Raw genomic sequence first — 52,265 nt, 5'->3', positions numbered from 1 at the left:
TAAATTGCCTGGCAATTGCCAGGCAATTAGTCGAAACACCTATTCACCGGCCTTTCCGGTAAAATACCTCATCCTGTATCCGTTCAGTGCTGTTTCGCCAAGTTGGCCGAGGAGCCTGTAGTTGGCTGCCGCCCCTGCCGCTGCACCGACAACCGGCAGGAGCTGGAGCATTTTGGCCACGTCAATATAATCCCGGTATTCCTGCTGGAATGCCTTCCAATCGATTGACAGCAAACCCCTTTTCTCTTTCTCCCAGTTTACGATCCGCTTAAATGTTTCGCGCTGATGGCTGCTGCCCGAAAATGTCAGCTGAAACAAATATAAAAGGTATATCCGTTCTTCATATCGCTTTGTGTCATACCCGTGGATTTCAGCAGTTTCAAATAAAAATTTCATTTTAAGCATTAATAAAAGCGGGAAATCGGCGACACCGAGGACAATTCCGCCAAATCCTGTACCCGCGCCTTCCGCTGCCGCAGTTTTCCGGTAAAATGCCAGGCGGCTGCGGATCAGCTCTTCCTTTCCTTCCAGACTGCCGGGAATTGAAGAAGAGGGCCTGCCGATGATATCCGACCCGGCCAGCACAGCCTCAACCATGCTTTTGACGGCACGGGTGACCGCTTCGTGCACTCTTTCAGGAATGTTATCATTCACGGTATTTTGTACTTGCTTTGACATGCGGCCCAGCATCGAAGGCCTTTTTTCCAGCCGGCGCTGCCATCTCTTCAGTTCATCGAAGGCTTTTTGTTCGTAAGCATCCATTTTTGATATTCCGCCTCCAATATGGTTACATGGAAATCCGCTTTTCCGTATATTGATACACAAACAGGTAGCTGAATAGAAGTCCGAGAATCAGGAGGACAGCAGCTGACACCCACGGCAGCGTCATAAAAGCAGCCGGTGCGATCAGCACACTTTCGAGTGTGAGCAGCTGGAACAAAAGGGTTAGGAAAGATTTTCTCCTGAACGTTTCCTGTATAGGATAAAGGTCAAGCCAGATTTTCGCTGCATGATGCCGCCATAGCGGTCTGATCTGGAAAGCGGTCAGTGCCAGAAATACAAGAAATGCAATCCCTTTCCCAACCGTGTATGGAACCGCAAAAACGGCGATGAACCCGATTACCGCCAACCGGAAGTAAATACCCAGGTATTCTCCGGTCCTGATGAACGACCGTATATACAAATAACGGTATGCTGTTTCTTTAGAATACGGCACGCTGGCTGCAACCCCGTTGAGCCATTTCCTCGGTTTCACCCTATTGGACATGCCTGGTACGTCTGTAAACAGATTGGCAAGACGATAAAACCGTGCCATCCGGTGATTTTCGGCTTCCACAAGCAAATCCCATTTCAGCGTATGCTTTTGCCGGGCCGAAAAATCTTCATATAACAGAAAACCAGCCATCAAAATAATCATAATCATAATATAAATCCACGGGGCCTGTGAGAAAAGCAGGTAAACGAACACAACGTTAATAGCCGTCCGAATCGTCTTTTCCCCAAGACGCATCATCGGGTCCCGAACATAATAAAGATACCATGCAAGCAATTGGTTCCATCCTTTAGCGATTAACAAAATGAGCCCATATAGCGCATATTGCCCTCCTGTTATTTCAGCTGTTCGGAAATAAAGGGGGGCAAGGGCGGCGAGAACAAAAATGAGCAGGTATACTTGCAGCGAGTAACTGAACAGGACGGATTTTTGAAAAAAACCGCGCAGCCGTGTCTCAAGCGGAAGCAGAAAGACAAGATCCGGTTCTTTCAAAAAAGTGAAAATCGGACTGTACGTCAGGAGAAGCCCGATTAGTATGGCTGCGAAGATAGCAGACGGAAAATCAGGTGAAATTCCCGCCAGCCATTTTTGATAATAAAAGGCGCCAGCACCAAGTCCGAAAATAAGTACAAACTTAATATGGTCGTTCAGGATATAGCGGCCGTAACGCTTCGTTTCAGAAAAGAATGATTCCAGGCGCTTTCTCCATAACTGGTCGATTTCATTCATTTTCATCTTCCTTTGTCAGCTGCAGGTAAATATCATCAAGAGATGCCTGCGGCATATTAAATTGGGTACGCAATTCTGAAAGTGTTCCATTGGCCCGCACCTTTCCTTCATGGAGAATGACGAACCGGTCACAGTATTTTTCCGCTGTTGAAAGGATGTGGGTGGACATCAGCACCCCTGCTCCTTCATTTTTCATTTTGACCATCAAATCAAGGAAAGATTGAATCCCGACCGGATCGAGACCGACAAACGGTTCATCAACAATATATAAAGCAGGCTGGACGAGGAAGGCGCACATGATCATCACCTTTTGCCGCATCCCTTTTGAAAAATGGACAGGAAACCACTTTAATTTCTTCTCCATTCTGAATTCTTTCAATAAGTTCGGAAGCCGTTCTTCAAACACTTTCTTATCCAATCCGTATGCCATTGCCGTCAATTCGAGATGTTCCTGCAATGTTAATTCATCATATAAAATCGGCGTTTCCGGTATGTATGTATAATGGGACCGGTATTCATCCGGATTTTCCTTAAACGTTTCGCCGTCAATTGTGACAGTTCCGCTTCTCGGTTCCATCAACCCGATGATATGTTTGATGGTAGTACTTTTTCCGGCGCCATTCAAGCCGATCAATCCAACTATATCATTCCTGTTCACATCAAAACGGACATCGTGGAGGACTGCCTTTTTGGAGTAGCCGCCCGTTATCCCGTTAATCGATAGTAAATCGCCCATAAACACCCTTCTTTCTGTAACCTGTCATCAGTTTCAGTTTATCAAATTCCCGGCAAGTTAACATCATCATACGGTTGGAAAGCACTGCACGCCGGGTCGCTCGAGACCGCTTCCGCTTTCATATTCAGTTTTTCGTGAGTACCTGCAGGCCAGCCTGATGAATTTATCTTAATAAAATGAATAACATCCAGCAGGCAGGGCAAATTAAGGTTCGAAGGGGAGCAAGAACCAAATCACTTACTTCTGTCACTGCTGCTTAAAGAGAAATGGAGATGATCGCATTGAACAATGTGATGACCCATTAACCATTCCGGTTTTCAAACTAGGAAATGAGGTGTCTCTGAAAGACAGTTCAGTCTGATTGACCCATATCATTTTGCAAAAGATGAAATGAGGTGTCTGTTAAAGGCAACGTAAGCTGAGGTCATTTTAAAGGTGCTGCTTTTGCAGAGACCTGAAAACGGACCTGTGTTCTTCTCTTCTTCCCCCACAAGGCAGGATGCATCCGCATCCTGCCTTTTCTTTTTCCATATAAAGTACTCACCCCATGTTAAGCCCGCTTTTGGATTTTTCCATCAACAACATATTTGACCAAAAAAAGTAAAGGACTAAAGTTGAACTCCGGGTGCCAACCCGCTAACATGAAAAGAAAAGGACTTTCTGAAAGGATGAAAAAAATGCCTGATTGTATTTTCTGTAAAATCATCGATGGAGAAATCCCATCCGCCAAAGTTTATGAAGATGAACATGTTTTTTCATTTCTTGACATCTCTCAGGTGACAAAAGGCCATACGCTCGTTATTCCAAAAGAACACCACAAAGATGTGTATGAGCTCCCGCCGGAAGTTGCCGCAAATGTGTTCGCAGCGGTCCCTAAAATTGCGGATGCGATTAAAAAACAATATGAGCCGATTGGCTTGAATGTCTTGAACAACAACGAAGAACCCGCCGGCCAATCCGTCTTCCACTTCCACATCCACCTGCTCCCGCGTTACGGAAAAGGCGACGGCTTCGGTGCGGTATGGGAAACAAATAACAGTGCGTATACGCCAGAAAAACTGCAGGAAATCGCCCGGACAATCGCAGACGGGATTGAATAAGCTACATATTAGAAAAGCGCAAGGCGCCCGCTTAGCGGCGTGCGCATAAGCGGGAGCACCCGCAGGAAGGCGGTCTTTCCTTCCGGAGGGGATCACCGCCTATGACGTTAGCCGCTGCATCGAAATACTTCCCTTGCTGACAATTTATATTTCCTGTATGGCAAACAAAACGGCCTTCCCGGCCGTTTTTTGTTATCCCGCCTGAATGGATTGCCTGGCAATTGCCAGGCAATCACCAGACAGCAGAATACTTCATTCCTTTTTGAACGTGCTTCCGATGCTGTACATGGTGAGAAGTTCTCCGGATGTTTCCCAGTCAGGATGAACGAAATTTTCTTCTGATTGCTGCAGCAATTCATTGACCCTGAATTTGAAATCGATGTCCCAGCGAAGTGAATGAATGAATTCTTCACGTGTGCCGTTGAATTTCATTTCATCTTTGAGCCGGTTAATCATATCTGCTTCCCATACGGAGGGGAGCGGTGAATTGCCCGGAATATCTTTATATCTGGTCATGGTGCCGTCCCATTTAAGCGCCTTCGGATAATAGTATGCATAAAGGGTATCGAATATCTGTCCGTTTTCAAGGACAACCTTTCCGCCTTTATGCTTTCTGAGCTCGTATGAAGCTTCTGTCCTGTTCACGAGTTCCAGCTGGTTTCGGTCAACAAGCGTCACCCACACTTCAATCTCGGCCCCTTTTACCGGAGCGATAACTGCCGGCATTGCTCCATACGGGGCCAGAAAACTTCCGTATACAATATCTGAATCGGTAATGGTGCTGCGTACGGCAATAAACGGATCATTCAGGCTCGGATCCAGTGAAAATTTATACTGCAGCTGGGCCAGGCACACATTGGATCCGTAAGCCACAACCGGTACACGGTCATCCAGATGGGGAAAATTATACCTGTCAAGAAAGGCAGCAAGCTCCGCCTGTTCAAAACCGGCAGTGACGAGCGTCCCGGCAATTTCGTTATTTGCAGAAAGATGGATCGTCGACTTTTCAAGCGGTTTTCCCTTTTCCAGCTCGAGGCGGTGAGCCTGGCCATGGTGAAAAACAAAAGAAGAAGAAGGCCGAGGTCCGGGATAGATGTCAGGATGATCATAAGGGCTGAGATGAACTGGTTTATTGTTGCGGTACAAACTTAAAACTCCTTTCATTTTTTACAGACATTTTTAAATATTAGGCTATGTTAAAGTTCCATGTTGATTTTTTATACTGGTTGATTGGAGTGGAAGGTGCGAGACTCCTGCGGGACTAGCGGGATAGCTGAGACCCCGCAGGAGCGCCAGCGACGAGGAGGCTCAGCGCCCGCCCCGCGGCAAAGAAGACACTGCGAGTGCGACCGAAGGGAAGCAGGAACAGATGTCGCACTTGTGCCCTTGGGTGAAAGCGAGTACCTGCAACGGAAATCAACACTAGCGTTTAACAGAGCCAAATATTAAAAAACATTATAGTCCATATCATTATTTCATGATACGATATAGAAAACCTTCTGCTTTATCATGATAAAGCAATTCTTTGAAGAAAGGAATGTCAATCGATGAAACGCGCTTACAATTTTAACGCAGGACCCGCTGCACTGCCGGCAGAAGTTTTGACACAGGCCCAGGAAGAACTGCTTGATTTCCAGGGAACAGGAATGTCCGTCATGGAACTGAGCCATCGCAGCAAAGCATATGAAGCGGTCCACGAAGAAACGAAAGCCTTGCTCAGAGAACATTACCGCCTGCCGGATGAGTATGACATCCTTTTTCTGCAGGGCGGGGCCAGCACGCAGTTCGCCATGCTCCCAATGAACTTCCTGAAAGCGGGAAAACTGGGTGCTTACGCACTGACTGGATCATGGTCCGAAAAAGCCCTCAAAGAAGCAAAACTTGCTGGTGAAACAGCTGTCATTGCGAGCGGCAAGGAAGGCGGATACCGGGCTATCCCCGACCCGCAGCTTTCTATTCCTCATGATGCCGCATATGTACATCTCACGACAAACAATACAATTTACGGAACGCAATGGCAGGATATTCCCGATACCGGAAAAACACCGCTGTTTGCGGATATGTCCAGTGATATACTCAGCAGGGAACTCCCTGTCGAGCGGTTTTCGCTCATTTATGCCGGCGCCCAAAAAAACATGGGTCCATCCGGAGTGACAGTCGTCATCCTAAAAAAAGAATTGCTTGAGGATATCCCTGACGGCCTGCCGACGATGCTCGACTACCGCACGCATGCTGAAAAGAAATCTCTATATAATACCCCGCCGACATTTTCTATTTATATGATGAATCTTATCCTTAAATGGATCAAGCGAAACGGCGGATTGGCCGGAGTCGAACAGACAAACCGGAAAAAATCGGCGATGATTTATGATGCCATTGATGGAAGCAGCGGTTTTTACACCGGGCATGCCGATAAAAACAGCCGTTCCTTAATGAATATCACCTTTACCCTTCCAGATGAAACACTGACTGAAGCATTTCTGCAAGAAGCGAAAGAACTTGGATTCAGCGGGCTAAACGGCCATCGATCAATCGGAGGCTGCCGCGCTTCCGCATATAATGCTGTCAGTATGGAAGCCTGTGAAGCGCTGAGTGATTTCATGGTCGGATTTCAGCGCCGGCATCAATGACTTTGTCAGAAAATTTCGCATTAACGGTTCCCTTTCAATTACTGAAGTGATATAATACCTTTACCCTCGCAGCAGGCAATAGTGCATTGTTGGAGGGATACCAGATTAGTATGAGAAGAGGAGAGATGAGGAAATGAAAATGAGAGAACTTGTGTCGATTGCGCTTTTGATTGGAATGGGTGCTGTACTGCATGCGGTCATGCCGCCGTTTTTCCTTGGCATGAAGCCGGATATGCTGCTTACGATGATGTTTTTGGCAATAATGCTGTTTCCAGGGGTTAAGAACGTTCTGCTTGCCGGGGCGGTCACCGGATTCCTGTCAGCTATGACAACAGGGTTTCCAGGCGGACAGCTGCCAAATATCATAGATAAGTTTTTTACGGCATTCATATTTTATCTGTTGTTCCTTGCAGTAAAGAAACTGATGGAAAATCGCCCTGCGGTGACATCCATCGTCCTGGCGCTTGCAGGAACGTTAATAAGCGGATCGATTTTCCTTTTATCTGCACTGCTGATTGTCGGACTCCCTGGCGGAGCGACATTCACGCCGCTCTTTTTAGCAGTCGTATTGCCGGCCGCCGCATTAAACAGCGGACTCATGTTTTTGGTTTATCCGGCAGCTGCATCTGTTAAGGGGCGATTTGCAGTGCGGTATAACAATTGAAACACCGAAAGGACCCGGAGGCTGAAGCCCGGGTCCTTTTTTTGCTGCTTTTAGTTTGTCATCTGGTAAAAGCGAGTACCTGTAGCGGAAATCAACACTAGCGTTTAACAGAGCCTTCATTTACAAAGAAAAAAATAAAAAGATGCATGCAGCCGCTGTACTGATGAGGCCAAGAATTAAAAAGCGCACAGCATTTCCTTTTGCGGCCGCCCTTTTTGTTTCCGGCGCATTTCTGTTGATTCCCACCTTAAAATAGTTAAAGGCTGCATAGACAGACAGTATACCTATAATCAGTAAACAGAAAAGGATTCCTGCCATTTTTCCGGTCCCCTTTCCTTTAATACTATGAAATGTACAAATAGTGTATGTATAAAATATTCAGCTCTAAACTCGATTACTTTTCCCCGGTTTCCAATTATTAAAACGTCTTTTTATCTTTCTTCTAAAGAAAAGGAATGACGTAAGAAGGCAGAATATTTATAATAATGGTATAGGGTATCATATTTGGTTGGGAGGGACAACAAATGGGACAATTAAAGTCATTGATGGCTGGCGTTGTTGTCGGGGGTGTAACAGCAGGGGCTGCAATTTTATTCACAGCACCACAGTCGGGCAAAGAACTCCGTAGGAATATCCAGAAGTGCAGCGGCAACGTGAAAGATACGTTTTCTGACATTAAAAGGAGCGGCATAGCCATCAAAGAGCAAGTGGAACAGACTTCAAAAGAAAGCGCTGTCATCATAAAAGACTTTTCGGATGACTTGAAAAAATCCATTGAACAGTGGAAAAAAGAAATCGAACCTCATCAGAAAAAAATACAGGATGAGCTGCAGAAAATCGAGCAGTCGATGGATGACCTCGAAAAAGCTGCTTCATCAAAATAAAAAACGAACTACTGCAAGCACCCGGTTATCGGGACGACTGTTTCGGTTGTCTTTTTTAACCGAGTTTCATGGTTATTATTCCTTTTACCAAAGGCTCCAATAGGGCCCGATAGGCCGTCCGTGAAAAGCCGGCAGTTTATAACAGGGACATTCGCTAATTGAAAATGAGTATGAAGAAGTTAGTCAATTTATTTTCAGCGACAGCCATAACAAAAAGCCGGGTTGCCCCGGCTTTTTTCTATTATTCTTCTGCTTTCAAATCTTCAATGGAGTCGATTTCCATATAAGACGGAACGACAAGTCCGACTTTCGCACCTTCAAGGTTCGGCCCAAGGTCTTCCACATCCGCTTCGTAATCTTCCATGTAAGCGGCATGTGTGCCCGGAAGCCAGGCAGCGACAATCGCATCAGCATCACCGTTGGCAACTGCTGCCCACATCGGCGCTGCTTCGACCTGAGTCATATCCACTTTAAAGCCCATGTCTTCAAGAACTGTTGCAATCAAGTTTGTGGAGGCAATTTCTGAATCCCAGGCTACATAAGCAAGGCTGATTTCTTTCCCGTCAACTTCCTCTGCGCCTTCAGTCCATTCTGCAACCTTCTCTTCATTTTCTTTGATCCAGTTGGCAGCCGCTTCTTCAGGATCGGCTCCTTCATTCACTTCAAGCATTACGCTTTCCATGTCACTTGTTTCCCAATTGAACTGGTCAAGGATTTTATACGCATTCGGCATATCTCCTTCCAGGCCTTTGCGGGCAATCGTATGGATCTTTTCTTCCCCGCCAAAAACGCCTTCCGGATCATCAAGATACTTAAGGTCGTACTTTGAGAATTTCCAGTGCGGTGTCCAGCCTGTTACGACAATCGCCTCTTCAGCTTCGATGGCGTCAGTCAGAGCCTGGGTCATTGCAGCTGAGGAACTTGCCTGCAACTCATAGCTGTCGAGTCCATACTTCTCTATTGCATCTTCAGCAGCCTGCATGACACCTGCACCGGCATCGATGCCAGTTATCGTATGATCAAGCTGTTCTGCAACTGACGCGCTTTCGCCGCCTTCTGAACCGCCATTCTTGTTGTTTTCCGCCTCTTCTTCTCCGCCGCCGCAGCCTGCAACGATCAGAGATAAGGATAAGCCTGCCGTTAGACCAAGCTTTTTCCAATTCAATTTTGGCATTGTAATCAATCTCCCTTTTATAAATTTAATATTTTATATAAGAAGGCCCGTGGAACACCCGCGGGACCCTTCAAACAATGTACGCCAAAAGCCGTCGTTAATGCTACTGATCAAATTTTTGCCTGTTCAGGTTTTGTGAAATCCGGTCCAGCACAATGGCCAGAATAACAATAGCGAGCCCTGATTCAAAACCCTGTCCAGGCTCATTGCGTGTAATGGATCTGTAGACTTCAACACCAAGCCCTTTCGCTCCGATCATAGAGGCGATGACGACCATGGATAGTGCAAGCATGATGGTCTGATTGATGCCGGCCATGATCGTTTTCTTGGCCATCGGAAGCTGCACTTTGTACAGTTTCTGATTGCCAGTGGAACCGAATGCATCTGCCGCTTCAATCAATTCAGGAGATACTTGCCTGATTCCCAGGTTTGTAAACCTTACTGTCGGCGGCATTGCGAAAATGACAGATGCGATGATCCCCGGCACCATCCCGATTCCAAAGAAAGAGACCGCAGGGATCAAGTATACAAATGCAGGCATCGTCTGCATAAAGTCCAGAACTGGCGTAATAATGCTTTCAACAACTTTGCTTCTCGCCATCCAGATGCCGATCGGAATTCCGATTACGACGGATATCAAACTGGCAGTCAAAACAAGTGACAGCGTCAGGATGGTAGCTTCCCAGTATCCGAGATTATCAATCAGGAATAATCCGAGCAGGACAAAAATCGGAAGGCCGATTTTGCGCCTTGCCAAAAAGAAGCTTGCTGCCGCAACCACGACAATGAAGAGCCAGGACGGCACAAGCAGCAAGGTCATGCTCAGCCAATCCACGAACCAATCGAGCGAGTCTTTTACCGGATCAAAAAACCAGGTCGCGTTATCCACAAGCCATTCAACCAGGTTGTCGATCCATATATCGAGTGGGATTTTCGGAAACAATTCATTCATATCCGTTCACCTCATTTCCAGCCAGAACCGCGAGAACGGATCCCCTTACGACAATGCCTTTTAGAATTTCCCCTTCAACAACCGCTATCGGTACTGGAGTATCATGGATGATATCAAATAGTTCATTTAGCGGCGTATCAAGTGAAACCTTTGGAACATCTGTCTCAAGGATCGCCCTGATATCTTTTTCGCCTTCTTTTACGGCAGCAGAAGCTTTATCAGCCGTAACAAAACCGAACAGTTCCTTTTTCCGGTTCACTGCATAGATGCTGGAAATCCCCTCATCCCTCATGCGCTGCAGTGCCACCCGCGGGCCGTGCTTATCAACATCGATTGTTTCCGGACGTTTCATGACGTGCTGGGCCGTAAACACTTTGGAACGGTCGACGTCCTCTACGAATCTTTCAACATAGTCATTAGCCGGATTCATCAAAATTTCCTCAGGGGAACCGACCTGTACAATCGCCCCGTCCTTCATCAGTGCAATCCGATCGCCGATTCTGAGCGCTTCATCCAGATCATGGGTAATGAAAATAATTGTTTTTTGCATCGTTTCCTGCAAGTCAAGAAGCTCATCTTGCATTTCTTTCCGAATGAGGGGATCAAGTGCTGAAAAGGCTTCATCCATCAAGAGAACATCCGGATCATTGGCAAGCGCCCGCGCCAGGCCGACACGCTGCTGCATACCGCCGGACAACTCATTCGGGTACTTATCCATATACCCTCCAAGACCTACCATTTCGAGTGACTGCGTCGCTTTTTCTCGGCGGTCCGCTTTCTCCACTCCCTGCACTTCCAGGCCGTATTCCGCATTCTCTAAAATCGTACGGTGCGGGAATAAAGCGAACTTCTGGAAAACCATGCTCATCTTTTTTCTGCGGACCTCACGAAGCTGTTGTTTATTCATGGAAGATAGGTCTTCATCATCTATGTAGATGCTTCCGGCTGTCGGTTCAATCAAACGGTTCAACAGGCGCACCAGTGTTGATTTACCGCTCCCTGACAGTCCCATAATGACAAAGATTTCACCTGCTTCCACTTCAAAAGAAGCCTGGTTTACGCCGACTGTCATACCAGTTTCTTTCAAAATTTGGTCTTTTGTCTTATTTTCGTTAAGCAGCTTAACCGCTGCTTTCGGATTCTTTCCGAATACCTTTGTAAGATTTTCAACTGCAATCTTAGGCATGATCTCACACCCTTTGTTTTACTTTGTAATTTTCCCATGATCCTGCTATCTTACTATATCTTATAAACTACGAATAAAACAAACCGAATATTCTTTGATAATTTTTCATAAAGTACATACAGATTTTATTGTACAAACTGAGCAAGGGCCATTCTTCAAATTCCTCCAAATTCGGACATATATCCTTAATATTTGTTTACTTCCTGTAATTATCGTGTAATTATTGAAAAATTCTTAATCTTTCTTGTCTTTATTGTTGGTTATTGTAAAAAATGGAAATGTGCTCGTTTTTTCAAGCGCATAACATCTCCCAGAAACCTGATTAGCTCTTTGTGCCTACTCAAGAACTCTGGTTCTTCCCCCGATTATGTTTGTTTCCGAAACGATATAATCCCCCGGCAAATTTTGCCGGGGGATTTTTTAATCAGCTTTCTTTTCAGTTGTCTTTACCGTTATCTTTTCCTTTATCTTTCTTCTCAGCTTTTGCTCTTTTTTCTTCGGCTTTTTTCAAAGCTTCAGCTTTCTTTTCTTCAGCTTTTTTCAGAGCTTCGGCTTTCTTTTCTTCCGCCTTCTTCAACGCCTCGGCTTTCTTTTCTTCAGCTTTTTTCAATGCCTCGGCTTTCTTTTCTTCGGCTTTTTTCAATGCCTCGGCTTTCTTTTCTTCGGCTTTTCTTTGTTTTTCTTCATCTTCTTCAACTTCTTGTACCTCTTTGGCTGCTGTCATTTCAGATGCAGAAGCTTGTATTTCTTCTTCTGCGTCTTCAGCTGCATAAGCTTCTTCATTAAGCTCCTCACCGTCGGCAGGAACTGTTTCTTCTGTGTCATCGGAAACAACCTCTGACGGCTCTTCTTCATCAAGAGAGACGCCCAGCGCTTCCAGTTTCATCATAAGTTTTTCGGCTTCTTCTTCATCGCCCTTTGCCAGTGCTTTCTCATACTTAGCGAGAAGTTTTTCGGCCTTCTTTTCCATTCGTTCGGCACGCTTTTCATACCCTTTTTTCACAGCGTTCATTTCAGAAGGGTGCAGGTTAAGCGCTTGTGCGATTTCTCCGAATCCCATGCCGCCTTCTGTCACCATTGCTGCCACTTCATCAATTTCTTTGCCGGAAGCGTCAGCAAGTGCAAAAATATGCGAAATCTGGCCATAACCCAGGCCAAGTTCACGCAATTCAAGAACCTTTTCAGGGTCAAGTCCTTTGACCACATTTGCAGTGATCATTGCTTTTTCAATTTCTTCTTTTAATTGCTCATCTTCTTCCAGCAATTCTTCATCAACGTCCGTCAGTTCTTCAAGCTGCTCTACCAGTCCATCAATCTCTTCCTTTTCTTCCTCCGACAGCCCTGCAAACATTTCTTCAATGGAAGCGGATACTTCTTCAAGCTTTGTTGTATAGTCCGTTACTACAGCTTCCATTAAAGCTTCCCATTCCTCCTGGTCAATGTCACCTGCATCCGCTTTTTCTTTCAGTGATTGCAGCTCAGCCATTCTTTCTTCTGTAATGGATGTAAGCAGAAGAGCTTTTTCCTCTTCATTGAACGTGAAGAAAAGTTCGACTTTCTCAAAAAGTTTATCAAAAAAATAAAGAGCGCTTTCAGGTGTAACACCTGCGGATGCTTCCTCAGCGCTGCTGTCCTCTTCGGTTTCTGTTTCTTCTTCAGCGCCTTCTTCCGAAGCTTCTTCGTATGTCGTTTCTTCTTCTGCTTCTGCCTCATCTTCATATGTAGGCTCTTCTTCTGCTGTTTCTTCACCAGAGGTTTCTTCTGTCACTTCTTCACCTGTTTCAGCAGGCACTTCTTCGGAATTTTCAGCGTCATTTTCTTCCACTGTTACCGTTTCCAGATCTGAAACCTGATCATCGCCTTCAGCGAATGCCGGGCCCCCTGCACTAAAAACTAAGCCGGAAATGACCCCCGCTGTCATTAACTTGTACGCAATTTTCTTCCCTTTCATGCTTTTTCCTCCCTCACTAATGTTTTCCTTATAACCATTCGGCTCCATTATAGCGTTTAACGGGGGTATCATATTACAAATATGACAAAATGATTACAAAGACCCGCTATTTTATTTTTCTAATAATTTGAACTTTATTCTTGAATGATTTATTGGCATAATAAAGGTAATCACTATCTCTACGTTGAATACTTTTATATGAAGGCAGGTGAAAAAGAGAATGAAAGAAAACGACAACACACGTGAAATGGTAGAGGCGCTTATATTCAGCCAGCGGGTTGCCCAGCTGAGCAAAGCCCTCTGGAAAGCGATTGAGAAAGACTGGCAGCAATGGATCAAACCATTTGATTTGAATATTAATGAACATCATATTCTTTGGATTGCTTACCACTTGAAAGGCGCTTCCATTTCTGAGATTTCCAAGTTCGGGGTTATGCATGTTTCGACAGCTTTCAACTTCTCTAAAAAGCTTGAAGAACGAGGCTACCTTACTTTCTCCAAAAAGCAGAATGACAAACGTAATACTTATGTAGAACTGACGGATGATGGGGAAAAACTGCTGCTCAGGACGATGGAAAGTTACAATCCAAAGGAAAATGACGTACACAGCGGGGCGCTTCCTTTACGGAACCTTTATGGTAAATTTCCTGAAATGCTTGAAGTTATGTGCATTGTCCGCAATATTTACGGGGAAGACTTCATGACAATCTTTGAGAAATCATTTGAAAATATCAATGAGGAGTTTATCGAAAAATCCCGAAGTTTACTGGTTGAAGAAAAAAATGAAAACGAAGAAAACTTGACGGCTAATCTCTGATATTAGCCGCTTCTTCTTTTAATCGGCTCATTAATTTCCTGTATATACCTTGATAATAAAGAGATTCAATCGTTTCCACCGCTTCCAGGCCTGGATGCAGCATGCCGACAAACTGGGTAAGGAGCTTTGTGAACGAAACATACCCTTCTTCGATCTGCCGCTCATATTCCTCATTCAGCTTTCCACAAAGTGCCAGGGTTTCCGCAACTTCTTCTTCAGAAAGGCCTTTCCTAATAACCAGCTTGTCAAAAGGATGCGTATTGGGCTCGACCATGTCCAATAAAAGGCGCTGATGATATTCAAGCTTTCGCAGCCGTTCTTCCAGTGACTCCATATGAATTTCCTTTCTATTCTTATATAGTAGTAATGTGAACGATCTGTAGAGATCGTGAAAATTCCTTAAATATTTTCTCGAAAACTATTGATTTCTATTATAAAACATCGTAAATTATTTGAGTAACGATAAAGGAACTGAAAGTGGTGAATGTCATGAACTGCTGGAAATCCGTTCATTTAACGAGAGAGTATGGATCATTTCGTATCCTTATTATATCAATGTTTGCGATGCTTTTTACATTTATTTTCCTTTATCTGTCGTTCAGCATTATCCATCCATCAGGAACGCTGCACGCGGATCGCTTTGTATGGTTTGCTGCGGGGCTTCTGCTCATTTCGCCTGTGCACAAACTGCTGCACGTAGTGCCTCTGTGGCTCACAGGAAAAAAAGTCCAATTTAGGATCAAGCGCCGGAAAGGTTTGCTTCCAGTGCTGCAGTTTCGGTATTGCCAATCGATGCCCCGCAATCTCTTTATCCTGGCTACCTTATCACCGGCAATCGTGATTACAGCAATTACGATCTCACTGAGCGTGGCTATGCCGGAGTATATGCATTACTTTGTCATTGCAGCTGCAGCCAATATCGGCCTTAGTGTAACTGACTTTATCTTTCTGTCGCAGTTTTTCCGGGCTCCGAAACATTGCTACGTCCAGGATTTTGACGGCGGCTATGATATTTTGATCAACAACCAACTGAAGGCGCGGTAAAAACAGCAAAGAGCATCCAGACAACGGATGCTCTTTTCTTATTAGGCATGTTCGTTTTCACTGAAAAACGTTATAATGATAGATAACTATCTCTTCGTTTGCTTTCATCTCTTTTTCATGCCATATTAGTATCATAGATTATGTAATGGAGTGATCCCATGCTTATTTTATATATTCCGTTTGCCCTCTTCATTTTATATACATTCAATAACCTGACAAACAACCTGGTTACCCAGCGTGAAATCCCGGAAGAAAAGCATCCGCAGATTTTCCGGACAATCAATGTCCTGATTACCATTCTTCTGATCTCCTCTTATATTGAAATTTTATTCACTTGACGATAAACAGCATCTGCCGGATTGATTCCGGCTTTCCGCCATGCTATACCCTTCCATACATGTTCATTAAAAAGAGGCTGCCCGTCAAAGGGTTCAGCCTCTTTTTTGACCTTCTTAGCTACTGACGTTCAGCGCTTAAAAGGTATTTCCGCTTTGTCTATTTTAGTATCCCCACCATGCTGCACCTACGATAATCAGCAAGATGAACAATACTACGATCAAGGCGAAACCGCCGCCGTATCCGTAACCTCCACTCATGACGACACCTCCTTCTTCTAACGTTGTTTCATTGTATGCAAATTCATTAACCTGCGATTAGGCTTTCGCCCTTCATCTTCAGACTTGGGCTTAAATTAGTAAACCCACGCAGCTCCCACAATGATCAAGAGAATGAACAATACTACGATCAAAGCGAAACCGCCGCCGTATCCATATCCACCACTCATTTTTTCACCCTCCTTTATAAGGTTCACCATATCCTATGGCACCGGCTCCCGAAGTGTATAGTCATTCGTCTAGGTTCCGGAAATTTTGTTGAGTATAGGCCTGAAGAAAATGAAAAATACTGTTAATCTTTGCCTCCCGTATGTTATAGTAGTTATTGTGAATTTTGGACATACTGCAAAGAGAAAAAACAACTTTTTTAGGAGTGTAGATTATGAAAAAAGTACTCATTTCCATCACAGCTGCAGCAAGTATCTTCGCAGTAACAGCATGCAGCGGCGATGGCGGGGAAAGCAATTCTAAAGTACTTGTGGAAACAACCGCCGGCAATGTGACAGAGCAGGATTTATATGAACAGATGAAAGAACGTGTCGGTGACCGGGTCTTAAGAGAAATGGTTGAAAATAAAATTCTAGAAGAGAAGTTCGACGTCAAAGAGGAAGAAGTCCAGCAGCGTCTGGATGAGCTGAAGAACCAGTACGGCGAACAATTCGATATGGTGCTGCAGCAGTATGGCTATCCTGATGAAGAGGCATTCAAAAAGGACATCCGCTCCGGTATTCTGCGGGAAAAAGCGATGGAAGCATCTGTAGACATCAGCGAGGAAGAAATGAAGGATTATTACGAAAAGATGAAAACCCAGGTGAAAGCAAGCCACATCCTTGTTGAAGACGAGAATACCGCTAACGAGGTTTATGAAAAGATCCAGGGCGGCGCTAAATTTGAAGAACTTGCAAAAGAGTACTCACAGGATCCTTCAGCCCAGAACGGCGGAGATCTCGGTTACTTCGGGCCTGGAGACATGGTTCCCGAGTTTGAAAGCAAAGCATACAGCCTGGAAGTCGGAGAGGTAAGCGAACCGGTAAAAAGCCAGTTTGGCTACCATGTGATCAAAGTGACAGACAAGAAGCCGGCTGAAGAAGAAGTAAAGCCTTATGAAGAAATGAAAGACGAAATCAAAGCAACACTTGCCCAGCAGAAAGCTGATCCAAACGCAGTCCAAAAAATTATCGATGACGCAGAAATTGATATAAAAGAAGATGATTTTAAAGGCTTGATGGATGCTCCTGCTCAAGAACAGCCACCTGCACAATAACACGATACAAATAGACGCGGTAAAGAAAAATCCTGCCGGCAAGGCAGGATTTTTTTCTTTGAGACCGATAGAATCATGGCTGCTCCAATATATTTAGATTTCGAGCTGCAGGGCACCGCTTGCATACCGTCACCCCGGCTGATGATGCCTGCTTCGCTCCTTTCTCCTTTCCTTTTCTTCCTTGATCCGGTCGAGGTAGACCCTTCCCTCTTTTTCAATGTAATATTGCTCCATTTTCTTTTCACTTATCAACGTTTTTATCAGCATGAATGCACTCCCTGCTATTCCGGCTAATACTAGATAAATCCACCAGGGCAGCAGCATCTCCCCACTCCTTTCAGACAAGCCTTATTGCTACATACATATGGCTGAAAAGATGGAAATATGCGCTTCGGTGTTCATTTCTTTATGCCGTTTCTGCAGGTTCAGGCGTACTTCCATTTCCAACTGCCTTCATCCGTTTGAACATGCTGTAATATAAAACGGCAGCCAGTACAGCAAGCAGGCTCAGGATAGCGAATGTCCACCCGTATCCGACCCATAATGTCAGCGGGATGGAAATCGGAGCAATCGTCCGTCCAATTGTAAAGCGCAATGAGGCGGCGGCAAAATATTGCCCGCGCATCGCCTCTGGAGCCAATTTTGCAATAAAGCTTTCCTGTATGCCCACAACCATCAATTCAGCTGCCGTAAATACGGCCATTGCCGCAAATAGCACCCATACATTGCCGGTGCTGCCGAATAATAAAATGGCGGCGGCATATGTAAGCGAGGATGCAACGAATACCCTGTGTTCCGGGTATTTTGCAATCCACCTGGTCACAATGACTGTAAAAAGAGCGACAAGGAGGCCATTTTCAGCAATGATCAAGCTGAACGCCTTTTCACCTGTTATTGTCAGTTCCCATCCGCCTAGTGCAAACAGCGTCTGTTTTCCAATCACTTCGTTCGTGTATACCGCCATCAATAAATCCATCTGCATGAACGTCTGGGCAACGAGAATGCCCGCCGCAATGAACATTAAAAACGTACGGTCATACAAAATCACCCGGTAATCCTCCAACTGCGATAAAAGAGCCTGGTGCCAATTCACATTCTGATTGTTCTTCATCATTGGCCTGTTCCCTGCATCAGGAATCGTTTCCCTCAAAAAACGTTGCAGGACTGCGAACATCCCGAAGCTGATCAAAGCCGCGGCAACAAGCAGTCCGAATCTGTGCTCAAAGAAAAAGTACCCGCCTAATACCGGTCCGAATACTACAGCGATGTTGATTGCGGTATAAAAAACGGCAAAGACGGAGCTTCTGTGTTCTTCCGGAACAACATCAGCCACCATGGCGTGGCTTGCAGGCCAATACAAAGAACCGAAAACACCCAGGGCAGTAAACGCCAGGAATGTGACAAGTGCCGACTGATACCAAGGTGAATTCGCGTAAGCAAACATCACGAAGGCGATTCCCTGTCCAAACGCCGATGCGGCCATCATTTTCTTGCGTCCAAACCTGTCTGCTGCATACCCTCCAAACAGGTTTGCAAACACCGCCACAACCTGTGAGCCGATCAGCAGCATCCCCGCTGTCATTTTGCCAAGGGTGTCAGCAAAGTAAATCGCCATGAAAGGGAAGAATGTCCAGAACAAGACATTCATTAGCCCTTCACCGACGAGCCGAATCTTCAAGTTCCGGTCCCAATCTTTCCATTTCATCAAAAGTCCCTCTATTCTTCTTTAAATACAGGCCGTCCCCTGATCCATCAGTTATGGAACGTGGGTTTATAAAACGAACGGTTTTCCAGCGCAAACACCCGCTCTGTAAATTCACCCGGCTTGGCTTTATCAAGCGCCCGGTCCAGCATATTCATTTTCGCATCAAGATTATCGATATAATGCAGAATCTCCGCTTCTTTGATCATTGGCGGTTTCGGACTGCCCCATTCCGCTTTGCCGTGATGGCTGAGAACGAGATGCTGCAATATCGTCACTTCTTCTCCCTCAATCGCAAGTTCCTCGGAGGCTTTCCCGATTTCGTTCACCATGATGCTGATATGGCCAAGCAATATCCCTTCTTTTGTATAAGAAGCGGCCACCGGGCCTGAAAGCTCAGTAACTTTGCCAAGATCATGAAGAATGATACCCGCATACAGTAAATCGGTATCAAGTGATGGATATAAATTTCCGATCGCCTTTGCAAGATCCAGCATCGAAACTACATGGTATGCAAGTCCTGATACAAACTCGTGATGGTTTTTCGTCGCAGCAGGAAAATCGAAAAACGCTTCCTGGTGCTTCTTCAAAAGATGCCGTGTGATCCGCTGGATATTCGGATTTTTCATTTCAAAAATGTAGCGCGTGATCCGTTCATGCATTTCTTCTTTCGAAACAGGAGCCGTTTCGATAAAGTCCTCATGCTTGACCTGCTCATTCGGATGAGCAGGGCGGATGTTCCTGATTTTCAGCTGATTCCGTCCGCGGTAGTTTGTAATATCTCCGATTACCTTCACAATTTGTTCAGCGGCATAATGCTGTTCATCTTCTGTGGAAGCATCCCACAATTTAGCTTCGATTTCACCTGATTTGTCTTGAAAAATCAGGGTCAAAAAAGGCTTCCCGTTGCTTGCAACACTTTTAACAGATGACTTGATCAGCAAATAAACATCGACTTGCTCTCCCACTTCATGATGGACAATTCCTTTTTTCACACTATATCCCCCGTTCCGTTTCTCACTCTTTTAATCTATGTGCTTTCACGGCCGATTCTTACTGCCGTTATCAATCTTCCATACAACCTTTTATTTTATCTTAATAGCAGCAGAAATGCCATTGATTTCCCATGTTGCCAGTCCGGTTCAGGAGTTGCGGGGACTGCACGTACTAGAATGTTTGCTGTATAACTTGTCATCTGTTTGTAAAGGAAAACAGTGTGGGTTTCGGTTTTGCCGTACAACATTTCAAATGGAATGTAAAACATCTTTAGTCTAATTGGGCCAGGTAGACACATTCTAATTAACAGAGAAAAACGCTCTGACAGCAAAAAAGGAGATGCATGGCTTCCGCCATTCATCTCCTTTTCCTCGGCTGCTCCGGACGCGGGATGAAATCAAAGATTTTGCCCGTTTCCACCACTTCTATGAATTGAAGCAGCCATGAATAATATTCAGCAGCATAATCCAGTTTTTCTATATCTTCATCAATCCGGGCTGTCAGACTGCTGTCGTCTGTCTCTTCCCGAATCATGGTCAATTTCTTTATCGCTTTTTCGGCTTCCTCCACGTTGCGCCTGGTGCCGCTTTTCCATCGTTTGGAGAAATGTTCCATGAACGACTGGTACCAATCTTCAGATGTCTGGTACAGGTCCTTACGTATGCCTTTTTTAAAAACAGGTTCCACCATTTTCATTTCCTGCAGGGTCCTTACGCCAGTACTCATGCTTGTCTTACTCATATGAAGGGCTTCCCGCATATCATCAAGCGTCATCGGCTGACCCGCGAAATACATCGTTCCGTACAGGCGGCCTATAGACTGATTCAGTCCATACAAGCCCATATTACTGGCGATTATTTGGATGAATTTTTCTTTTAGTTCTTCATACTCGCCCCACTCTTCTGCCGATTGCTGTTCATTCACCGATATTACCTCCAAAACATTATTTACCTTTCAGCCGGAATATGCTCCGCCCCCGCCCTGCTCAAATGGATGACATCTGTTTGATTGACATGCTCAAGCAGATGGGGATGACAGGTAAACAGGAAAACTTGTCGATGCTCCGCCTCTTTTTTCAATAAATCCATTACGGTTTCAGTCCTCTCCCTGTCGAAGTTGACAAACCCGTCATCGATCAAGAGCGGGAATGTCACAGACACAGGGTAAACCTTTGCCAGGGCCAGCCGAATGGCCAGATACATTTGTTCCTTCGTCGCCTGGCTTAATTCATTCGGCAGAAAACGCAAGCCGTCAACCCGTTCGGCAATAAAGGTGTCTTTGCCCCCCGGGACATGGATTCTTACATAACGGCCGCCTGTCAACAGGGCGAAAATACGTTCAGCTTCCTTGATCACCTGCGGAAGCTTTGTTTCCCGGTATTGCTCCTTTGTTTTCTCCAGCAGGCGTGCCGCAATGGCGTAAACCGCCCATTTCCTCGCTTCCCGGTCGAGATAGGATTTTTTATATTCAAACTTGTGGACCGCAGCAGCCGCAGTCCCGTCTTCTACCATTAATACCATCTTTTCATCAAGTCTTGCAAGACGTTTCTCTTTTTCCTTAACTTTCCCTTCTGCTGTATCCCGCATAACTTCCATATTTTCCAGGGTATCCTGTGTGACGTCTTTAGCTTTCTCTTTTATTTCGTTTTCGCCGGCTCGGCCTGCAAGAAGCCTGGCAATTTGAACTTCTGCACCGGCAAGTTCACGCTTGATTCTTTCACTTTCCTTCCTGTTTTTACCCAGGCGGATGAACTCCTCTTCAGTACTTGCCGGGACAAAGGAAAGGAGCTTTTCAATTTCCTGGCGGATGGATTCAATCCGTCCGTCGAGTTCATTCATATCTGTCTGCAGGTTGAACAGTTGGATACCGATTTGGTTTTTGGCATTTTTCTTTTCTAGTTCCTCCTGGAGGCGGCGGTATACGATTTCAATTAATACGATTGGATCGCGGGTCTTTTCTTCGGGCATCACCTTTGAGGAAAGTTCCGCTACCCGTTCACCATAATCGGTATACTCTTTTTTCAGGTGAGCAAGTTGTTTTCTATGATGATCGGAGTCTTCATATGCTCTTGCCAAATTTCCAGCTGAAGCCACTTTTTCTTGCAGCATTGACAGAGGGAGTGCAGCCGAAAAACCTGCTCCAGTACACCACTGTTCTTTTTCACCGGCAAATTCATTGGACTCTTTTTCCCATTCCTCGAACTGTTTGACGACTTTATCAAATTGCTTTTCTGCAGCAGCCACCTTGTCTGCAGCACGCTCTGCCTTACTCTTAATCTCTGTATCCCGCTTTAACTTCTGTTCAATTTCGGTGCGGTCAAATTCTGAAACATCATTTTCACCAAGTTCAGCATCAAGTCTTTTGAGCTGCTCTATCAGATACGCTCTTTCAGCCGAATACTCTTTTGCATTCCCGCCCGTTTTCCGGCTTGAGAAGAGCTGAAGGGAGCCGATGCCGGCCAAAAGCAGGACCAGTCCAAGAATCAGCCAGTTTTGTTCGATAAGTAAAAGCAGGGAAGCGAGAGCTGTCGCAGAAAACAGGATGATGCCGGGGAGCAGCGGCTTCGCCGCCTGTTCTTTTTGCCTGCTTACATTCGGCAAAGAAGCAAGCGCACCTTCAAGAGACTTCTTGCGTGCTGCCTGTTCTGCTCTGTTATGGATATTTTCCAGCTTTTCTTCTAATTTTCTCCGTTTGTCTGAAGGTAAAACCTCATACTTTAGATGCTTCGCTTCTTTTTCTGCATATTCAAGTTCTGATTTGGCATCATGGAAGACACGGTCCAGGAGTGCTTTTTTTTCATCCAGTTTAACCTGGCGGCTGTGAAGTTCATCCAAAACAGGCTTCGATTGCACGACTTCTTTCAGGTGTTCGACACTTTCCCTGCTGACGGGGAGCCCTAATTCACCGAATCCCTTCTCAAGATCTTCAAAGCTTTTGTCCGCTGCCTGCCTGGCCGCATGGTATTCCTCACGTGTTTTAAGCTGCACCGGTTTATATTCATGCAGTTCAATCACTTGCTTTTGCAGGGCCAGCAAATTTTCATCAACAATCTGGGCATCATATTCTTTTTTCAGCTGTTTTTCCCTGGCGAGCATTCCGTTCCGGCTGCTTTCCAGCGGCACAAGCTGAGATTGCAGGGAAGCGAGTTCTTCCAGGCCGTTTTCCGGAAATGCAGCTGGAGCATCCAATCCATGCAGCTCTGCTGACAATTTTTCTTTTTCTTCGATATATGGCATTACAGATTTTACAAGACGGTGCGTTTCGAGGGCTTTTTTCATATCCGCGATCTCAATCTGGAGTTTTTCTGTTTCCTCCTGCAGGGCAGAGCGCTCTCTTGCCGTTTCTTCATAATCCTTAAGCATCTCCTGCTTCTTTTTGACAACCTGTTCAAGTTCGGACGCTTCAGCCATTTTTTGATTGAGCACAGGCTTGCGGCCGTTCGGTTTATATAAGTCCTCGAGGCTTTTTTGAAGCTGTTTTTCAACACGTGCCAGCGAACCGGCCCCTGTCATCCCGGCTGCAAACAGATACTCCCCAACCATATCCGCATTTACATTTTCGAGCTCCTGCAGCCCGTCAAGCCCAAAAGAAAATATCGATTCGAATTTGCTGCGGGTCATGCCTTTTAGCAGTGTTTGTAAATCTTCCCCGGTTCCAGCCGTGCCATCTTCATACAAAACGGCCACTTCCCCGCCTGCTTTGCCTTTCACCCTCTCAATTGTGACCAGTCCGTGCGGTTCGATTGAGACGGTGACACTTCCGCCGTACTTCATGCCGCTTTTCGGTTCATACCGGTTCGCTTTTTGCTGCCGTGAAGGAAAACCGAACAGGACGCTCAAGATGAAGGCTTTCAGGGTTGATTTGCCCGCTTCATTCTCCCCATAGATAAGCTGAAGGCCCGATTGAAAAGAAACCTTCACGTCCTCAAGTCCGCCAAACCCGTAGATATGCAATGAATCGATCTTCATCGATCACCCCTCCTTTCAGTCCATTTCCTTCAGCAATTCATTCAGGAGCAGCCGTTCGGCATCCTCCAGGAGTTGCCGTTTTTCTGTTTCACCGAGACGCGGGAGATATTTTCTCCCCTTTTTATGACGGTATAGGGGCGCTAGTGTTTCCTCTATTTCTTCAAAGCCGTCAATCGCCCGGATCAAATCCCCTAGAAAATGCCCATCAGCTGCCAGATCTTCCCGATTCCAATGCGGCACCGTTTCAATTTGCCAGGAGTTCACCCATACAAACGAATCTTCGAGTTCCTCCCCTTCATTTAAAATGGAAGCAAGGTCTTCCAGGAAATCTTCCTCCTGGAGTTCGGTGTGCAGCGGTCCGTCACCGATGAACCGGATATCCAGTAAAACACCGTTCCCCTCTGTTCTGGTTTCCTCCATTTTCTCTTCGAGCAAGCCTGTAAGTTCCGTTACATTTGAAAGTCCATTGATCGGCAGGTCGATTGTACTCCATTTGACGGCCTGGGCCGAATGAAAATGAAGTTCGGCTGCCTCTTCCGGTCCCTGCATTTCCACGAGGTAAAACCCTTTTTCACCTGATTCTTTGCGGTGCCTCCCCTGCAGATTGCCCGGATAAATTATCGGAGGGTGTGTGCTTAACCGGCTTCGCTTATGAATATGGCCGAGGGCCCAATAATCGAAATCCTTTTCAACCAATTCCGACGTCTTGAAGGGGGCATAGCGGCTATGTCCCTCACTTGTCTCTTCACTGCCGTGAAGGACGCCGATATGGTAAAGCGGACCCGGTTCTTTCCGGTAATAACCAGTCATATTTTCAGTTGCGGCCCGCTCCTGGTAACTGAAGCCATACAAGCCGGCAACAAGAAGATCTTTTTTGTAGAAAGGAAGCATCTTCACCTTGCCGGGTGGAAAAAAGTGGACATTATCCGGCCACGACAGCTCGTTCATCGTGCCGGAAAAGTGGTCATGGTTGCCGTGCATGATATACACATCGATGCCTTCGCGGGCGACCCGGGACATTTCCCGATTGAACCGCAGCTGGGCTTGCAGGCTCCGGTTTTCGTTATCAAACACATCTCCTGCAATGAGAACAAAATCAACCCGCTCCCGGATCGCTGTATCGGCAAGGCGCTTGAGCGCCGTATATGTACTATCTTCCATTTTCTCAAACAGCCCGGCAGGAAGCGACCGCAGCCCCTTAAACGGGCTGTCAAGATGCAAGTCAGCCGCATGAATAAAACGCAGCGAATCCATTGTGCAGCACCCTTTCCGTGAGTCTTTTCTATATTCTACTTGGAGTGACAGGCACCTGTCGAATTTTCGACAAATACTGTCATACCCCGACGGGTGACAGGCACCACACGAAAAAACCGGGGGGCAATGCCCCACGGGTTTATGAAAGCTTCATCGCTTTCTTCAAATCTTTTAATGATGTTGACTTGCCGTACATGAGCACACCGCCCCGGTAGACTTTCGAAGCGATGACGGCCAGGGCCAATATCGAAACGATCATGAGGCCGATGCTTAGCGCAACTTCCCATGCCGGAACGTTCAGCATGCCGACGCGCAGGAACATGATCATCGGTGTGAAAGGCGGAATGAAAGATGTAATGGTAATAAACATCGTTTCCGGGTTGGTCAACCCGAACATCGCGATCATAAAAGCTGCCACGATCAACAGGGTCATTGGCATTATCATCTGCTGGGCGTCTTCGATACGGCTTACGAGCGAACCGAGCATAGCTGCAAGAGTGGCAAAAAAGAAGTATCCAAGAATAAAGAATACGACAGCATAAACGAATGTTGATAACGGCAGGCCGCCAAGGCCCATCACATCAAAGAATCCCCCCTGCAGGTCGTCCATGTTCTCTTTCAAAGAGTAATAACCGATCCCAATGATGAAAATGTACTGCGTCAAACCGAGCAAAGCAATTCCCAAAATTTTTCCGAACATTTGCTTGACCGGCGAAACGCTGGAAATGATGATTTCCATCACCCGCGATGACTTTTCAATCGCGACTTCCATCGCGATCATATTTCCGTAGAAAATAACTGAGAAATAGATGACAAACAGCAGAATATAAACGAGACCGCGAGCCTGATTCAGTTCCTCGGCTGTTTTCGCACTGGCCAGCAGCGCCTCCTGTTCAAACTGTACGGGGCTGTACACAGCAGCCACTTCTGCCCCACTGAGCCCCAACTGGCTCGTTGCCGCCGCCACTTTTACCTGCTGCAGGGCATTCTCCAGGGCGCCGGACACTTTCTGCTCTGCAATTTGCATGGCTTTATATGTTCCCTGCGGCAGCTCGTCCGGCCCCGTTTCAATGATAAGCAGGCCGGTGTATGTGGCATCCTTCACCTGCTGTTCGGCTTCTTTTGCAGAACCGGAAAAAGAAGTGAGCGTGATTTTTGTATCAGCGGCTTCCAACTGTGCTCTGAGGGGTTCCAGCGAGACTTCTGTCCGGTCAATGACCGCAATCTCTGCTGCTTCTGTCTCCCCGCCGGTAAACAAATCCGCGATTTTCGATGAATTAGCAAGGCCGGTTATGACGAGCGCCGTAATAAGGGTCGTGATAATAAACGATTTCGATTTAAGCCTGGTGAGGTATGTATGGGATAAAATAATCCAGAATTTATTCATATGAAGCACCAACCTTTTCGATGAATATATCATTCAGTGAAGGTTCCTCCAATTCAAACTTCCGGACAAACCCGCGATTTTTTACCAGATCAAAAACACCTGCCGCAGTTTCCTCATTTTCGACCTGCAGCAGGACACCATCTGCCTGTTTCCGCAGCCGGACCACCCCCGGTGCCTTCTTAAGGTCAGCCATATCGAAATCGGCACGGATATCAATATTTTTCTTGCCGAATGTCCGTTTGATTTCACGCAATGAACCGGAAACGACCGGTTTTCCCTTTTGCAGAATGCACAAATTTTCACATAATTCCTCGACATGTTCCATCCGGTGGCTGGAAAACACAATCGATGACCCTTTTTCTTTCAAATCGATGACCGCTTCCTTCAGCATTTCGACATTCACTGGATCCAGTCCGCTGAAAGGCTCGTCAAGGATAATCAATTTCGGCCGATGGATGACGGCGGCAATGAACTGTATTTTTTGCTGGTTTCCTTTAGACAGCTCTTCGACTTTTTTATCCATATATTCAGGCACACGGAACCGGTCAAGCCAGTATTCAGCCTCGCGGATGACATCTTTTTTTGTCATTCCCTTCAGCTTCCCTAGATATAAGAATTGCTCCCGTACTTTAAGCTTCGGATAAAGACCCCTCTCTTCAGGAAGATATCCGATCATGTCACTTGTTTCATAATTGATCGGCTTGTTATTCCACGTTATCGACCCCGAGCTGTTGTTGAGCAAGCCAAGAATCATCCTGAATGTTGTCGTCTTTCCTGCTCCATTAGCTCCAAGAAATCCGAATATCTTATTTTCAGGTATTTCAATCGTTAAATCGTCAACTGCTGTAAATGAACCGAAACGTTTTGTTACATGGTCAATCTTCAGAGTCATGATTGTCCCTCCTCATCTATATCTATTATAACGTTTGCACAGAAGTTCAGGTTTCATTTTTTTAAATGAAGAAGAAGGAAAAAAGGAAATGATTGCGAATATGTTAACTAGACGATTTTCGACAAAGGGGATGTAAAAGATGAAGACGTATACACTTACTGTTTTTGATGACAGCGGCGAAAAGCTGCTTGAGGAAACATATGAAGCACCAAATGATAATGACGCAAAACAAATAGGTGAAAACCGCATTGAGGATGAAGGGTACGACAAACGGAACTACCGCGTCACCTCTTCCGCAGGGGAACTTGTCGCGTTTAACTCCTCTTCACGTTAAAGAAGAAATGTGTATGGCAACCGCTTAGCGGAATAAAACGGTTCCAGGGCCGCCCTCGTTTACAGGGCAATTTTTCCTGACTACAGCTCCTAACTATTAAAAACGCCTTCCACACACTGGATGAAGTGTGTGGAAGGCGTTTTTCAATAAATGAAATGTTGGCACTACAGCGGCTCTCAGCGCCCTTTATATTCCGGTTTGCGCTTACCCAAAAAAGCGGTGATGCCTTCCTGGTGATCTTCCGTTCTTCGCATTTCCAATTGTTTCACTTTTTCCATGCCAAGAACGCGGTCAAGTTTTTCAACATTAAGATTGGACATAATCTGTTTTGTGGCGATCATTGCCAGGACCGGGTGATTCAGCCATTCATCCGCCTTTGATCGGGCCGCGTCCAGGACATCCTCACCTGCAATTTCATCAATCAATCCGGCTTCAAGCGCTTCTGCCGCTTCCATATTGTTACCTTCCCATATAATCCGTTTCGCCTTTTCAGGTCCCAGGCGTTTATCCATAAAGAAGTGGCCGCCGCCATCCGGTATGAGGCCGATCTTGATGAAGTTCATGGCGAATTTCGCCTGCGGGCTCGCAATCAGGTAATCAGCGGCGAGAGCAAAGCTGAAGCCAAGTCCGGCGGCTGGACCGTGAATAGCACTGATGACCAGTTTTGGCATCGTGTAAAGGGATCTGATCATTTCACTGATTTTGTCCATTACCGGATCAAATTGTGACTCATCCATTTCTGTCAGCATCGTCCGGATATCACCGCCTGCGGAAAACCCCCGTCCGCTCCCTGTGATGATAAGGATTTCTTCTTTTCGTTCTCTGATTTCCCGCATCGTTTCATTTAATTCATGAATCATTTCCACGTCCATTGCATTCAGTACGTCCGGCCGGTTCAGTTCAAGAAACAGAATCCTGCCTTCCTTTTGAAGATTGATTGTTTTCGTCTCACTGAGAAGTTCCATTTTACCCCTCCTGGTTTTTCGTTATGTACATGAATGTGCTTCGTTCGACCTCAAGGAAAAACCCGCCCATGCAAGCTGATGGCAATCCGTCAGCTGTCATGCAGCGGGCCGTATTCCGGCTTTTCACCCATCACATTTATCATTCGACAACCTCTGTCAGATTTCCTTTTTTGAGGGAGCAATTACCGTTTCCTCAAACGCTTACCGCAATTTACATGTTCATCTTCTTTTCGTCGGTTTCATCTATCGAATATTGGGATCGGAGCTTGTATTTCAGCACTTTACCTGATGCATTGCGCGGAAGCTGCTCCATTTCATATAAGATCTTCGGCACTTTGTATCCTGCCAGCGATTGCCGGCAATAGTCCCTCACTTCTTCATGATCGATTGCCTGCCCTTCTTTCGGTACGATGACAGCTGCAACCGTTTCGCCCCAGACTTCATGCGGGACGCCGATGACTGCCGCTTCCAGAATTTGCGGATGGCTGTATAAAATCTGTTCCACTTCAGTTGAGTATACATTTTCACCGCCTGAAATGATCATGTCTTTTTTACGGTCGACAAGCGAAATGTAGCCGTCTTCATCAATGACAGCGAGATCACCGGTATACAGCCAGCCGTCCTTCAGCGCTTTTTGTGTTTCTTCCGGCTTGTTGTAATACTCTTTCATGATCGTCTCGCCGCGCAAAATGAACTCGCCGATTCGGCCTGGCTCGACATCTTCACCGGTATCATCGACAACCCTTGCTTCCGTACCCGGGATTGGCCTTCCGGCTGTGCCAAGCTTCGTCTTATGTCCTTCAGGGGTGAGACAAATACCCGTCGGACCCCCTTCTGTCAAACCGCAAAGATTATAGAACCGGTCATGGCCGAACAATTCCATCGATTTTTCAATAAGGGATACCGGCATCGGAGCGGCCCCATATGCACATGCCCTGATGGAAGACAGATTGAATTCATTTGCGTTCGGCACTTGAAGAAGGAAGTTGTACATCGTCGGCACACCGAAGAAGAGCGTGATGTTATGCTCTTCGATCGCTTTCAGCACATCAACCGGATTGAAGTCCTTATGGATGATCTGCGTGCAGCCGACAAATGTACCGAGAACCATGAACAAGTTCAGTTCGGCGCAATGGAAGAGCGGTGCCAGATGAAGCATCCTGTCATCAGGGGTGACAGCCATCATCGCCATGAGGTTGACACCGACATGAAATACGCGGTGGTGATCGAGGAGTGCTCCTTTCGGCCGCCCGGTCGTCCCGCTCGTATACAAAATTTGCGCATCGTCACTCTCGCTTATGTCAACGCCTGGATTGCTTTCATCACCGGATATGAACTCTTCCAGTGACACCTGTCCCGGCTCCTTGAACCCTCCGGCCGCAACCTTATGGCTGATGGCATCCATCCCTTCGGACGCTCTGTTGATGACTTCTGCAAATTCGGAATCAAAAACGGCCATCACGGAATCTGAATCACCAAGGATGTAGTTGATTTCAGAAGCGGTCAGCCGGAAGTTTACCGGCACCGCGACAGCTCCGGCCTTCATAATGGCATAAAAAACCTTCACAAAGTCATCCGAGTTTTTCATGACCATTGCGATTTTATCGCCTTTTTCAATGCCGGCTTCAATCATGCCATTTGCAATCCGGTTCACATCCGCATTCAGCTGCCGATAAGATGTTGTCCTTCCTTCAAAAATGAGTGCCGGTTTCTCACCAAGCCTTGAAACGTTCCGTTCCAGTGTCAAACCTAAGTGCATCCGTCCATCTCCCCCTGTTATTCGTTTTGCCCGGATTCAGCCCCCAGAAGTACAGGTGCCGCAGGTAAGCCGCTCCATGCCTTTCTTTCCTCACCGTTCATATAAATAAAACCATTTTCTTTTAGACTGTCATGCCTGACGCGAAGACAAATGCTCCTTCAATTGGTCACGCAGGGCCCGCTTAAGGAACTTTCCGACAGACGTTTTTGGAATTTCTTCCATGAAGACGATATCATCCGGAAGCCACCATTTCGCAAACTGCGGCCGCAAAAAGTCAAGCAGTTCTTCTTTGGTTACCTTGTTTTTGTGGTCCTCTTTAAGGACAACCGCAGCAACCGGCCGCTCCTGCCATTCCTCGTGCGGCACTGCAATGACTGTTGCTTCGAAAACGCCCTCATGCGCCATTAGTGCATTTTCCAAATCGACGGATGAAATCCATTCACCGCCGCTCTTGATTAAATCTTTCGTACGGTCGACGATTTTGATGAACCCTTCGTTGTCGACAGTGACCACATCACCCGTATACAGCCAGCCGTCCCGGAATGCCTCCTCTGTTCGGTCATCGTTATAATATTCACTCGCAATCCAGGGACCGCGCAGCAGCAATTCACCCATTTCCTCGCCGTCCCATTTTATTTCACCATCTTTACCGACCACTTTCATTTCCACGCCTGGCACGAGGTATCCCTGTTTTGCTCGGATATCAAGTCTTTCTTCCTCTCCCAGATTTTCCTGATTGCTCTTCAGCCTCGACAGGACAACAAGCGGTGATGTTTCAGTCATTCCGTATGCATGGATGAATGGAATGCTGTATTTGGATTCAAATGTCTTGATCATTCCTTTCGGAGCAGCTGATCCCCCGCAAAGCACGGCACGCAGGCTCGATGTTTCATAGTTTCCTTCTTCCAACTCTTTCAACAGACCGAGCCAGATTGTCGGTACACCCGCTGTGAGTGTCACTTTTTCCTGATCGATCAATTCGGCAAGCACTTTCGGCGTGAACTGCGGACCGGGCATAATTTGTGTGGAGCCGAACCACACAGCAGCAAAAGGCATACCCCAGGCATTCGCATGGAACATCGGCACAACCGGCATCACCCGGTCAGATTCCGAAATGGCTGCACTGTCTGCAAGCCCCAGCGCCAGGCTGTGAAGCACAATGCCGCGGTGGGAATAGACGACACCTTTAGGATTGCCGGTTGTCGCTGACGTATAGCACATGCCGGCGGGTGAATTTTCGTCCATGTCCTTCACAAACTCATAATCTTCATCCCCGTCCGCAAGCAATTTTTCGTAATGATAAACAGGTGAAAGTGACGTCTCCGGAAGAGTTTCATCATCTGTCATCACAACATAAGCTTCAACCGTATTAAATGCATCCTTCACCCTTTCAATGAGCGGGAGCAAATCGGCGTCAATCAGCAGAACTTTATCTTCAGCATGATTGACGATATAGCTGATATGCTCTGGAGACAGACGCAAGTTGATCGTATGGAGGACACCGCCCATGCCCGGTATTCCGAAATAAGCTTCAAGGTGGCGATGATGGTTCCAGGCAAAGGTTCCCACTCTATCGCCGCGCCCGACGCCCAGCTTTTCAAGAGCGCTGGCAAGAGCCCTCGTCCGGCGCCCGATTTCTGCGTATGTCATTTCCATCTTTCCGGCTGTTGTACGGCTGATCACTTTCTTCTCTGAAAAAAACTTCTCCGCATGTTCCATCATCAAAGGCAGCAGTAAAGGTGTATTCATCATTATTTCTCATCCTCTCTGATTTTCATTACAGGTAACATGCCCAACACTTCTTCAGTATGTTCACCGAGTTCCGGAGAGGGCCCGCGGGTGCCGGCTGGCCGTCCATAGCCGGTAGCCGTCAGGACACCGCCGCCGTTTCCGCTTCTTGCAAGACCTCTCTCTTTCAGTAATGGGTGGGCTGACGCCTCACCGGGTTCCAGGACAGGTATAAGGCAGCAATCCACGGTTTCACCGAATATGCGCCACTCTTTCATCGTTTTCGATAGAAAAAAGGATTGGATATCGGCATATACCGGATTACTTGAATCAGCCGGGGAGAGATGGGCTGAAAGCCATTCTTCTTTTCCGGCAGCTTCGCAAAAGCTGCGCCAGAATTTCGGTTCGAGGGCGGCAAGACTTACAAACCGGCCATCCGCCGTTTCATATAAGTGATAGGACACAAGCTGGCCGTTTAGCGGTTCAATGCCCGTTTCAATGCCGGATTCGGCACTCATGGTGTAATGGTGGCTTAAAAATGCCGCCATTCCATCAATCAGCGCAAGATCGATATAACTGCCTTCACCTGTACGCTCCCTTTTAAAAAGCGCTGCTGTGATCGCTTCACTGGCCGCCATGCCGCCTGCCATGTCAGCAAGTGTGACCGTCGGATGCACTGGCCTGCCCTTGCTGTCCTTAAATTGGGAAAGCATCCCGCTCACTGCCATGTAATTCAGATCATGGCTGCCCAGCCTGCTGAATTCTCCGTCCTGGCCGTAACCGCTTATTGAACAATAAATGAGATTCCGCTTCACTTTTCCTGTACTTTCATAATCAAGCCCCAGTCTGCGCATCACCCCGGGCCGGAAACTTTCGATCAGCACATCCGCCGTTTTAATAAGGTTCAGTATCCGTTCGCGTTCTTCCCTTTCTTTAAGATTTACGACCACACTTTTCTTTCCGGAATTGTTGAGCCTGAAAACCGGAGTGTTCTCCTGGCTGCTTCCGCCGACACTGCGGGCAAGATCGCCAGCAGGTGATTCCACCTTGATGACTTCCGCCCCCATATCGGCAAGCCGCAAACTTGCCGAAGGGCCCGGGAGATACTGGGAAAAATCAAGAACACGGATTCCTTCAAGCATTTGGAAGCCTGCTGTCATCGTTACAGGCCCATCCGCTTTGCGATAATTGACTTCATAATTTCATTTGAGCCCGCATATATGGCAGATACCGGTATATCGCGGTACCTTCTGGCAATCTCGTATTCTTCCATATACCCGTAACCGCCGTGGAGCTGTATGCCTTCGGCGGCTGTCCGTTTCGCCATTTCGGTTGTCCACCATTTTGCCATCGATACCTGGGAAACGATATCCTCCTTATTCATGTGGCGAGTGATAAGATCGTCAATGAATGTCCTGCCGATTTCGATTTCGGTCGCCATTTCTGCAAGGCGAAATTGCACCGTCTGCAATTTGCTGATCGGCTTTCCGAACGCCTTTCTCGTCTTCACAAAGTCAAGGGTCTGTTTCATCATTTCCTCTGCCGCCACCTGCGCGGCAATTGCCACAACAAGTCGCTCCTGCTGCAGCTTTTCCATCAAATAATAGAATCCTTTACCCTCTTCACCGATCAGGTTTTCCGTCGGCACCTCCGCATCTTCAAAAATCAACTCTGCTGTATCCTGGGCGTGAAGGCCTACCTTTTCCAGCTTACGGCCGCGTGAAAATCCAGGTGTATCACGCTCAATCGCAATCAGGCTCATCCCTTTATGGGGCGGATTTGCTTTCGGGTCCGTCTTTACGACTACTACTACAAGATCGGAGTGGATCCCGTTGGTGATGAATGTCTTTTCGCCATTTACGATATAATGATCTCCATTTGCGATAGCTGTTGTCCTGATGCCTGCGAGATCCGACCCGGCCCCAGGTTCAGTCATCGCAATAGCAGTGATCATTTCTCCGCTGATGAATTTTGGCAGCCAGCGCTGTTTCTGCTCTTCCGTCCCGTAATCAGCGATGTATGGCGCCACAATATCGTTATGCAGGCCGATTCCGACCAGGCTCGATCCGATTCTTTCAAATTCCTCGTTCAAAATGGCGGAGTAGCCGAAATCGGCTTCAAATCCTCCATATTTTTCATTGACCCATGGGCAAAGAAAACCGTTTTCCCCCATTTTGGTCCAGAGCGACCTGGGAATGATTCCGTCTTTTTCCCACTGGTCATAGTAAGGGCGGGCTTCTTTATCAAGAAACTTTCTGACGGCATCCCTGAATATGCGATGTTCCTCTTTTATATAAGCTGCTGTCATGTATGCTTCCTCCATTTCTGTAATGTCCTTGTATTATTATGCTGTTGGATCTGCCTGCTTTTCTTCAAACTGCTTCCTCAACAGGAACTTTTGGATTTTGCCGCTGGCGTTTCGAGGCAGCTCGTCCACGAAATAATACGTCCGCGGTCGTTTGTAGTCAGCCAGGTGGTCACTGTTTTTACAATAGGCCTCCAACTCTTCCTCAGTCAGCGTTTCATCTTTTTTAACAACAAAGGCTGCAACCCGCTCGCCCCATTTTTCATCCGGCTCGCCCAGGACGGCAACGTCAAGAATCCCTTCATGGGCATGCAGCAAGTCTTCCACTTCCCGCGGATACACGTTTTCTCCCCCGCTGATAATCATGTCATCGACTCTGTCGGCTACATATAAATAACCGTCCCTGTCCATGAAGCCTAGATCGCTGGAATGGTACCACCCTTTATAGAGCGCTTTCTCAGTCGCCTCTTCCCTGTTATAGTATCCGGCCATCATGCACGGCCCCTTGATGATGATTTCGCCCACTTCACCAGGCGGTAATATGTCCTCCGGTTCTGATGGGCCGTTTTCATTTGGCCGAACCACACGGATTTCATGATTATAGGCGGCCCTTCCGGCGGAACCCGCTTTTGTGATTTGCTCATTCTCTGCCAGGAATGTGACCGCAGGCCCCATTTCCGTCTGTCCGTATGCCTGGATCAAATCAATTCCAAGGCGCTCACGTACTGCTTTCACAAGGACAGGAGCCATTGGTGCCGCTCCATAGAGACCGACACGCAGGGAGTCAAGCTTCATGGTTTCAACGTTTTCCTGAAGAAGCATATTCCACATTGTCGGTGCTGCGAAGAAAGTTGTCACGTTTTCCTCCTCAATCGTCTGAAGCACCTGTTTTGCATCAAAATGGTGGATGATAATATTGCTTCCGCCGGTATGGACGCGCGGAAGGAAAGCGCAATGAAGCTCGGCGCAGTGGAACATCGGGGCAGTGACAAGTCCGATATCCTGATCAGACAATTTGATCACCGCAGCACAGATCAAGCTCATTTCCACAATATCACGGTGACGGTGCAGTACTCCTTTTGGCCGTCCGGTCGTCCCGCTTGTATACATGATGGCATATATATCGTCCTCGCTTACCTCAACATCCGGTTCATCAGCTGGAGCACTGTTCTTTTTTTCATAATAATTTTCGGCGTATACAGGCGTTTCTTCATTGATATACCAGAATGCCGTTTCAGGATGTTGCCCGTATACTGCTTCCACCTGACTGGCCAGTGCTTTTTCGAATAAAAACACCTTCGGTTTCGCATCGCCGAGTATATAATCGATTTCCTGAGCCTTCAGCCGGAAATTGATCGGGTTCAGCACTGCTCCGATTTTTGCACTGGCGAAGAAGACGGTGGCAAGTTCGCTGGAATTGAACAGGAAAGTTGAAATCCTGTCCCCTTTTTTTACACCTGCCTGCATCAAGGCATTCGCGAGGCGATGGACATCATCGCGCCATTCTTCATACGTCCATCGTTTATTCAGCGTCTTGTCCACCAGGGCCTCCTTCTCCGGGTACTTCAGAACCGTCTGGTCGAAAATCGTTCCTATTGTCGGATGAAAAGCCATTGATCCCCTTCCTCTCTTTGTGATAAGTACACTCCGGCTTTTGCTTTCCAGGGTATCTTTATAGAAAGCGTTTTCAAAACAAAAACCGGCACTCCTTCTTTTATTATAATTTTCTTAATTATCTAAAAACAACACTTTTTCTAAAAAAACTTATCAGCACTGACTTACCAAAAAGATTCATTGCGGATTCAGCCTCCATTGACCTGCACTATATGTGCATGACGTCTCGCTGCAACATCTTTTGAATGTTCACATTTCCTCAACAGAATAAGCGCTGCTGCAATGCTAAAATGTAGATGAATTCAAGTAACAGCTGCAGCGACTCAGCCATCCTGGTTGGTTCCGTTCGAAAATCGAAGTACCAATCGATGAACTTTTTCCAGAAGGATATGATGCAAAGCATTTAGAATGCATGACTGCTCTGATGGAGAGTCGAGTCTATTCATACAGGGGGTTTTCTCGTTTCCAGGCTGCTGAAAATAGAGATTTTTGGTTTACCCGCCCCATCTGTTCGCAGCGGAAGCAACACACACGAGATACTCGTGCTTTTAGGGTCAGGGCTCCTGGTATGGGGTGCCTGCCGATCATTAAAAAATCGAGCATCCTGTGGCATGGTTGGGTCCCTGGAGCTGTTACCGCATACGCAAAAAACCGGCATGATTGCCGGTTTTTTTCTGTGGAATGAACTTGACCCGGACGGCCTTCCCGTTCACCGGCCCGGAGAAATGGAAACGTTCACTCACACGAGAACTGTGTGAGTGAACGTTTTTCTTGGGTGAAAACATCCGCTGAATTGCAGAATATCAGCCATTCGCATTCCACATTATGTTAATCTGAAACAAAAGCCAAGAAGGGGGAAATCGTGATGAAAAGTCCAATTAAAAACCAGGCCGGGGCCGTTTTCATTCATGTATCCGGGATGGAACGCGCCATCGCCTTTTACAGCAGGCTCCTCGGCCTGCCTATCCGTGAGGCCGCACATGAAGGCAACATTTATGATTCGCCGGTGCAGGGCGGAAGCCAAATCATCCTCGACAGCCATCATCGGGCTGCTCCTTCCACAGACAACCTGCCGCTGCTGTTTTTTGACACAGATGACCTCCAGTCTTCTTATGCCTTTATTGTTGAAGAAGGAATTGAAGTTGCAGGTGAAATTGAGATTCATGACGACATATCTTTTTGCACATTCAGGGACCCTGATGGGAATGTACTGATGGTGTGTGAAGATAAACGGAATGCGCCTTCCTGATTCCCCAGTATGTGCATCTTCACAAGAATGGGGGGGAATTTTTCTTTTCCCGCCCCTTCCCTGCCCGAATTTGTTACGATAAAGGAAGCAAATGAAGCAAAAGGATGGGAAATATGCTTACGAAAGCAAAACAAGTGCTTGAACAATACTTCGGATATACATCATTCCGCCCGGGTCAGGAAAAGGCCGTAGGGCATGCGCTCAGTCATGAAAATACACTGGCTGTCATGCCGACAGGGGGCGGAAAATCGCTGTGCTACCAGATTCCCGGCCTCGTCAAGGAAGGAACCGCTGTCATCATTTCACCGCTTATCTCTTTGATGAAGGACCAGGTGGACGCTTTGACGGCCGCCGGCGTGGATGCAACGTTCATCAATAGTTCGTTGAATTTCACAGAACAGCAAGAACGGCTTCAAGAGTTGCAGGCAGGTCTCTTTAAGTTTGTATATGTCGCACCGGAACGGTTTGAATCACGGGATTTCATCCATGCAATCAGTAATCTCCCCCTTTCTTTGATCGCCTTCGATGAAGCCCACTGCATTTCACAATGGGGACATGACTTCCGGCCAAGCTACCGCTCTATCATTCCTAATTTAAAAAAACTGCCTGAACTGCCTGTCCTGATGGCCCTTACCGCCACCGCCACTGATGAGGTGATCGCCGATATCCAATCACTGCTGGATATCCAATCCGATCATATCGTGAACACGGGATTTGCCAGGGAAAATCTCTATTTCCAAAACGTTAAAGGAGCCTCGAAGCCTGATTTCCTGCTTGATTATGTGGAAAAAAGACCGAACGAATCCGGAATTATCTATACGCCGACCCGCAAAGTGACGGATCAGGTGTACAAAATGCTTGCGGACAAAGGCGTAAAAGCGGCCCGTTATCATGCCGGAATGTCTGAAACCGCCCGCAAAGAAGCGCAATCAGCCTTCATTCAGGATGAGGCTGCCGTCATGGTTGCCACAAACGCATTCGGTATGGGAATTGATAAAAGCAACGTGCGCTTTGTCATCCATTATGCTCTGCCGATGAATATCGAGTCCTACTATCAGGAAGCCGGACGCGCCGGACGTGACGGCGAACCGAGTGAGTGCATCCTGCTGTTTGCGGCAAAGGATATCCAGCTGCAGAAGTTTTTAATTGAGCAATCCATTATGGATGAAATGAAAAAACGCCAGGAATATAAAAAGCTTCAGGACATGGCAAGTTATTGCCATACGAATCGGTGCCTGCAGCGCTATATCCTTGATTACTTCGGCGATCCGGCCGGTCCCGGTGAGTGCGGCCGCTGCAGCAATTGCCTCGGAGGCGGGAGCCGCGCGGATATGACACGCGAAGCCCAGATGGTGTTATCGTGCGTGGCCCGGATGGGAGAAAGGTTCGGCGCTTCTATGACCGCAAAAGTATTGAAGGGGTCAAAAAGCCAGAGAGTCATCGACTTCAACTTTAACCGGCTGTCAACGTATGGACTTCTGTCGCATTATACAGAGAAGGAAATCATGAACTTGATCAACTACCTTGCTGCAGACGGCTACTTGCAGACAGAAGATGCCAAATTTCCGACCTTGAAGCTCACCCCGCTTGCAGGCGAGGTCCTGAAAGGAAATGAAACCGTTTATGTCCAGGCCCTTCCAAAAGCGGCAGCCGTAAAGGATGATTACCATTCCGGATTGTTTGAAGCATTGCGTATGCTGCGGAAATCGATCGCCGGAGAAAAAGGGGTGCCGCCCTATGTCATTTTTTCAGATGCAAGCCTGAAGGAAATGGCGCGCTTCATTCCGGAAACAAAAGAAGCGATGCTGCAGATAAAAGGCGTCGGGGAAAAGAAATTTGATCAGTACGGTGAAGTGTTTTTAGAAGGCATTATCCGTTTTCTTGATGATCATGGGCCGATCGAAAAACACACTCCCTCTCCTTCCCTTTCTTCTGCAGCCATCCAAAAGAAGGAGGCTGATGACAGCCGACCCAGCCATATGATTTCATATGAAGAGTTTTGCGAAGGCCGTGACATAAAAGATATCGCAAAGGAACGCGGTTTAACCACCCGGACCGTAGAAAACCATTTATTCAAAGCAGCAAAGGAAGGCAATCAACTAGATTGGAATTTGTTTTTCACCAGTGAGGCAGAGGCACTCATACTCCATGAACACGAGCAACTGGATGAAAAGAAGCTGAAACCGCTGAAGGAGCGTCTTCCGGATGAAGTGAGTTACACTGCGATAAAAGCTGTACTCGTTAAACATGACTTTATGTGATTGAAGATCAGGAACAAATGCGCAAGGCGCCCGCTTAGCGGCGTACGCATAATCGGGGGTTCCCGCAGGGAGGTGCCCTTTCCTCCCGGAGGGGATCACCGCTTATGACGATAGCCGCTGGCGCCTGGAGCTGGACGATTCTCTTCTGGCTTTTTATCTTTTATAATTTCCTTTACAAATAAAAAATCCCCGGACATTAATATGCCGGGGATCTTCGTTCTTAATCGTCAAAATCAACGTTATGATACACCTGCTGGACATCTTCCAAATCTTCGAGCACATCGATCAGTTTTTCAAACTGATCCCGGCTGTCTTCCGGAAGCGCAACATCGTTTTGGGCGAGCATTGTCAGCTCAGCAACCGTAAATTCGGTGATGCCGGCATTTTTGAACGCTTCCTGTACGGCATGGAACTGGTCAGGTTCTGCATAGACGATGACACCGCCGTCTTCCTCAAACACATCGCGGACATCAACATCTCCTTCCATCAACAGTTCAAGCACTTCATCTTCTGATTTCCCTTCAACCCCGATGACCGCCGTTGCATCAAACATGTATGAGACCGAGCCGTTCACACCGAGATTGCCGCCATTTTTACTGAAAGCGGCCCGTACTTCAGCCGCTGTCCGGTTCACATTATTCGTCAACGTATCAACGATGACCATGGCGCCGTTCGGCCCGAAGCCTTCATAACGCAGTTCATCATAGTTCTCTTCCGCGCCGCCCTTCGCCTTTTCGATGGCTCGCTCTATGATGTTTTTCGGCACGTTGTACGTCTTCGCCCGCTCAAGGACAACCTTCAAAGCCTGGTTTAGTTCCGGATCGGGCTCCCCTTGCTTGGCCGCAACATAAATTTCCCGTCCGAACCTGGCATAAATGCGGCTCGTATTCTTGTCTTTAGCCGCTTTTTTCTCCTTGATATTATTCCATTTACGTCCCATGAAGAACACTCGCTTTCACATTGAAGCCTTATTGCTTCTAAATAGTATATAACTGTATCTATTCTTGCCGCCCTGTCATCGCTTCAGGAACAGATAGAAATAGTTTCAACCCTTAAATTATAGCATAAATCAAGTTTATCGGCTGTCCATGTTTTGCAGTCAAAATCCACTTCCCTGCTGTAAAAGTGGTTTCGTTAGAGGGTGCAGGTTCTCACAAGGTTAACAGCAATAATCATAAGGATGCATTGGACGTTCGGCAGGATGCAGCCACTTCGGATCCCGCTCAGGATCCCGCCAGTGCCACGCGCCAAGTGCTGCTGCACACGCATCAATGGAATGGTTTTCTTGCTCGATTTCGGCTGGCAGTTCTGCCTGCATTTCCTGTTCAAGCAATTTCCGGGTCATGCTTCTCGACGACTGGTCTTTTTTATACGACAGCACAGATGGAATATCAGAAGCTGCAATCCTTGACCCGATGATTGCCCCCGGATGCACTTCAACAATTGAAATCGGATGGGGTGCTTCCAGCTCCTCAATCTCCCTGGTCAGTTTGATGCCGCGCAGTGTGATATAGACCATTCGATTCAGCGTAGGAGGCATTATTGAGCCTGATTTCATCCCGATGTTGACAATGAATTGCCTTAGCGACCTGTCACCGGGCCTGTCTCCTCCCCCATCCTGATAGGATAACGGGGCATCCATTCCAATTACCACTTCATCAACGGAACTCTGCTCGGCTACCTCGGTTAAAATTGCTGAATCACTCAATCCGCCAGCAACTTTTTCCAATTTCAACCCATTCCCTTGCTTTTCAAAGACAGCAAGATAAGTATCTTTATGGTTCTTGGGTCCAGATAAATCAATACCAATAACTCTCATCGAAACTCTCCTTTCAATCGCATTACGCCGTTGAGAACAGGTTTTCACATGCTGTGACATTTTACGAAAAAAATTGTTTCAGCCACCTTCATCTCCAAATATACAAAAGCGTACGGCACTCTAGCTTGCCGTACGCAAAATTTATGCTGGCCCTTTTTCATTTCCAACTTTAGAACGTGTTCCAAATAGGTCTTCCAGTAAAGCAATCTTCTCATCTGTATATTTTTCGTACGCCATGTTGTAAACTTTCGGTTCTTTCGGATTGGCCTGGCGCGTGATTTTACCCGTTTCCGGATGGATGAATTTACTGGAAGCGCCGCAGCCTAGCCCGATGATCGTCTGGACCTCTTCCATGATGAGGATATTATAAAGGCTTTCCTGGCCCGGAATTGCATAGCCGACATTTTCAAGGTTGCCAAGAATATTTTTCTGGCGGTATAGATAGTAAGGGGTATACCCCTTTGCTTCCGTCCACACAGCGGAAAGATCCATCATTTCACCGATTTCTTCGCGGCCTGCGACTTTATATTTTTCCTTGTTCTTTGTCATTTCGGATGCCCGTTTAAAAGAAAGGGTGTGGACTGTGAGCGACTCCGGCATCAGTTTCTCCGTCTCATTCAGCGTATGGGTGAATTCCGGCACTCCTTCACCCGGCAGCCCGATGATCAAGTCCATGTTAATATTGTTCATGCCGCTGGTTCTGGCAAGATGGTATTTTTCAATCGTTTCCTCTACAGTATGATGGCGGCCGATCGCTTTAAGCGTTTCCTGGATATAAGATTGCGGATTGATGCTGATCCGGTCTATGTTCCATTTGCGCAGCACCGCAAGTTTCTCTTCCGTGATCGTATCGGGACGCCCTGCTTCAACAGTGACTTCACGGACATTTTCTACATGCGGGAATGAATTGTACATTTCTTCATATAAAAGATCCATTTCTTCTGCCGTGATACTTGTCGGCGTCCCCCCGCCAAAGTAGATAGTTGTCACTTTGATGCCATTACCCTTCAGCCAACGGCCGATTTCTTTCATTTCGTAATGGAGCCCGCCCAGGAATGAATGGACTGATCCCTGCTTGCCCTGGATGGCATAGGCCGGGAAGGTGCAATATGCGCATTTAGTGGGGCAGAACGGGATGCCGATATAGATGCTGACTTCATTTTTTAAATCATGAAGATCCGGCAGCACGGCAAGCTGGCGGTCGACAATCCGCTGCATAAGCTCCACTTTTTCTTCACTTATCAAATAATTGTTCTTTAATGAATGATGGGCCTGCTCAATTGTTGCGCCAGCCTTCAGCTTTTTATGGAGAAGCTTCGTCGGGCGTACACCTGTAAGTGTTCCCCACGGCTGATCGATTCCAGTCCAATCCTGGAGAACACTCAAAAAGACATAGTTGACGGCATGCTTCAAGCTCTTTTTACCTTCATTAGCAGATTCTGCGTCAAAATGATATTCAAATTCCTTCGTAAATATACGTTCATTTTCAGTTACGGAAAGGCTGCCGGCAACATGGACAGGGTTCCCTTCCGTCACAGTTGCCGAAAAGACTGCATCTGCATGTGCATCCTTCCCAAACGTAACGGCGGCATCTTCAAAGAACAATCCGGCTATATGCACAAGGTTATAATGAAATTGCTGTTCATCCAGGCCGATTATCTTTATATTCAAAATGGTTCACCCTTTTTATGATCTGTTTCAGCGCCTTTTCTCACAGGGCGTAAAACTGCTTATAGTGTACATAACATTGCTTGTGCGGTCAATGTAAAAAGAGGGTGCGAATGTGCACACCTCCCCCGCGGCAATCCGATTAGAGGAACGTTTTTCGTGTCATCGCCACTGTATGTAAAACAGTATATCCTTCATATGAACACCGAAAGCCCGGCAAGCTGCCGGGCTCCTTTACTTGATAAGCGGACATCCCGCTTTCTTATAAGTTGAATTTCTCCTTGACTTTCTTCAGCTGAAACTGCTTTCTGAACAATTCCTTCACCATATATGAAACGCCCTGCTGGTCATTTGATCTTGTCACCCAGTCAGCGGCTTTTTTTACTGATGCCGGAGCATTCCCCATCGCGACACCCAGGCCAGCCATTTCAATCATGCCCTGATCGTCTTCCGCATCACCGATTACGACCATTTCAGCAGGTGAAATGCCAAGGTGCTCGCCCAGCAGCCGGACTCCTTTTTCTTTTGAGACGCCTGCCGGCACAACACTGATCCTGCCGTCCGCTTTTACAATAACATCAATTCCCTCCAGCTCTTCTTTCAGCGTAGAGGCAATCCGTTCCTGTTCGCCGTAACTGCTCGGGTAAATATCGATATGCGGCACAGATACCGGTTCGTCGATAAGTTTATCACTCAAGGTCTCGACAAACTGCATCGGATAAAAGAGCGGATCGGTCGAATTCATTGCTGTCCGGGCAATCATATTGCTGCTCGTTTTCATCTTGTTGCTCAGGGAGAAATTTTCATGTACGAGGCGTGTATGGCAATCAAAATGTTCGAGAATGCTTACAAGGCTGTATACAAAATTTTCGGTGAGCCTTTCGTCTACAATCGGTTCTTTCGTATCTTCACTTACGAATGCACCGTAATGTGTCACCAGATAACCGTCAATCTTCAAGGCCCGCGCCACTTTTCGCGCCGATGAAAAGTGACGGCTCGTTACCAGTGTCACATACACCCCTTTATCCTTCGCGAACTGGACCGCCTGTTTCGTATCCCTGTCCATCCGGCCGTTCGATTTAAGCACCGTCCCATCAATATTCAAAGCAAGCATCCTGTATACCATGTTGCCTTCCCCCTTCTCAGCTGTCGCATTCTGCTACTAGCTTATGTACGCTTGCCCAATATTAGAACGGGCAGTGCTTCCCGTTTGGATTGAAATGCCAGGCAATTGCCTGGCATCTCATTAATGCGCCCGCCCGGCCTTTGGACGCAAAAAACCTCCCGCCTTGCCGGCGGGAGGTTGGTTGGTGATTATTATTGCTCGTTTGGTGCATCTTCTTCAGCTGTTCCATACAGGTCTTCAAGCGGCTTCATGATGATTTTGTTGATGTCATTCAAAAGCATGCTGACACGCTGTTCAGCTTCCATCAGCTTGTTGATTTCTTCGTGCTGCTGCACAAGCTGGACCGTTTGCTGGGCCTGAGCCACTTCTTCTTCAGTGATTTCTTCACCGCGCATTTGCTTTTCTTGAAGTGTAAGCTGGATATTGCGGAAGTTATCAAACATGCGCTTTGTTACTTCGTCGCTGTTTATCTTATCATAAACCTCTTTAAGTTGTTTGAAGTCTTCGCTGTCACGAATCTCTTTTTCCAAGTCATACGCTGCATCGTACATATTAGCCAATGTTATTCCTCCTTGTTCTTTCAGCTCCGGGCTGAATCAATCATTCTTAACCACTATAACAAACTGTGAGCAGAAATCAAATCAAGCCCCTTATCGCTGATACCATACTCCGCTCGCAGTTTAACACTGCCGGCTCCGGAAGTTACCGGGATGCCACCATACGAATCAGCCGATCAGGATTACAGCAACACCCTGCACCGCTCCGATGACGCCGCCGAGTACGGCTCCAAGAACGGTGATGAGTTTGAATTCCCTTCTGGAAATGGAAAGGACCATCTGTTCAAGATGCTCAACTGGAAACGACTCCACCTGTTCTCTTACGACATCGGCAAGATGGAGCTTTTTCATGAGGCGCTCCAGCTCAACGGCGGCAAAATCGCCGGCAAATGCAAGCATTTTCGGAACCCATGTCTCGATTACAAGCTGACGGTACGGAAAAGCAAGATCTTTGATAGGAATCGATAACAGGCTGCCGATCTGCACCTGCTCTATAGCTGCCTGCTGTAAAAAAGCAGTGATTTTCTCATCCCCACCTGCCTTTTCAGCTACCTCATGAACTTTGAGCGCCTTGACCGAATCCCATTCACTCTCAAGCAGGTTTTGAAGTGTCTTCTTCGTGCGGTCCTGGCTCAGCATCTTGATTAGCTCAGGCTGCACTTTCCCTGTAAGACTTTCGCTCCCCATGAACATTTGGACCATATTCATTAGCGTGCCTCTGCTTTCAAAGAAGTCATCGACCATCCGGCTGATGATCTTCTTTCCTTCGTCACCGCTGAAATACTCCTTTATTTTGCCGATGATATGATCGGTCATGACAGGAATCCTCTCATCTGCCCGGTCTTTCCACGCTTCAGGCAGAACGTTTTCAAGCTTGCGGTCCCCATTTGCTTCCATCCATCTTTGATAGCGTTCCTCCACTATAGCACGCAGCTTCTCTTCTCCCTGCACTGCCGCATTCGGCGTACCGAGCGCCGCGAGAGATTCCTCAATCGTTTTTTCGGTGTCCAGGACCCTGCGCGCTTCATCTTTTGCCCACTGCTCCACTTCATAGCGGAACCCTTTATCGAGAAATTTTTTCCGTATTCCTTCAGGTGTAAGTAAATAATCGACGACCATCCTGCCGAGCTGTTTGGCCAATTCCTCGCGCCGTTTCGGAATCAGGCCCGGAGTGAACGGCAGCCGCCTGTTGAATAGATATAGAGGTTTATAAGGCCTGAACAGCATTTTAATGGCAAGGGAATTGGTAACTCCCCCTATCGCCGCTCCAACAGCAATCATAATCAAGATGATGATAAATTCACTCATTTCCACTAACCACCCATTCTTCCTGCATAAAGCTAATCGCCGGCCATTAAGCTGTTTGGCAGATTAGCTCGACTGCAATCTATTATAAAAAAAATCTTTACTGCTGGTTGATACAGCATTTACAGGAGACGAATGCTCCTTCTGCTCCGAACCGGCTCTTCATCCTTTTCCTCTTCCTGGCCGGTCCTGTTTTCTTATAGGCAGGCGCGGACATTCACACTGTGTCATCCGCCCACATAGTATACGATATCACAAATCACCTATCCAGTATTAACCATCATAAAAGAGGGATTATCCTTATGGTCACCGTTGTACATGCACGATATATCAAAAGAGAACCGGCGGCCTTTTCATCCGGTAACCAGCTGCACCTGACAGAACCATTTGCACAGCGGCTTAAGATTACCGGCCCTTCAGCCGTTCATATTCAAACCGGCACAGCTTCAGCCGCGGCAGTGCCCGTAATCATGAATGGGGATGGGTATGTTTTCTCTGTCAGTCCCGGCCTCCAGAAAGAGTTAGGACTTCCGGATGAAACGTTAAACATCCGCATCAATTATTCGACAGCGGGAAGAACGTTCAAAATCGGGCCCTTCATAGCTGTTCTTGCCGATAAGACGTACCCCGGCGCCGACCCGCCCTGCGGAAAACTTTCGGCTTACTACGAAGAACTGTCCGTATATGCCCGGGATCAGCACATCGGCCTGTATATCACTTCCCCGGAATACTGGGATGTTAAGCAAATGAAAGGAATGATTTATTCAGGAGGCAGCTGGAAGCAGAATACGGTGCCGGCGCCTGACATCGTCCATAATCGCATCAGCTCCCGCCGCTTTGAGCAGACAGAAGCGTTCAACAAAATCAGGGAGTACTGCACCAGACATGAAATACCGTTTTTCAACCACCAATTTTTAAATAAATGGAACGTAAAAGAAATGCTTGAGAAATGTCCGGAAATCGTTCCTTATCTTCCCGAGACGGCCCTCCTTAATAGCAGATCGGCATTAAGGAACATGCTCTTGAAACATGAAAGGGTCTATCTCAAACCGATACACGGCAGTCAGGGCAGGGACATCTTCATGGTATTTCTCTCCGAAGAAGGCTTTGTCCTCCATAGCACCAGTTCCTCACCAGCGGCAAAAGCCTTTCAAACAGTGGAAGATCTATTTGATGAAATAGTGCCTGCTATTAAAAAGGAAAGATACCTTGTTCAAGAAGGCCTCACGTTAATATCACGGCAAAGCAGCCCGCTTGATTTCCGGTTCCTTTGCCATCAAATTTCGGCCGGCAAATGGATTGTCACTTCGGAAACCGCCCGCCTTTCCCCACCCGGCCACTTTGTCTCCAATATCGCAATGGGCGGCAGTCTGGTGAGACCGTTGGAAGTATTAAAGGACGTATTCGGAAACAAACACGGTAAAGAGCTCCTGCTGGCTATGCGGGAAATTGCCGTTAATACAGCGGCTGCAATAAGCAGTGAGGCAGGCGGCACCTACGCGGAACTCGGCCTTGACATTGCAGCCGATACAGATGGAAAGCCGTGGATCATCGAGGTGAACACCAAACCATCCAAAGACATGTCCGCCGTCCGGCCAGGGAACAGCACACGCCCCTCTGCCAGGGCAATCATCGATATCAGCCGGGGGATGGCAAGTGTCTAAACAACCCCAGGAAAATCCGGGCATTTTCCGATTTGTTTCTAGTCGGAGCCGCCAAGACGGTGAATTCGGGCTTCAGGTTCATAAAGTGGCGATTCGCCGGGTTTCGTCTCAATTATTGGAGTGATTCTTATTATAGAAGATGGCTCTGTTCCAGCTTATATTTGAGGAAGATCTGCGGGATTTCATTCCTGGAATTCCGCGCCACGGTATTTCAAGCAATATTCCGGTTCCGCCTCTTTGCAAGCATGATTCCAACATAATCATGTCTAATTCTTGTTCCACCCACTTAAGGGGCCGATTGATCGTGTTTCGTTTCTCGCTTAGATACCAACTAATCCCGCACTCTAGCGCCTGAAAACTTTCGGTAAAATCCTCATTCAACCCAAATACGATGAATCAGGCCCTGGCTGTTCCTTTCCGGGATGAGCCAAAATCCTGATTGCTGTTACGTCAAAAAATTGGAGGGATTCCATTGCGATTCGGTTTTTTGTCGCTTTCTGAAGATCACGAGTCTCACTATGCTGAACAACTTGCCATCCGCAGCAGGGACTTCGGGTTGGACTTTTTCAAATTCACGCCGTTTTCAATCGACCCGAAAACGGAATTGGCGGAAGGACTTATTTACAATAAAGAAAAAGGCGGCTGGGAAAAGGCCGTCCGCTCCATTCCGGAAATGATATACGATCGCTGTTTTTATGGAAAAACAGGCAGTTCGACCGGAGACGGCAAAGCGATCGTTTCCTGGCTCAAGCAAAGAGGCGGCACCCGTTTTATCGGGAACGGTCTGCCGGATAAATTGAAAGTCGCCGCTGCCGTCAGCGGAGATGGCACACTGAAATACTATCTGCCCGAAACCCGCTCGGCCAGCTCGCATGAAGCCGTCATCCGCTATGTCGATTCAAAGGAAAAAGTAATCCTGAAGCCGGCGGCGGGATCACAGGGCAAAGGCATTATCGTCATTGAAAAAGAGGATTCAGCATATACATGGTATGTCCAATCTAACAATATGCTGAAGACAACTGCTGTCACCAGTGATGCACTAAAAGCCTGGCTTAAGCTTACCCTGAGCCGTGAGCGGTACTTGCTGCAGCCATACCTTCAGCTGCTTGACCGTGACGAACGGCCTTTTGATATCCGGATTCTTTTACAAAAAGACGAAAACGGATTATGGGTGGAACGGGGACTCGGCATGCGCCGCGGCCGTCCGGGGACTATCCTTTCGAACCTCCATGCAGGCGCTGCCCCTGTTAGTTATGACGACTGGCTCGGACAGCTTTCAACGACTCAAGCAAGCATAATAAAGGAAGAAATACGGACGATTACCGAACGCATTCCAATTGTACTGGAGGAAACTTTCCCTTCCCTGTTCGAACTGGGGATCGACCTTGGCGTGGCCCGTAACGGAAGTGTATGGATTCTTGATATCAATTCAAAACCGGGCCACCAGATCATCAGATCCCTTTATCCTTCAAAAACCGGCGACCTTTACCGGGCCCCGCTTGCATATGCCGCCGGAATGATTCGAAAAGGAGTGATCCAACGTGAGCAAAACCGTCTATGATATCCGCCAGACCGCAGACGATGGCAGTTCATCTGTCTATGTTCCGGAAAGCTTTTTCTCTACTGTCAAAGAATGCACGTCAATTGCCTTTGGGCTTGCAGCGCTGCCGTGTGCAATAAAATCGTCCAAACACCTGTCCCATGAAGTGGAAGTGCCGGCCGCTTTGTTCAGGGAGCTGGGCATTCCGGCTGAAGGACCGCTGCACTTGATTGAGCACGACAATACGCTCCACCTCGGTCCGCTCGTCGGAATTTTCACCGCCGGATTTACGGGTCAAGACCTGCGTCCGGCCGGTGAACGTTCCTTCGTCTTTGCCCGGCTGCTGACTGCCGCGGGAACGGTCCATGCTCATGCTTTCATATTCGGAAAGCATCATATCGACTGGGAACACGAAACGATTCAAGGTTTTTTTTACACTCAGGACGGCTGGGAACAAAAAACGGTGCCGTTTCCGCACGTGATCTATGACCGGCTCCCCAACCGCCGGACGGAAAGCCTGGAAGAATTCCAGCAGCTGCGCCGCCGCCTTCAGCTCGACTATTTGATTCCCTGGTATAATCCGGGTTTCTTCGATAAATGGACCATTCATGAAATTTTCGGCAAATACCCGAAGAGCGCTGTCATGATTCCCACTGCTGTAAAAAACCCTTCTGCTGGTGAGATCCAGGAATTGCTCGACCGGTGCGGCCAGATATATATCAAGCCGATCAACGGCAGCCTCGGCAACGGTGTCGTCCAGCTTATCAAGGACCAGGAGGGGACATCGTATTACGCACGTCTGCGCAGCGGCGGCGAAAATCGCCTGCGCCGCTATCCGTCACTCGGCCAGCTGCTGCAGAACATCTATCCAACTGAGAGTTTCGAGGGACTTATGGTTCAGCAAGGTATCGTCCTCAAGCGGACACATGGGCAAAAATATGATTTCAGGGTCCATACGAATAAAAACGAAAATGGAGAATGGCAGGTGACAGGGATCGCCGCTAAACTTGCAGGGCCCGGCAGCCTGACCACCCACCTCAGCAGCGGAGGCAAAGTATTTACGCTCGAAGAACTCTACAATGACCTGGCAGAGCGGCGGAAAATAGAGAAAACCATTTCTGACGCAGTACTACTTCTAAGCACCATTCTCGACAGGCATTTGAAAGGGAACCTTGGTGAAGTCGGATTTGATATCGGGATCGACAAAGAAAACAGGCTCTGGGTGTTTGAGGCCAACTCAAAACCTGGAAGGTCGATTTTTTACCACCCCGGCCTGAAGGAATCGGAAATCCTGACGCGGAAGCTGCCAATTTCCTACGGCCTCTACCTGGCTGAAAAAAATATTCGTTCCCGAAGCCGGTTGAAGACATGATCATTTATTATGATGAAGCTTCTTCAGCCTGGGTATGCCGCGGTGAAGAAAAAAAGTATGCCTTCGGAAAAAACGGAAGCATCAGCGGCCGGAATTCCCCGCAAGCAGCTGCGGCTTTTCCGGTACTGTTGAATAAAGACCGGGCCGGGCCGCTTGTCGGGATCGCGGCATCTCCGGGTAAAAAGGCCCGATTTAAAGGAAATGTTGAATTTTTCGAAGACATCCAGCGGACACTGTTTAAAAAAGGCGGCATTTCCTTTGTTTTTTCCCCGGCAGATTTCACCGGCGGCCAACTGGAGGGTGCCGTTTTCATCCCTGCTGAAAACAGGTGGACAACAGCCGTCTTTCCCCACCCGGACGTGATTTATAACCGTATCCCTGAAAGATGGTATGAGCGCGGTGCAGCCGCAAGAAAATTGTTCTCCAGCCTCCGGAAACACAGGATTCCTTATTTTAACGGCAGTTTTTTTAATAAATGGGAAGCGCTTGATGCTCTTCAGCATCACCCTGATATAAAAGAGGCCATTCCGGATACGGAGTTATTCGATAATGAATCAGACTGGCCGGTCATTCTGGAACGCTTCGGCACCATTTTTGTTAAACCGATCGACGGCAGTAAAGGCAAGGGGATTGTAAAAGTTGAAAAACAAGGCGGCGCACTGCTTGTCAGCGGACAGAATGAACCTGCTTTCACATGTACAGAGGATGAACTGATGAGGATGTTTGAAAGTCGGAAATATCTTGTGCAGGCCGCTGTCAAACTGCCGCTTTTTGAAGGAAGCCCATATGATTTCAGGATTCTTTGCCATAAACATCATGATTGCTGGTCTGTCAGCGGAGTCGGCATACGCCAGGCGGGTGAACATGCGGTTACGACACATGTGCCGCAGGGCGGGAGAATTCTTAATTTTGATCAGATTCCAATTCGCCCGGATATTAGGCAATTCGAAAGGATCCTTCCCGAAATCGGGGAAACACTTGAGCAATTGGCAGGCCCTTTATATGAATTTTCCATCGATGCCGGCGTTTCACCGGAAGGCCGGCTGGCAATTTTTGAGGCGAATGCCAAGCCGATGCGTTTTGATGAACCTGCAATCCGCAGCATACACTTCGAAGCACTTGCCGATCTCTTCATGGAGTTCTCGGACTTTAAGGAAGGAATCGACGATGTCCGCAAAGAAATACTGTTACAGTCCGAAAAAGTATCCTATACGTAATAAAATGCAGGAGGGACACCGATGATTTCACATTTCCAATACAAGCCGAAAAATCCAAAAATCCAAATGGGCGGCTGGACCTTTTCTTTTTTTTATAAGGGGTCCCGTTATCAAGGAACATATGAAAAGAACGGCGAAATCCAGTGGGACGGAATCATGCCGCACGAGGAAGATGAAAAAACACTGAAATCACATGTTCATGAATTGATGCTTTATCACGTTTATGAAGATTAATTCCCTGCCTGGAAAAATTTTCGTCCGTTAATTCTGATTACCCCTGCCTATCCTATATATAAGGGGTGATGCAGATGAAACGTACACAACCAGACTCTTTACACGAGGGCAGGGACAAAGTATTTGTGGATGTCGACCGGATGATCAATGAAGGCCTTGCAGGCGGCACCGTCACCCAGCGCGATATGAAACAAATTGAAAAAGCGCGGGACCTTGTCGAGGAAGACCCGCCAAATTCCAGCGGCCCTGGCGCGAAACATTAAAGCCATGAACAAAAGCGCAAGGCGCACGCTTAGCGGCGTACGCATAAGCGGGGGTCCCCGCAGGAAGG

The 52,265-nt window shown here is 47.2% G+C and carries 48 protein-coding genes; 17 read left to right on the top strand and 31 right to left on the bottom strand.

Annotation, left to right across the window (positions count from 1 at the left end; all coding sequences use genetic code 11):
- Positions 1–39 precede the first annotated feature (39 nt).
- Genes A4U59_RS14570 through A4U59_RS14560 form a run of 3 tightly spaced genes read right to left on the bottom strand, consistent with a single transcriptional unit; the run spans position 40 to position 2,738 of the window.
- The gene (locus tag A4U59_RS14570; RefSeq protein ID WP_066174304.1) at positions 40–762 is read right to left on the bottom strand and encodes an EcsC family protein; all 723 of its coding nucleotides are present in this window, start codon (positions 760–762) and stop codon (positions 40–42) included.
- Positions 763–787: 25 nt separating this feature from the next.
- On the bottom strand, positions 788–2,002 hold the full coding sequence (locus A4U59_RS14565; RefSeq protein ID WP_066174300.1) for an ABC transporter permease: 1,215 nt from the start codon (positions 2,000–2,002) through the stop codon (positions 788–790).
- On the bottom strand, positions 1,995–2,738 hold the full coding sequence (locus tag A4U59_RS14560) for an ABC transporter ATP-binding protein (protein ID WP_066174297.1): 744 nt from the start codon (positions 2,736–2,738) through the stop codon (positions 1,995–1,997). Before A4U59_RS14560 ends, A4U59_RS14565 begins: the two co-directional genes overlap by 8 nt.
- 677 nt (positions 2,739–3,415) lie before the next feature.
- Here A4U59_RS14560 and A4U59_RS14555 point away from each other — a divergent pair.
- Complete coding sequence (locus tag A4U59_RS14555; RefSeq protein WP_066174318.1) at positions 3,416–3,838, top strand: HIT family protein; 423 nt, start codon at positions 3,416–3,418, stop codon at positions 3,836–3,838.
- 252 nt (positions 3,839–4,090) lie between these two features.
- On the opposite strand, the gene A4U59_RS14550 is transcribed toward A4U59_RS14555, so the two are convergent.
- On the bottom strand, positions 4,091–4,984 hold the full coding sequence (locus tag A4U59_RS14550; protein ID WP_066174295.1) for a hypothetical protein: 894 nt from the start codon (positions 4,982–4,984) through the stop codon (positions 4,091–4,093).
- Positions 4,985–5,385: 401 nt separating this feature from the next.
- Between A4U59_RS14550 and serC the strand changes: the two genes are divergently transcribed.
- From serC to A4U59_RS14530, 3 genes are all read left to right on the top strand, one after another.
- Entirely contained in the window at positions 5,386–6,468 is a 1,083-nt protein-coding gene (serC, locus tag A4U59_RS14545) for a 3-phosphoserine/phosphohydroxythreonine transaminase (RefSeq protein WP_066174290.1), read from the top strand.
- A 133-nt stretch (positions 6,469–6,601) separates the two neighbouring features.
- Positions 6,602–7,132 carry a tryptophan transporter gene (locus tag A4U59_RS14540; RefSeq protein WP_066174287.1) on the top strand — a complete coding sequence of 177 codons (531 nt, stop codon included), beginning with the start codon at positions 6,602–6,604 and terminating at the stop codon, positions 7,130–7,132.
- A 524-nt stretch (positions 7,133–7,656) separates the two neighbouring features.
- Positions 7,657–8,016: a YtxH domain-containing protein gene (locus A4U59_RS14530; protein WP_066174281.1), complete on the top strand. Its 360-nt coding sequence runs from the start codon at positions 7,657–7,659 to the stop codon at positions 8,014–8,016.
- 241 nt (positions 8,017–8,257) lie between these two features.
- Here the strand turns inward: A4U59_RS14530 and A4U59_RS14525 are convergent, their stop codons facing one another.
- From A4U59_RS14525 to A4U59_RS21420, 4 genes are all read right to left on the bottom strand, one after another.
- Complete coding sequence (locus A4U59_RS14525; protein WP_066174278.1) at positions 8,258–9,190, bottom strand: glycine betaine ABC transporter substrate-binding protein; 933 nt, start codon at positions 9,188–9,190, stop codon at positions 8,258–8,260.
- Positions 9,191–9,293: 103 nt separating this feature from the next.
- Entirely contained in the window at positions 9,294–10,142 is an 849-nt protein-coding gene (locus A4U59_RS14520; protein ID WP_066174275.1) for an ABC transporter permease, read from the bottom strand.
- The gene (locus A4U59_RS14515; RefSeq protein ID WP_066174272.1) at positions 10,135–11,328 is read right to left on the bottom strand and encodes a quaternary amine ABC transporter ATP-binding protein; all 1,194 of its coding nucleotides are present in this window, start codon (positions 11,326–11,328) and stop codon (positions 10,135–10,137) included. Before A4U59_RS14515 ends, A4U59_RS14520 begins: the two co-directional genes overlap by 8 nt.
- Before the next feature lie 436 nt (positions 11,329–11,764).
- Positions 11,765–13,279, bottom strand: a complete 1,515-nt coding sequence (locus A4U59_RS21420) for a DUF5667 domain-containing protein (RefSeq protein WP_066174267.1) — start codon at positions 13,277–13,279, stop codon at positions 11,765–11,767.
- Between the two features lie 220 nt (positions 13,280–13,499).
- Between A4U59_RS21420 and A4U59_RS14505 the strand changes: the two genes are divergently transcribed.
- Positions 13,500–14,096 (top strand): HTH-type transcriptional regulator Hpr, encoded by a 597-nt coding sequence (locus tag A4U59_RS14505; RefSeq protein ID WP_066174264.1) that lies wholly within the window; start codon positions 13,500–13,502, stop codon positions 14,094–14,096.
- On the opposite strand, the gene A4U59_RS14500 is transcribed toward A4U59_RS14505, so the two are convergent.
- Positions 14,086–14,430: a DUF1878 family protein gene (locus tag A4U59_RS14500; protein WP_066174261.1), complete on the bottom strand. Its 345-nt coding sequence runs from the start codon at positions 14,428–14,430 to the stop codon at positions 14,086–14,088. The genes A4U59_RS14505 and A4U59_RS14500 overlap by 11 nt on opposite strands.
- 221 nt (positions 14,431–14,651) lie before the next feature.
- Here A4U59_RS14500 and A4U59_RS14495 point away from each other — a divergent pair, with 221 nt between their 5' ends.
- Together A4U59_RS14495 and A4U59_RS14490 are read left to right on the top strand one after the other, a co-directional pair.
- Positions 14,652–15,140 carry a DUF3267 domain-containing protein gene (locus A4U59_RS14495; RefSeq protein WP_169823970.1) on the top strand — a complete coding sequence of 163 codons (489 nt, stop codon included), beginning with the start codon at positions 14,652–14,654 and terminating at the stop codon, positions 15,138–15,140.
- Positions 15,141–15,298: 158 nt separating this feature from the next.
- Positions 15,299–15,478 carry a hypothetical protein gene (locus tag A4U59_RS14490; RefSeq protein WP_066174255.1) on the top strand — a complete coding sequence of 60 codons (180 nt, stop codon included), beginning with the start codon at positions 15,299–15,301 and terminating at the stop codon, positions 15,476–15,478.
- 162 nt (positions 15,479–15,640) lie between these two features.
- On the opposite strand, the gene A4U59_RS14485 is transcribed toward A4U59_RS14490, so the two are convergent.
- Positions 15,641–15,736 carry a YjcZ family sporulation protein gene (locus A4U59_RS14485; protein WP_066174252.1) on the bottom strand — a complete coding sequence of 32 codons (96 nt, stop codon included), beginning with the start codon at positions 15,734–15,736 and terminating at the stop codon, positions 15,641–15,643.
- A gap of 95 nt (positions 15,737–15,831) precedes the next feature.
- Positions 15,832–15,954: a YjcZ family sporulation protein gene (locus tag A4U59_RS14480; protein ID WP_425388909.1), complete on the bottom strand. Its 123-nt coding sequence runs from the start codon at positions 15,952–15,954 to the stop codon at positions 15,832–15,834.
- 182 nt (positions 15,955–16,136) lie between these two features.
- On the opposite strand from A4U59_RS14480, the gene A4U59_RS14475 reads away from it, so the two are divergent.
- The gene (locus tag A4U59_RS14475; protein WP_066174245.1) at positions 16,137–17,018 is read left to right on the top strand and encodes a peptidylprolyl isomerase; all 882 of its coding nucleotides are present in this window, start codon (positions 16,137–16,139) and stop codon (positions 17,016–17,018) included.
- Between the two features lie 129 nt (positions 17,019–17,147).
- Here A4U59_RS14475 and A4U59_RS14470 read toward each other — a convergent pair whose 3' ends face one another.
- The 8 genes from A4U59_RS14470 to A4U59_RS14430 all read right to left on the bottom strand — a co-directional run bounded on the left by A4U59_RS14470 (position 17,148) and on the right by A4U59_RS14430 (position 27,217).
- Positions 17,148–17,342 (bottom strand): sporulation YhaL family protein, encoded by a 195-nt coding sequence (locus A4U59_RS14470; protein WP_066174243.1) that lies wholly within the window; start codon positions 17,340–17,342, stop codon positions 17,148–17,150.
- Positions 17,343–17,424: 82 nt separating this feature from the next.
- Positions 17,425–18,723 (bottom strand): MDR family MFS transporter, encoded by a 1,299-nt coding sequence (locus tag A4U59_RS14465; RefSeq protein WP_066174240.1) that lies wholly within the window; start codon positions 18,721–18,723, stop codon positions 17,425–17,427.
- A 47-nt stretch (positions 18,724–18,770) separates the two neighbouring features.
- Complete coding sequence (yhaM, locus tag A4U59_RS14460; RefSeq protein WP_066174238.1) at positions 18,771–19,715, bottom strand: 3'-5' exoribonuclease YhaM; 945 nt, start codon at positions 19,713–19,715, stop codon at positions 18,771–18,773.
- A 358-nt stretch (positions 19,716–20,073) separates the two neighbouring features.
- Positions 20,074–20,640: a GbsR/MarR family transcriptional regulator gene (locus A4U59_RS14450; RefSeq protein WP_066174235.1), complete on the bottom strand. Its 567-nt coding sequence runs from the start codon at positions 20,638–20,640 to the stop codon at positions 20,074–20,076.
- A gap of 23 nt (positions 20,641–20,663) precedes the next feature.
- Positions 20,664–23,684 (bottom strand): ATP-binding protein, encoded by a 3,021-nt coding sequence (locus tag A4U59_RS14445; RefSeq protein ID WP_066174232.1) that lies wholly within the window; start codon positions 23,682–23,684, stop codon positions 20,664–20,666.
- Positions 23,685–23,699: 15 nt separating this feature from the next.
- Positions 23,700–24,938 carry a metallophosphoesterase family protein gene (locus A4U59_RS14440; protein WP_066174228.1) on the bottom strand — a complete coding sequence of 413 codons (1,239 nt, stop codon included), beginning with the start codon at positions 24,936–24,938 and terminating at the stop codon, positions 23,700–23,702.
- Between the two features lie 139 nt (positions 24,939–25,077).
- A complete protein-coding gene (locus A4U59_RS14435; protein ID WP_066174315.1) occupies positions 25,078–26,325 on the bottom strand; it encodes an ABC transporter permease in 1,248 nt (415 codons plus the stop codon).
- Positions 26,318–27,217: an ABC transporter ATP-binding protein gene (locus A4U59_RS14430; protein ID WP_066174226.1), complete on the bottom strand. Its 900-nt coding sequence runs from the start codon at positions 27,215–27,217 to the stop codon at positions 26,318–26,320. The genes A4U59_RS14435 and A4U59_RS14430 overlap by 8 nt, the downstream gene beginning before the upstream one ends.
- 139 nt (positions 27,218–27,356) lie before the next feature.
- Between A4U59_RS14430 and A4U59_RS14425 the strand changes: the two genes are divergently transcribed.
- Positions 27,357–27,551, top strand: coding sequence for a YhzD family protein (locus A4U59_RS14425; RefSeq protein WP_066174224.1), 195 nt, complete (start codon positions 27,357–27,359; stop codon positions 27,549–27,551).
- 176 nt (positions 27,552–27,727) lie between these two features.
- Here the strand turns inward: A4U59_RS14425 and A4U59_RS14420 are convergent, their stop codons facing one another.
- From A4U59_RS14420 to A4U59_RS14395, 6 genes are all read right to left on the bottom strand, one after another.
- Positions 27,728–28,516, bottom strand: a complete 789-nt coding sequence (locus tag A4U59_RS14420) for an enoyl-CoA hydratase (protein WP_066174222.1) — start codon at positions 28,514–28,516, stop codon at positions 27,728–27,730.
- A 211-nt stretch (positions 28,517–28,727) separates the two neighbouring features.
- On the bottom strand, positions 28,728–30,275 hold the full coding sequence (locus A4U59_RS14415; protein WP_066174219.1) for a class I adenylate-forming enzyme family protein: 1,548 nt from the start codon (positions 30,273–30,275) through the stop codon (positions 28,728–28,730).
- Between the two features lie 129 nt (positions 30,276–30,404).
- Positions 30,405–32,027: a long-chain fatty acid--CoA ligase gene (locus tag A4U59_RS14410; RefSeq protein WP_211274944.1), complete on the bottom strand. Its 1,623-nt coding sequence runs from the start codon at positions 32,025–32,027 to the stop codon at positions 30,405–30,407.
- Positions 32,027–33,145 carry a CaiB/BaiF CoA transferase family protein gene (locus tag A4U59_RS14405; RefSeq protein ID WP_066174313.1) on the bottom strand — a complete coding sequence of 373 codons (1,119 nt, stop codon included), beginning with the start codon at positions 33,143–33,145 and terminating at the stop codon, positions 32,027–32,029. Before A4U59_RS14405 ends, A4U59_RS14410 begins: the two co-directional genes overlap by 1 nt.
- Positions 33,146–33,165: 20 nt before the next feature.
- Complete coding sequence (locus tag A4U59_RS14400; RefSeq protein ID WP_066174213.1) at positions 33,166–34,311, bottom strand: acyl-CoA dehydrogenase family protein; 1,146 nt, start codon at positions 34,309–34,311, stop codon at positions 33,166–33,168.
- A 36-nt stretch (positions 34,312–34,347) separates the two neighbouring features.
- Positions 34,348–35,922, bottom strand: coding sequence for a fatty acid--CoA ligase (locus A4U59_RS14395; RefSeq protein ID WP_066174210.1), 1,575 nt, complete (start codon positions 35,920–35,922; stop codon positions 34,348–34,350).
- 865 nt (positions 35,923–36,787) lie between these two features.
- Here A4U59_RS14395 and A4U59_RS14390 point away from each other — a divergent pair.
- Positions 36,788–37,171 (top strand): VOC family protein, encoded by a 384-nt coding sequence (locus tag A4U59_RS14390; protein WP_066174206.1) that lies wholly within the window; start codon positions 36,788–36,790, stop codon positions 37,169–37,171.
- A gap of 113 nt (positions 37,172–37,284) precedes the next feature.
- The gene (recQ, locus tag A4U59_RS14385; RefSeq protein WP_066174204.1) at positions 37,285–39,432 is read left to right on the top strand and encodes a DNA helicase RecQ; all 2,148 of its coding nucleotides are present in this window, start codon (positions 37,285–37,287) and stop codon (positions 39,430–39,432) included.
- 220 nt (positions 39,433–39,652) lie between these two features.
- Here recQ and A4U59_RS14380 read toward each other — a convergent pair whose 3' ends face one another.
- The 6 genes from A4U59_RS14380 to A4U59_RS14355 form a co-directional block, all read right to left on the bottom strand.
- Positions 39,653–40,372 (bottom strand): YebC/PmpR family DNA-binding transcriptional regulator, encoded by a 720-nt coding sequence (locus A4U59_RS14380; protein ID WP_066174201.1) that lies wholly within the window; start codon positions 40,370–40,372, stop codon positions 39,653–39,655.
- Positions 40,373–40,591: 219 nt separating this feature from the next.
- Entirely contained in the window at positions 40,592–41,251 is a 660-nt protein-coding gene (locus A4U59_RS14375; protein WP_066174198.1) for a DUF429 domain-containing protein, read from the bottom strand.
- A gap of 141 nt (positions 41,252–41,392) precedes the next feature.
- Entirely contained in the window at positions 41,393–42,922 is a 1,530-nt protein-coding gene (locus A4U59_RS14370; protein ID WP_066174194.1) for a coproporphyrinogen III oxidase, read from the bottom strand.
- Between the two features lie 259 nt (positions 42,923–43,181).
- Positions 43,182–44,045, bottom strand: coding sequence for a Cof-type HAD-IIB family hydrolase (locus A4U59_RS14365; protein ID WP_066174191.1), 864 nt, complete (start codon positions 44,043–44,045; stop codon positions 43,182–43,184).
- A gap of 191 nt (positions 44,046–44,236) precedes the next feature.
- Positions 44,237–44,596: a YlbF/YmcA family competence regulator gene (locus A4U59_RS14360; RefSeq protein ID WP_066174310.1), complete on the bottom strand. Its 360-nt coding sequence runs from the start codon at positions 44,594–44,596 to the stop codon at positions 44,237–44,239.
- Between the two features lie 174 nt (positions 44,597–44,770).
- Positions 44,771–45,910 (bottom strand): DUF445 domain-containing protein, encoded by a 1,140-nt coding sequence (locus tag A4U59_RS14355; protein WP_066174189.1) that lies wholly within the window; start codon positions 45,908–45,910, stop codon positions 44,771–44,773.
- Between the two features lie 299 nt (positions 45,911–46,209).
- Here A4U59_RS14355 and A4U59_RS14350 point away from each other — a divergent pair, with 299 nt between their 5' ends.
- The 6 genes from A4U59_RS14350 (at position 46,210) to A4U59_RS14325 (ending at position 52,197) form a co-directional block, all read left to right on the top strand.
- Positions 46,210–47,571 (top strand): YheC/YheD family endospore coat-associated protein, encoded by a 1,362-nt coding sequence (locus A4U59_RS14350; protein WP_066174186.1) that lies wholly within the window; start codon positions 46,210–46,212, stop codon positions 47,569–47,571.
- Positions 47,572–48,043: 472 nt separating this feature from the next.
- Positions 48,044–49,132 carry a YheC/YheD family endospore coat-associated protein gene (locus tag A4U59_RS14345; protein WP_083270863.1) on the top strand — a complete coding sequence of 363 codons (1,089 nt, stop codon included), beginning with the start codon at positions 48,044–48,046 and terminating at the stop codon, positions 49,130–49,132.
- The gene (locus A4U59_RS14340) at positions 49,113–50,483 is read left to right on the top strand and encodes a YheC/YheD family endospore coat-associated protein (protein WP_066174183.1); all 1,371 of its coding nucleotides are present in this window, start codon (positions 49,113–49,115) and stop codon (positions 50,481–50,483) included. Before A4U59_RS14345 ends, A4U59_RS14340 begins: the two co-directional genes overlap by 20 nt.
- Positions 50,480–51,700 (top strand): YheC/YheD family endospore coat-associated protein, encoded by a 1,221-nt coding sequence (locus A4U59_RS14335; RefSeq protein ID WP_066174180.1) that lies wholly within the window; start codon positions 50,480–50,482, stop codon positions 51,698–51,700. The genes A4U59_RS14340 and A4U59_RS14335 overlap by 4 nt, the downstream gene beginning before the upstream one ends.
- A 21-nt stretch (positions 51,701–51,721) precedes the next feature.
- Positions 51,722–51,934: a DUF5342 family protein gene (locus A4U59_RS14330; protein ID WP_066174177.1), complete on the top strand. Its 213-nt coding sequence runs from the start codon at positions 51,722–51,724 to the stop codon at positions 51,932–51,934.
- 74 nt (positions 51,935–52,008) lie between these two features.
- Positions 52,009–52,197 (top strand): hypothetical protein, encoded by a 189-nt coding sequence (locus A4U59_RS14325; RefSeq protein ID WP_211274943.1) that lies wholly within the window; start codon positions 52,009–52,011, stop codon positions 52,195–52,197.
- Positions 52,198–52,265: the final 68 nt, after the last annotated feature.

It is taken from the genome of Bacillus marinisedimentorum, assembly GCF_001644195.2.
Lineage (GTDB): Bacteria > Bacillota > Bacilli > Bacillales > Bacillaceae_O > Bacillus_BL > Bacillus_BL marinisedimentorum.
The sequence above is the reverse complement of the archived record's forward strand: the minus strand, read 5'-3'. Positions and strand labels throughout refer to the sequence as shown.

Coding starts and splice junctions, on each gene's coding strand:
- A4U59_RS14570 (WP_066174304.1), bottom strand. CDS start 762: ATGGATGCTTACGAACAAAAAGCCTTCGATGAACTGAAGAGATGGCAG.
- A4U59_RS14565 (WP_066174300.1), bottom strand. CDS start 2,002: ATGAATGAAATCGACCAGTTATGGAGAAAGCGCCTGGAATCATTCTTT.
- A4U59_RS14560 (WP_066174297.1), bottom strand. CDS start 2,738: ATGGGCGATTTACTATCGATTAACGGGATAACGGGCGGCTACTCCAAA.
- A4U59_RS14555 (WP_066174318.1), top strand. CDS start 3,416: ATGCCTGATTGTATTTTCTGTAAAATCATCGATGGAGAAATCCCATCC.
- serC (WP_066174290.1), top strand. CDS start 5,386: ATGAAACGCGCTTACAATTTTAACGCAGGACCCGCTGCACTGCCGGCA.
- A4U59_RS14540 (WP_066174287.1), top strand. CDS start 6,602: ATGAAAATGAGAGAACTTGTGTCGATTGCGCTTTTGATTGGAATGGGT.
- A4U59_RS14530 (WP_066174281.1), top strand. CDS start 7,657: ATGGGACAATTAAAGTCATTGATGGCTGGCGTTGTTGTCGGGGGTGTA.
- A4U59_RS14525 (WP_066174278.1), bottom strand. CDS start 9,190: ATGCCAAAATTGAATTGGAAAAAGCTTGGTCTAACGGCAGGCTTATCC.
- A4U59_RS14520 (WP_066174275.1), bottom strand. CDS start 10,142: ATGAATGAATTGTTTCCGAAAATCCCACTCGATATATGGATCGACAAC.
- A4U59_RS14515 (WP_066174272.1), bottom strand. CDS start 11,328: ATGCCTAAGATTGCAGTTGAAAATCTTACAAAGGTATTCGGAAAGAAT.
- A4U59_RS21420 (WP_066174267.1), bottom strand. CDS start 13,279: ATGAAAGGGAAGAAAATTGCGTACAAGTTAATGACAGCGGGGGTCATT.
- A4U59_RS14505 (WP_066174264.1), top strand. CDS start 13,500: ATGAAAGAAAACGACAACACACGTGAAATGGTAGAGGCGCTTATATTC.
- A4U59_RS14500 (WP_066174261.1), bottom strand. CDS start 14,430: ATGGAGTCACTGGAAGAACGGCTGCGAAAGCTTGAATATCATCAGCGC.
- A4U59_RS14495 (WP_169823970.1), top strand. CDS start 14,652: ATGTTTGCGATGCTTTTTACATTTATTTTCCTTTATCTGTCGTTCAGC.
- A4U59_RS14490 (WP_066174255.1), top strand. CDS start 15,299: ATGCTTATTTTATATATTCCGTTTGCCCTCTTCATTTTATATACATTC.
- A4U59_RS14485 (WP_066174252.1), bottom strand. CDS start 15,736: ATGAGTGGAGGTTACGGATACGGCGGCGGTTTCGCCTTGATCGTAGTA.
- A4U59_RS14480 (WP_425388909.1), bottom strand. CDS start 15,954: ATGGTGAACCTTATAAAGGAGGGTGAAAAAATGAGTGGTGGATATGGA.
- A4U59_RS14475 (WP_066174245.1), top strand. CDS start 16,137: ATGAAAAAAGTACTCATTTCCATCACAGCTGCAGCAAGTATCTTCGCA.
- A4U59_RS14470 (WP_066174243.1), bottom strand. CDS start 17,342: ATGCTGCTGCCCTGGTGGATTTATCTAGTATTAGCCGGAATAGCAGGG.
- A4U59_RS14465 (WP_066174240.1), bottom strand. CDS start 18,723: ATGAAATGGAAAGATTGGGACCGGAACTTGAAGATTCGGCTCGTCGGT.
- A4U59_RS14445 (WP_066174232.1), bottom strand. CDS start 23,684: ATGAAGATCGATTCATTGCATATCTACGGGTTTGGCGGACTTGAGGAC.
- A4U59_RS14440 (WP_066174228.1), bottom strand. CDS start 24,938: ATGGATTCGCTGCGTTTTATTCATGCGGCTGACTTGCATCTTGACAGC.
- A4U59_RS14435 (WP_066174315.1), bottom strand. CDS start 26,325: ATGAATAAATTCTGGATTATTTTATCCCATACATACCTCACCAGGCTT.
- A4U59_RS14430 (WP_066174226.1), bottom strand. CDS start 27,217: ATGACTCTGAAGATTGACCATGTAACAAAACGTTTCGGTTCATTTACA.
- A4U59_RS14425 (WP_066174224.1), top strand. CDS start 27,357: ATGAAGACGTATACACTTACTGTTTTTGATGACAGCGGCGAAAAGCTG.
- A4U59_RS14420 (WP_066174222.1), bottom strand. CDS start 28,516: ATGGAACTTCTCAGTGAGACGAAAACAATCAATCTTCAAAAGGAAGGC.
- A4U59_RS14415 (WP_066174219.1), bottom strand. CDS start 30,275: ATGCACTTAGGTTTGACACTGGAACGGAACGTTTCAAGGCTTGGTGAG.
- A4U59_RS14410 (WP_211274944.1), bottom strand. CDS start 32,027: ATGATGAATACACCTTTACTGCTGCCTTTGATGATGGAACATGCGGAG.
- A4U59_RS14405 (WP_066174313.1), bottom strand. CDS start 33,145: ATGCTTGAAGGAATCCGTGTTCTTGATTTTTCCCAGTATCTCCCGGGC.
- A4U59_RS14400 (WP_066174213.1), bottom strand. CDS start 34,311: ATGACAGCAGCTTATATAAAAGAGGAACATCGCATATTCAGGGATGCC.
- A4U59_RS14395 (WP_066174210.1), bottom strand. CDS start 35,922: ATGGCTTTTCATCCGACAATAGGAACGATTTTCGACCAGACGGTTCTG.
- A4U59_RS14390 (WP_066174206.1), top strand. CDS start 36,788: ATGAAAAGTCCAATTAAAAACCAGGCCGGGGCCGTTTTCATTCATGTA.
- recQ (WP_066174204.1), top strand. CDS start 37,285: ATGCTTACGAAAGCAAAACAAGTGCTTGAACAATACTTCGGATATACA.
- A4U59_RS14380 (WP_066174201.1), bottom strand. CDS start 40,372: ATGGGACGTAAATGGAATAATATCAAGGAGAAAAAAGCGGCTAAAGAC.
- A4U59_RS14375 (WP_066174198.1), bottom strand. CDS start 41,251: ATGAGAGTTATTGGTATTGATTTATCTGGACCCAAGAACCATAAAGAT.
- A4U59_RS14365 (WP_066174191.1), bottom strand. CDS start 44,045: ATGGTATACAGGATGCTTGCTTTGAATATTGATGGGACGGTGCTTAAA.
- A4U59_RS14360 (WP_066174310.1), bottom strand. CDS start 44,596: ATGTACGATGCAGCGTATGACTTGGAAAAAGAGATTCGTGACAGCGAA.
- A4U59_RS14355 (WP_066174189.1), bottom strand. CDS start 45,910: ATGAGTGAATTTATCATCATCTTGATTATGATTGCTGTTGGAGCGGCG.
- A4U59_RS14350 (WP_066174186.1), top strand. CDS start 46,210: ATGGTCACCGTTGTACATGCACGATATATCAAAAGAGAACCGGCGGCC.
- A4U59_RS14335 (WP_066174180.1), top strand. CDS start 50,480: ATGATCATTTATTATGATGAAGCTTCTTCAGCCTGGGTATGCCGCGGT.
- A4U59_RS14330 (WP_066174177.1), top strand. CDS start 51,722: ATGATTTCACATTTCCAATACAAGCCGAAAAATCCAAAAATCCAAATG.
- A4U59_RS14325 (WP_211274943.1), top strand. CDS start 52,009: ATGAAACGTACACAACCAGACTCTTTACACGAGGGCAGGGACAAAGTA.